The sequence below is a fragment of the Psychrosphaera sp. genome (assembly GCF_982872775.1).
In genome coordinates this window covers 25,387-83,057 of sequence record NZ_CEYNSH010000005.1, presented here as the reverse complement: position 1 = coordinate 83,057, position 57,671 = coordinate 25,387, and the positions used below count along the sequence as shown (strand labels likewise).

Annotated in this window: 49 protein-coding genes (1 of these 49 running past the window's edge); 19 read left to right on the top strand and 30 right to left on the bottom strand. The window is 41.2% G+C overall.

What is annotated here, in order from left to right; translation table 11 throughout:
• The 5 genes from AC4E96_RS02830 to AC4E96_RS02810 all read left to right on the top strand — a co-directional run.
• Positions 1-1,778 carry the 3' portion of a protein-disulfide reductase DsbD gene (locus AC4E96_RS02830; protein WP_490254847.1) on the top strand. It extends 133 nt beyond the left edge of the window, so the window shows 1,778 of its 1,911 coding nt (coding positions 134-1,911); the start codon falls outside the window, past its left edge; it ends in the stop codon at positions 1,776-1,778.
• 514 nt (positions 1,779-2,292) lie between these two features.
• Complete coding sequence (gene aroQ / locus AC4E96_RS02825; protein WP_488031782.1) at positions 2,293-2,760, top strand: type II 3-dehydroquinate dehydratase; 468 nt, start codon at positions 2,293-2,295, stop codon at positions 2,758-2,760.
• A gap of 112 nt (positions 2,761-2,872) precedes the next feature.
• On the top strand, positions 2,873-3,337 hold the full coding sequence (gene accB, locus AC4E96_RS02820; RefSeq protein ID WP_488031781.1) for an acetyl-CoA carboxylase biotin carboxyl carrier protein: 465 nt from the start codon (positions 2,873-2,875) through the stop codon (positions 3,335-3,337).
• A 12-nt stretch (positions 3,338-3,349) separates the two neighbouring features.
• On the top strand, positions 3,350-4,693 hold the full coding sequence (accC, locus tag AC4E96_RS02815; protein ID WP_490254846.1) for an acetyl-CoA carboxylase biotin carboxylase subunit: 1,344 nt from the start codon (positions 3,350-3,352) through the stop codon (positions 4,691-4,693).
• Between the two features lie 153 nt (positions 4,694-4,846).
• Positions 4,847-5,155: a hypothetical protein gene (locus AC4E96_RS02810; protein ID WP_490254845.1), complete on the top strand. Its 309-nt coding sequence runs from the start codon at positions 4,847-4,849 to the stop codon at positions 5,153-5,155.
• Between the two features lie 139 nt (positions 5,156-5,294).
• Here AC4E96_RS02810 and AC4E96_RS02805 read toward each other — a convergent pair whose 3' ends face one another.
• From AC4E96_RS02805 to AC4E96_RS02780, 6 genes are all read right to left on the bottom strand, one after another.
• Entirely contained in the window at positions 5,295-5,465 is a 171-nt protein-coding gene (locus AC4E96_RS02805) for a hypothetical protein (RefSeq protein WP_488031778.1), read from the bottom strand.
• Positions 5,466-5,726: 261 nt separating this feature from the next.
• Positions 5,727-7,313 (bottom strand): hypothetical protein, encoded by a 1,587-nt coding sequence (locus AC4E96_RS02800; protein WP_490254844.1) that lies wholly within the window; start codon positions 7,311-7,313, stop codon positions 5,727-5,729.
• Positions 7,314-7,414: 101 nt separating this feature from the next.
• On the bottom strand, positions 7,415-7,669 hold the full coding sequence (locus tag AC4E96_RS02795) for a response regulator transcription factor (RefSeq protein ID WP_488031776.1): 255 nt from the start codon (positions 7,667-7,669) through the stop codon (positions 7,415-7,417).
• Positions 7,670-7,710: 41 nt separating this feature from the next.
• Positions 7,711-9,819 carry a peptidase domain-containing ABC transporter gene (locus tag AC4E96_RS02790; RefSeq protein WP_490254843.1) on the bottom strand — a complete coding sequence of 703 codons (2,109 nt, stop codon included), beginning with the start codon at positions 9,817-9,819 and terminating at the stop codon, positions 7,711-7,713.
• Positions 9,812-10,048 carry a hypothetical protein gene (locus tag AC4E96_RS02785; RefSeq protein ID WP_490254842.1) on the bottom strand — a complete coding sequence of 79 codons (237 nt, stop codon included), beginning with the start codon at positions 10,046-10,048 and terminating at the stop codon, positions 9,812-9,814. The genes AC4E96_RS02790 and AC4E96_RS02785 overlap by 8 nt, the downstream gene beginning before the upstream one ends.
• 188 nt (positions 10,049-10,236) lie before the next feature.
• Positions 10,237-10,785, bottom strand: a complete 549-nt coding sequence (locus AC4E96_RS02780; RefSeq protein ID WP_490254841.1) for a DUF1285 domain-containing protein — start codon at positions 10,783-10,785, stop codon at positions 10,237-10,239.
• Between the two features lie 110 nt (positions 10,786-10,895).
• Between AC4E96_RS02780 and AC4E96_RS02775 the strand changes: the two genes are divergently transcribed.
• The gene (locus tag AC4E96_RS02775; protein WP_488031772.1) at positions 10,896-11,153 is read left to right on the top strand and encodes a DUF3630 family protein; all 258 of its coding nucleotides are present in this window, start codon (positions 10,896-10,898) and stop codon (positions 11,151-11,153) included.
• 29 nt (positions 11,154-11,182) lie between these two features.
• On the opposite strand, the gene speE is transcribed toward AC4E96_RS02775, so the two are convergent.
• Positions 11,183-12,037 carry a polyamine aminopropyltransferase gene (gene speE, locus AC4E96_RS02770; protein WP_490254858.1) on the bottom strand — a complete coding sequence of 285 codons (855 nt, stop codon included), beginning with the start codon at positions 12,035-12,037 and terminating at the stop codon, positions 11,183-11,185.
• A 207-nt stretch (positions 12,038-12,244) separates the two neighbouring features.
• Here speE and speA point away from each other — a divergent pair, with 207 nt between their 5' ends.
• The 3 genes from speA to yihG (AC4E96_RS02755) are packed head-to-tail and all read left to right on the top strand — an operon-like array spanning position 12,245 to position 15,962.
• Positions 12,245-14,137, top strand: a complete 1,893-nt coding sequence (speA, locus tag AC4E96_RS02765; RefSeq protein ID WP_490254840.1) for a biosynthetic arginine decarboxylase — start codon at positions 12,245-12,247, stop codon at positions 14,135-14,137.
• 22 nt (positions 14,138-14,159) lie between these two features.
• Complete coding sequence (gene yihG, locus AC4E96_RS02760; protein ID WP_488031801.1) at positions 14,160-15,062, top strand: 1-acylglycerol-3-phosphate O-acyltransferase, YihG family; 903 nt, start codon at positions 14,160-14,162, stop codon at positions 15,060-15,062.
• 9 nt (positions 15,063-15,071) lie between these two features.
• Positions 15,072-15,962 carry a 1-acylglycerol-3-phosphate O-acyltransferase, YihG family gene (yihG, locus tag AC4E96_RS02755; protein ID WP_490254839.1) on the top strand — a complete coding sequence of 297 codons (891 nt, stop codon included), beginning with the start codon at positions 15,072-15,074 and terminating at the stop codon, positions 15,960-15,962.
• Between the two features lie 397 nt (positions 15,963-16,359).
• On the opposite strand, the gene AC4E96_RS02750 is transcribed toward yihG (AC4E96_RS02755), so the two are convergent.
• The 3 genes from AC4E96_RS02750 to AC4E96_RS02740 form a co-directional block, all read right to left on the bottom strand.
• A complete protein-coding gene (locus AC4E96_RS02750) occupies positions 16,360-16,815 on the bottom strand; it encodes a DUF2489 domain-containing protein (RefSeq protein WP_488031800.1) in 456 nt (151 codons plus the stop codon).
• Positions 16,811-17,368: a Der GTPase-activating protein YihI gene (gene yihI / locus AC4E96_RS02745; protein ID WP_490254838.1), complete on the bottom strand. Its 558-nt coding sequence runs from the start codon at positions 17,366-17,368 to the stop codon at positions 16,811-16,813. Before yihI ends, AC4E96_RS02750 begins: the two co-directional genes overlap by 5 nt.
• A 697-nt stretch (positions 17,369-18,065) precedes the next feature.
• Positions 18,066-18,692, bottom strand: coding sequence for a c-type cytochrome (locus AC4E96_RS02740; protein WP_488031768.1), 627 nt, complete (start codon positions 18,690-18,692; stop codon positions 18,066-18,068).
• Positions 18,693-18,884: 192 nt separating this feature from the next.
• Between AC4E96_RS02740 and yihA the strand changes: the two genes are divergently transcribed.
• Positions 18,885-19,559, top strand: a complete 675-nt coding sequence (gene yihA, locus AC4E96_RS02735) for a ribosome biogenesis GTP-binding protein YihA/YsxC (RefSeq protein ID WP_488031799.1) — start codon at positions 18,885-18,887, stop codon at positions 19,557-19,559.
• A gap of 561 nt (positions 19,560-20,120) precedes the next feature.
• Here yihA and polA read toward each other — a convergent pair.
• Positions 20,121-22,949 carry a DNA polymerase I gene (gene polA / locus AC4E96_RS02730; protein WP_490254837.1) on the bottom strand — a complete coding sequence of 943 codons (2,829 nt, stop codon included), beginning with the start codon at positions 22,947-22,949 and terminating at the stop codon, positions 20,121-20,123.
• 599 nt (positions 22,950-23,548) lie between these two features.
• Here polA and AC4E96_RS02725 point away from each other — a divergent pair.
• The gene (locus AC4E96_RS02725; RefSeq protein ID WP_488031766.1) at positions 23,549-23,944 is read left to right on the top strand and encodes a c-type cytochrome; all 396 of its coding nucleotides are present in this window, start codon (positions 23,549-23,551) and stop codon (positions 23,942-23,944) included.
• A gap of 129 nt (positions 23,945-24,073) precedes the next feature.
• On the opposite strand, the gene rep is transcribed toward AC4E96_RS02725, so the two are convergent.
• Positions 24,074-26,086, bottom strand: coding sequence for a DNA helicase Rep (gene rep, locus AC4E96_RS02720; protein ID WP_488031765.1), 2,013 nt, complete (start codon positions 26,084-26,086; stop codon positions 24,074-24,076).
• A gap of 179 nt (positions 26,087-26,265) precedes the next feature.
• Here rep and traF point away from each other — a divergent pair, with 179 nt between their 5' ends.
• Positions 26,266-27,825, top strand: a complete 1,560-nt coding sequence (traF, locus tag AC4E96_RS02715) for a conjugal transfer protein TraF (protein WP_490254836.1) — start codon at positions 26,266-26,268, stop codon at positions 27,823-27,825.
• Between the two features lie 141 nt (positions 27,826-27,966).
• Positions 27,967-28,236 (top strand): ubiquinone biosynthesis accessory factor UbiK, encoded by a 270-nt coding sequence (gene ubiK / locus AC4E96_RS02710; protein WP_490254835.1) that lies wholly within the window; start codon positions 27,967-27,969, stop codon positions 28,234-28,236.
• Positions 28,237-28,312: 76 nt separating this feature from the next.
• Here ubiK and AC4E96_RS02705 read toward each other — a convergent pair whose 3' ends face one another.
• From AC4E96_RS02705 to gmk, 7 genes are all read right to left on the bottom strand, one after another.
• The gene (locus tag AC4E96_RS02705) at positions 28,313-29,557 is read right to left on the bottom strand and encodes a diguanylate cyclase (protein WP_490254834.1); all 1,245 of its coding nucleotides are present in this window, start codon (positions 29,555-29,557) and stop codon (positions 28,313-28,315) included.
• Positions 29,558-29,723: 166 nt separating this feature from the next.
• Positions 29,724-31,820, bottom strand: coding sequence for an ATP-dependent DNA helicase RecG (gene recG, locus AC4E96_RS02700; protein ID WP_490254833.1), 2,097 nt, complete (start codon positions 31,818-31,820; stop codon positions 29,724-29,726).
• Positions 31,821-31,829: 9 nt separating this feature from the next.
• Entirely contained in the window at positions 31,830-32,612 is a 783-nt protein-coding gene (trmH, locus tag AC4E96_RS02695) for a tRNA (guanosine(18)-2'-O)-methyltransferase TrmH (RefSeq protein WP_490254832.1), read from the bottom strand.
• Positions 32,613-32,658: 46 nt separating this feature from the next.
• The gene (locus AC4E96_RS02690; RefSeq protein ID WP_488031759.1) at positions 32,659-33,048 is read right to left on the bottom strand and encodes a RidA family protein; all 390 of its coding nucleotides are present in this window, start codon (positions 33,046-33,048) and stop codon (positions 32,659-32,661) included.
• 38 nt (positions 33,049-33,086) lie between these two features.
• Positions 33,087-35,183: a bifunctional GTP diphosphokinase/guanosine-3',5'-bis pyrophosphate 3'-pyrophosphohydrolase gene (spoT, locus tag AC4E96_RS02685; protein WP_488031758.1), complete on the bottom strand. Its 2,097-nt coding sequence runs from the start codon at positions 35,181-35,183 to the stop codon at positions 33,087-33,089.
• Positions 35,184-35,301: 118 nt separating this feature from the next.
• Positions 35,302-35,574, bottom strand: coding sequence for a DNA-directed RNA polymerase subunit omega (gene rpoZ, locus AC4E96_RS02680; RefSeq protein WP_488031757.1), 273 nt, complete (start codon positions 35,572-35,574; stop codon positions 35,302-35,304).
• A 77-nt stretch (positions 35,575-35,651) separates the two neighbouring features.
• Positions 35,652-36,269, bottom strand: a complete 618-nt coding sequence (gene gmk, locus AC4E96_RS02675) for a guanylate kinase (RefSeq protein ID WP_488031756.1) — start codon at positions 36,267-36,269, stop codon at positions 35,652-35,654.
• 198 nt (positions 36,270-36,467) lie between these two features.
• On the opposite strand from gmk, the gene AC4E96_RS02670 reads away from it, so the two are divergent.
• Together AC4E96_RS02670 and AC4E96_RS02665 are read left to right on the top strand one after the other, a co-directional pair.
• Complete coding sequence (locus tag AC4E96_RS02670; protein WP_490254831.1) at positions 36,468-37,001, top strand: heme NO-binding domain-containing protein; 534 nt, start codon at positions 36,468-36,470, stop codon at positions 36,999-37,001.
• 26 nt (positions 37,002-37,027) lie between these two features.
• The gene (locus AC4E96_RS02665; protein WP_490254830.1) at positions 37,028-39,136 is read left to right on the top strand and encodes a putative bifunctional diguanylate cyclase/phosphodiesterase; all 2,109 of its coding nucleotides are present in this window, start codon (positions 37,028-37,030) and stop codon (positions 39,134-39,136) included.
• Between the two features lie 7 nt (positions 39,137-39,143).
• Here the strand turns inward: AC4E96_RS02665 and AC4E96_RS02660 are convergent, their stop codons facing one another.
• On the bottom strand, positions 39,144-39,644 hold the full coding sequence (locus AC4E96_RS02660) for a lactoylglutathione lyase family protein (RefSeq protein ID WP_488031753.1): 501 nt from the start codon (positions 39,642-39,644) through the stop codon (positions 39,144-39,146).
• Positions 39,645-39,781: 137 nt separating this feature from the next.
• Here AC4E96_RS02660 and AC4E96_RS02655 point away from each other — a divergent pair, with 137 nt between their 5' ends.
• The gene (locus AC4E96_RS02655; protein WP_490254829.1) at positions 39,782-40,651 is read left to right on the top strand and encodes a LysR family transcriptional regulator; all 870 of its coding nucleotides are present in this window, start codon (positions 39,782-39,784) and stop codon (positions 40,649-40,651) included.
• Between the two features lie 66 nt (positions 40,652-40,717).
• Here AC4E96_RS02655 and AC4E96_RS02650 read toward each other — a convergent pair whose 3' ends face one another.
• The 6 genes from AC4E96_RS02650 to AC4E96_RS02625 form a co-directional block, all read right to left on the bottom strand.
• The gene (locus tag AC4E96_RS02650; protein WP_490254828.1) at positions 40,718-42,010 is read right to left on the bottom strand and encodes a metal-dependent hydrolase family protein; all 1,293 of its coding nucleotides are present in this window, start codon (positions 42,008-42,010) and stop codon (positions 40,718-40,720) included.
• Positions 42,011-42,085: 75 nt separating this feature from the next.
• The gene (locus AC4E96_RS02645) at positions 42,086-44,233 is read right to left on the bottom strand and encodes a putative bifunctional diguanylate cyclase/phosphodiesterase (RefSeq protein ID WP_490254827.1); all 2,148 of its coding nucleotides are present in this window, start codon (positions 44,231-44,233) and stop codon (positions 42,086-42,088) included.
• Entirely contained in the window at positions 44,230-44,730 is a 501-nt protein-coding gene (locus AC4E96_RS02640) for a Rab family GTPase (RefSeq protein ID WP_490254826.1), read from the bottom strand. Before AC4E96_RS02640 ends, AC4E96_RS02645 begins: the two co-directional genes overlap by 4 nt.
• A gap of 160 nt (positions 44,731-44,890) precedes the next feature.
• Positions 44,891-46,516 (bottom strand): OmpA family protein, encoded by a 1,626-nt coding sequence (locus tag AC4E96_RS02635; protein WP_490254825.1) that lies wholly within the window; start codon positions 46,514-46,516, stop codon positions 44,891-44,893.
• Entirely contained in the window at positions 46,516-47,073 is a 558-nt protein-coding gene (locus tag AC4E96_RS02630) for a hypothetical protein (protein WP_488031747.1), read from the bottom strand. Before AC4E96_RS02630 ends, AC4E96_RS02635 begins: the two co-directional genes overlap by 1 nt.
• Positions 47,074-47,205: 132 nt before the next feature.
• Positions 47,206-48,525 (bottom strand): M24 family metallopeptidase, encoded by a 1,320-nt coding sequence (locus AC4E96_RS02625; protein ID WP_490254857.1) that lies wholly within the window; start codon positions 48,523-48,525, stop codon positions 47,206-47,208.
• A 273-nt stretch (positions 48,526-48,798) separates the two neighbouring features.
• Between AC4E96_RS02625 and yegD the strand changes: the two genes are divergently transcribed.
• The gene (gene yegD / locus AC4E96_RS02620; RefSeq protein ID WP_490254824.1) at positions 48,799-50,157 is read left to right on the top strand and encodes a molecular chaperone; all 1,359 of its coding nucleotides are present in this window, start codon (positions 48,799-48,801) and stop codon (positions 50,155-50,157) included.
• A gap of 132 nt (positions 50,158-50,289) precedes the next feature.
• On the opposite strand, the gene AC4E96_RS02615 is transcribed toward yegD, so the two are convergent.
• Together AC4E96_RS02615 and AC4E96_RS02610 are read right to left on the bottom strand one after the other, a co-directional pair.
• The gene (locus AC4E96_RS02615; protein ID WP_490254823.1) at positions 50,290-51,864 is read right to left on the bottom strand and encodes an AbgT family transporter; all 1,575 of its coding nucleotides are present in this window, start codon (positions 51,862-51,864) and stop codon (positions 50,290-50,292) included.
• A gap of 321 nt (positions 51,865-52,185) precedes the next feature.
• Positions 52,186-53,928, bottom strand: a complete 1,743-nt coding sequence (locus tag AC4E96_RS02610; protein ID WP_490254822.1) for a dipeptidyl-peptidase 3 family protein — start codon at positions 53,926-53,928, stop codon at positions 52,186-52,188.
• Positions 53,929-54,141: 213 nt separating this feature from the next.
• On the opposite strand from AC4E96_RS02610, the gene AC4E96_RS02605 reads away from it, so the two are divergent.
• Both AC4E96_RS02605 and AC4E96_RS02600 read left to right on the top strand, forming a co-directional pair.
• Complete coding sequence (locus tag AC4E96_RS02605; protein WP_488031743.1) at positions 54,142-55,674, top strand: GNAT family N-acetyltransferase; 1,533 nt, start codon at positions 54,142-54,144, stop codon at positions 55,672-55,674.
• A 76-nt stretch (positions 55,675-55,750) separates the two neighbouring features.
• Complete coding sequence (locus tag AC4E96_RS02600; RefSeq protein WP_490254821.1) at positions 55,751-56,584, top strand: SDR family NAD(P)-dependent oxidoreductase; 834 nt, start codon at positions 55,751-55,753, stop codon at positions 56,582-56,584.
• A gap of 16 nt (positions 56,585-56,600) precedes the next feature.
• On the opposite strand, the gene AC4E96_RS02595 is transcribed toward AC4E96_RS02600, so the two are convergent.
• The gene (locus tag AC4E96_RS02595; protein ID WP_488031741.1) at positions 56,601-57,044 is read right to left on the bottom strand and encodes a hypothetical protein; all 444 of its coding nucleotides are present in this window, start codon (positions 57,042-57,044) and stop codon (positions 56,601-56,603) included.
• A 66-nt stretch (positions 57,045-57,110) separates the two neighbouring features.
• Positions 57,111-57,671: sodium:solute symporter family transporter (locus tag AC4E96_RS02590; protein ID WP_490254820.1), on the bottom strand; the 561-nt coding region annotated here is incomplete at its 5' end.

Genomic DNA, 57,671 nt, shown 5'->3' with positions numbered 1-57,671 from the left:
CAGATAGCTCGGCACTTAACAATACTGCTGCAAAAGCATCAGACCCATTGGCCGAAATATTTTCCTCACAACCAACTTACCTGCCCGTAGATGAAGCGTTCATTTTTGACTATGAGCAAAAAGGCAATGAAGTCACTCTCGAATTCACCATTGCTGATGGCTATTACATGTACGCCGATAAGTTTCAGTTTCAAGGTGAAGGTGTCAATGTTGTCGAGGTGAAAAAAGGCGGTGCAACTCAAATCGAAGATGAATTCTTTGGAGTTACCGACGTTTATTTCTTTGCAACCGAGTTAACCGTTGTCCTTGAGTCAGATTCAACCGATGCTGACCAACCTCGTCATTTAAATATTCGTTATCAAGGCTGTGCAGAAGCGGGCTTTTGTTATAACCCTGCGGTAAAGCGCATTGCTATTGAGCCTTTTACTGCAACAACTGATGCATCGGCAACGAGTGACAACCTGTCTGAAACAAATACTTCTGCTTCAACGAATTCAACAAGCGCAAGTAGCTCACAGCAAAACGAATTAGCAGACAGACTAGCGAACGAAAGCCTACTTTGGACGTTACTGATATTCTTCGGTTTAGGTGCAGGTTTAGCCTTTACGCCTTGTGTTTTCCCAATGTTCCCAATCTTATCGAGCATTATTGCCGGTCAATCTAACATGACAGTGAAAAAAGGTTTATGGCTTGCGTTTGTATACGTACAAGGCATGGCACTAACTTACTCATTGATGGGGTTGGTTGTTGCAAGTATGGGTGTCCAGTTCCAAGCGGCGATGCAGCACCCAGCGGTACTCATTGCGGTAGCGATTATCTTTGTCCTGCTAGCCGGTGCTATGTTTGGTTGGTACAACTTACAATTGCCTCAGTCGTGGACGAACAAACTGACGGAAGTCAGTAATAAACAAAAATCAGGTAATTTAGTTGGCGTCTTTATGATGGGTCTACTTAGCGGCTTGATAGCTTCGCCATGTACGACCGCACCGTTGACAGGCGCACTTCTATACGTTGCACAAACAGGTGATTTGGTCATCGGTTTTGTGACCTTGTACGTCCTCAGCCTAGGTATGGGTCTGCCATTATTGTTGATTGGTGCCTCAGGCGGTAAATTACTTCCTAAAGCAGGTAATTGGATGAATGTAGTGAAGAACCTGTTTGGCTTTATTTTACTTGCAGTACCTTTGATTCTGCTCGAGCGCATTGTTGACTTGGACACACTGCTTTACTTGGCTGGTGCGTTGACTTTGGCCTTGGCGACATATTTGCACGTACAATACTTGTCACAAGAGTCTAATACCGCCAAGAGTGGCTTCTGGTTAGCGGCACTGCTTAGCTTCTCGTTAGGTTTCTTGATGATTGCAAAACCATTACTGCCTGTACTGGGTTTTAACTTCCAAGCTCAAGTGGAGCAAAAAGTCGAGTTTAAGGTCGTTCAAAACTACGATGAATTAATGCAGACAGTGCAGCAAGCAAGTGCAGAGGGTAAGCCTGCCATGTTTGATTTGTACGCTGATTGGTGTGTTGCTTGTAAAGAGTTTGAAGCTTGGACTTTTTCTGATAAAGCGGTACAAAATCGTATGAATGACTTTGTATTGATCAAAATGGATATGACCGAAAACGATGAAGATGATTTAGAAATCTATGAGAAGTTTGCCGTTTTGGGCTTACCGACGATTTTGTTTTTTGACAAACAAGGAAACGAATTGACGAATCAGCGTGTGACTGGCTTTATGAATGCGGAAACCTTCTTGGCCCATCTTAATGGCATCAAATAGCGCTAGTGTGTGTAGCTAATCGTCTATGTTAGGGTTGGCTCACAGCGAATATAGGTAGGTTTGGTAAAGTTTGCCTTGTGTCTTAATGCATGTTGATTTTTACCTTGCTACCCATATTATCTGATTGAAAGCGACACTTGGTTTATCCGGTGTCGCTTTTTTATGTAACCGACTCATATCAACTTAATTCATCTCGACTTTATTTGTCTCCATACGGTTTACCTCGACTCTGATTATACCTTCCTGTTAGTTACCATAACTTCTAACTTAAATTGTAAATACCGCTTCTGTATATAAACCACAGCTAACGACACACCTTTTGGACTTAAAACTACGATAAGACAGTTGAAAACTGGGTTTGTGCCGTTGTAACTTCGGTCATTAGACCAGTATTTTGCTGTTAATTGTGTTTATTTCTCTATAATGGCTTTAAATCTTCTGATTAATGGTGTTTTATATGTCTAACCTAGTAAAGTTAGTTCAAATATCAACCTATTGATCGGAAGTAAATGAAATGAGTCAAGAAGGCGGCATGATGTCAACAATTAGAAAGGTTTTAGTGTTAAATGGTCCCAACTTAAATTTGTTGGGTAGCCGTGAACCAGAAGTGTATGGCTCACAAACATTAAGCGATATTGTTGAGGCGTTGACGGCACAAGCCGAAGCAAACTCGGTAGCACTAGAGCATCTTCAAACCAATCACGAAGGTGACCTTATTGAAGCTATTCATGCAGCTCGTGGCAAGGTGGACTTTATTGTGATTAATCCGGCCGCCTTAACCCACACAAGTATCGCGTTGCGCGATGCCTTACTGGGCGTTGAAATTCCATTTATTGAAGTTCATTTATCTAATGTACATGCAAGGGAATCATTTCGACACCACTCATTTTTATCAGATATTGCCGTTGGTGTGATTTGTGGTTTGGGTGCAGACGGATACCGTTTTGCGCTCGATAAAGCCATCAGCACATTTGCGGAATAAAACGAATTTAACTCGGCACCAGCTTTTAAAAATGGATAAGACCGAGATTGAAAAGAATCGGCATTTGCCACTCGTACATTAATAAGAATTAATAGAATAATAGGTGATAAAAATGGATATTCGTAAGATCAGAACACTTATCGATATGGTTAAAGAGTCTGGCGTTGGTGAGATTGAAATCACGCAAGGCGATGAGTCTATCCGCATCTCAGGTGCCCCAGCAATGGCTCCTGCGCCAGTTCAATATGCAGCGCCACAAGCTGCGCCTCAAGCGCCTGCTCCACAAGCGGCTCCAGCAGCACCAAGTGCAAGCGCTGAGTCATCAGAAGCGGCACAACCAAGTGGTCACCAAGTGGTATCACCAATGGTTGGTACTTTTTACCGTGCTTCTTCTCCTTCAAACCCTCCATTTGTTGAAGTGGGTCAGACTGTAAAAGTAGGCGATGTATTGTGTATCGTTGAAGCGATGAAGATGATGAACCAAATTGAGTCGGATAAAGCCGGCGTGGTTAAAGCAATCCTAGTAGAGAACGAAGACGCAGTCGAATTTGAACAACCACTATTCATCATCGAATAATAGGGGTCAGTCATGATAGATAAAGTAGTCATCGCAAACCGCGGTGAGATTGCACTGCGTATATTGCGAGCTTGTAAAGAGCTAGGAATCAAAACTGTTGCGGTTCACTCAACGGCAGATAGAAATCTTAAACACGTGTTGTTAGCTGATGAAACCATTTGTATCGGTAAAGCATCGGCGATGGACAGTTACCTAAATATCCCTCGAATTATTGCGGCAGCAGAAGTAACGGATGCCGTTGCGATTCACCCGGGTTATGGTTTCTTAGCAGAGAACGCTGATTTTGCTGACCAAGTTGAGCAAAGTGGACTTATTTTCATCGGTCCTAAAGGTGACACGATTCGTTTAATGGGTGACAAAGTGTCAGCCATTGAAGCAATGAAAAAAGCTGGCGTACCTTGTGTACCAGGTTCTGATGGTGAATTGGGTGACGACGCAGATACGAACAAGCAAATTGCTCGTCGTATTGGCTATCCTCTTATTGTTAAAGCTGCTGGTGGCGGCGGTGGTCGTGGTATGCGTGTTGTGCGCAATGAAGAGTCACTTATCGACTCTATCCAAATGACCAAAGCGGAAGCCGGTGCGGCGTTTAATAACGAAATGGTTTACATGGAAAAATTCCTTGAAAACCCTCGTCATATTGAAGTTCAGGTTCTGGCGGACGGTCAAGGCAACGCGATTCACTTAGGTGAACGTGACTGTTCAATGCAACGTCGTCACCAAAAAGTGGTTGAAGAGGCTCCAGCACCAGGTATCACACCAGAGCTACGTAAATATATTGGCGATCGTTGTGTTCGCGCTTGTATTGAAATTGGCTATCGCGGTGCTGGTACGTTTGAGTTCTTATATGAAAATGGCGAGTTCTACTTCATTGAGATGAACACGCGAATTCAGGTTGAGCACCCTGTAACGGAAATGGTTACTGGCGTCGACCTAATCAAAGAGCAATTGCGTATTGCTGCAGGTCAGCCATTATCATTGACGCAAGAAGATATTCAGATTCGCGGTCATGCGGTTGAGTGTCGAATCAATGCTGAAGACCCAGAAACATTTATCCCATGTGCGGGTCAAATTAAGCGTTTTCACTCGCCAGGTGGTTTAGGGGTTCGTTGGGATTCACATATCTACACAGATTACAAGGTGCCACCTAACTATGACTCAATGATTGGTAAGCTGATCACCTACGGTGAAAACCGTGGTATTGCTATCAAGCGTATGGAACATGCCTTAAATGAGTTGTTGATTGATGGCATCAAAACAAACGTGCCGCTACAGCAATTAATTATGGATGATGAGCACTTCCAAAATGGTGGTACGAACATCCATTACTTAGAGAAAAAATTAGGCATCAACTAGTTCTTATCTAAGTTGTGCTATCTAGAAAAATAGAAAATAATAAAGCCGGCGATTCTATAGAATGAGCCGGTTTTTTATTGCTTACGTAAAAGTGAACTATAATTAAAAAAGTTAATCTAACCTTTAGTTGTGCTTGATAGCAGTGAGGTAGTTATGACGTTGGTTGGCACACCAGTGCCAGTGACTGCAGGTATTGAACAGACCAAAACGAGTAATGCTGTATCCACCAGACCGGATAAGGCACAGGTGATTGATCGTACAACAAATATAAATCCCGCAGCAGCCGTCGACTTGTCTCGAACACCTTCCCAACAACGACAGCAAACCATTGATAACCCGACCCCTGACATCCCCAAAGAACAAATTCGCGTTTCTGTGACCACAGGTGAAATCAATGTAAAAGGTAATTTAACTCCAGCCAAAGCAGCGGAAATATACCAACAAATAGCTCAGCTTCTCTAGAAAAACTCATTACTGTCGGTTTATCTAACGTTATTTTGTTTTGGCGGTCTAACATATTCGACGTTTTAAATAAGCAGCTCAAAAGCAAGCTACCGCTAATTTCAGCTTGCTAAAGTTTTATATTAAATACGAGGTGCGTTTATGGGCGCGTACCTACAGGGCGGTTTTCACGTTCGCCAAGCGCCTGCATATTACCGGATAAGATGTCGTCTATTGCGGCAAACATCACTTCTTGGATAATCCAGCGGACAATATTAAAAAATGCGCCACCTGATACTTGCTGAGTTTGGCTAGTTGTTAATGTTTTCATTTTATTTCCTTAGGCCTAGGCCTGTTCGTTAAGTTGTTGCAATTGCAACAGGTTATCCCTTGTGTTCCGTTCAAGTCCGCAAGGGTTTCGGTAACACACCGAATTCTGAAACTAATACGTAGTGTAAAACTGATCCTTTTGTTCCTGTTCCTTTGTGTATACTAAACCTTAACCACATCGTGGTTAGTTAAGTGCGGTTTAACCGCGGTTAATTGGCTGGCTTGTATGTTTCGTTCAATGTCTATGCAAGCTAGCCGCTTCTTACCCATTGGCTTGCTCAACATTCAAAAGCAACCGGATAAGTTGTTCGAGTCGTTGCCAGCCATCAACGCCTGGCAGGTAAAAATCTAATTGAGGTTGGCGAGATAGGTACTCCATTAGATCCGGTAAATTCATGAATGAATATCGGTCCCCATTTTTGAAGTTCTCATAAACAAATGAATGGGTAACCGGAACAAAAAAGCATTTCACAAAGCTATTAACAAATAGAATGACGTGAACCGAACTGTCTAATCGATTAAATAGCCAACATGCAAGTTCTCGATATCTATTTGTCAGCTTTTCTAAGTCTTGTGTTCCGCTGGTCGCTAGTTTTTGAGTGATTACGCCTTTAACAACAGAATTAGATAACGCGTCCGAAAAGATAACTTTCCTAAAGGCTTTAATTGCACACGCGATAGATTGCGCAGAGTGGGTAAACGGCGAGTTATAAAATTCACGCATTGTTTCAATTAAACGAGACTGTCGTGTGGAAGTATCGACCGTTTGCTTTTTACTGACGGTTTGAGCATGTGAGCTAGAAAAGTCAGGAAAGCGGCCTTCATTTATTTGGCATGTAGTGGCGTCACAATTGGGACTAGCCACTTTAGGTTCACCTGAATTAGAGCAACAATAAAAAGCACTTATTTCGGCCAGTAATATCTGTTTTAACGTAATAGGTTTTAACGAATCACTATGCTGAGCCCGGTTGTATATTGCTTTTATGAGCTTGACCAAAAAGCGCTTCTCCGCTTTTAAATCAGCAAAGCTTGCTACAGATGATTCATAGCCAATGAACTCGACAGAGTATTTTTCTAGATACTGGTTAAATTTATCGTTATAAAAGTCGATGAGTGTATCGGTATTGATTTGGGTTTGATTAAATGAGTTGTAGTAACAAACCCATTTTATATAAATTGAACTTAAATCAGTATGCTCTTGCTGCCAGTCGTGGCCGTTATTTAACGAAGTTGCCGCGCTACCATTAATTTCAGGTGTTACCTGTAGTCCAGCATTTGCTAATCCGACCCACTTGCCATCAATAGTGATATCTTCGGGTGTGATACTGCCCAAACCAATTTGATGTACGTAAGCATAAGCGGTTTGATTTGCACAGTTATCAAGAGTACGTGTAATGAATTGAGTAAACTTTTGCTCGGTACCAAATGCGCTGTTTAAATCCGAAAACGCTTGGCGGATTCGGTAGGTTTCAAGACGTTTGTTGGCGACGTTTAAGTCCCCGTAGTTGGCTGAGTTTATAAACTTTCCAGGGCTTAATGAAGTTGCACTGATAGACACTGCTTTGTCTTTCTCGTCTATATTGCCGCAGTCCGCCTCGCTGAATACATGTTGCACTGACTTGACCTCAACAGTCCCGATTGGCAACACCATATTTAAAGCATGGGAGAAAATTGCGCTACATGTCGCGTCTAATAAATTGTTATGAGTCTTGGTTAAAGGAGTGCTTCGAAATATCTGATTAGCAGTCGACTTCTCTTCTGTAAGAGCTCGGTGAATGCCTGCCGTGCATGGCATAGATAAAGGGTTTAGCGCGATAGTTTTTGTTGAAGTCGATGAAGTATTTGGCATAACTATTCCTTTGTAATGTCACCTAATACTTCTAAGGTGAGGGAGCATTCGCTCCCGTTTTATTTAATGACATTACAAATGTAGAATAGTTATTTATTATGTCAGCTGAACTTAGGTCCAGATTCCGCTATTTTCATTCTTTGTAGTGCAATCGTTTCTTCTTGTTGAATTTGGCGTAACAACTCTGCCTTGTTTTTGACGTTTAGTTTTTGATAAATGTTTCCAGAATGAAACTTCACTGTCCTCACGCAGATGTATAATTTATCAGCGATCTCCTTTTGACTTTCACCACAAATAATATGTTGATAAACCTGTAATTCTCTTTTTGATAGCAGGTGCTCGTTGTTGATATTCATAGGAATCCTTCTCTTTATTTATTATCAATTTGGACTTGTTGCTAGGTTGAGCGGACAGAAATTCTGCCGTTTGTGTCGAGTGTTAGCACTTTTGATGCAAAGCGCGTCGCATTCGACCTGTGAGTGATAGAGACAATGGTCATATCTAAATCACGCAAATTGTTATAGATTTGTTGTTCGGTTCTTTGATCCAAGTGAGCCGTCGCTTCATCCAGAACTAACCAACTAGGCTTATCATAGAGCGCTCGGGCAAGTAGAAGCCTTTGTTGCTCTCCACCTGATAGGACGGCGCCTAATTCGCCAATCGGGGTTTGATAAGTCATTGGCAGGGCTTCGATAGCTTTCGAAATACAACAGATTTCACATACTCGTTGGGCGAGTTGTATGTCAGGCTTTTCAGTAAACCCAGTAATATTGTTCAAGATGGTTCCTGATAGCAGGACATCTTGTTGAGACACAACGCCGACGAACCGTCTAAAAGCATGTAATTGTTCTGAATTGAATGGTTCACCATTAATTAAAATACAACCACTTTGGTAAGGGTAAATACCAAGTAAAACATTAAATATTGATGACTTTCCCGAACCAGATGGTCCAATAATCGCAACGTGATCACCTTTGTTTATGCAAAAGTTGAGGGCCTTAAGTGTGGGGACTTGTGAACCTGGATAACAAAAATCAAGTTCTGATACCTCAAGAGTGTGACAGTCATCTAACTGAGCCTCTTGACGCTTTTCTTCTGGCTCATTGGTAATATCGGCAATCCGCTCAACATGCAACGATAGAAGCTTCAATTCAAATACGTTTTCAATAAAATTAGTTAAGCGAAAGTTAAGTTGTACCTTATATGCAATGAACGCGGTCAGCATGCCTAAGGTAAATACTTGCTCAGCTGTTGGTACTGAGATTATAAAAAAGGCACCTACCGTAATGATCAACAAGTTATCCAGCCCAATTATTAAGTTACAGTGTTGCTGGACATTAATTTTCAGCCAATTGAGGTGAAGTCGAGAATTGAAATAAGAAATGAGCTTTGACTGCCAGTTTGTAAGTCGGCTCTGCTCTAATTGCGCTAGTTTAATCGACTGAATGGTTTGAACGGTTTCAAGAAAGTAAGCTGCATTTTGCGCCCCAGAGTCAATGACTCTATCCGTCAGTAGTTTAGTTTGTTGATACGCACGAAACCTTACCCAAACATAAACCACGGTCGTCATCATGATTAAACCCGCTAGTAAAGGTTGATAAACAAATAGGACAATAAAAATACCTATTGCCATCATGCCATCGAGCGCGGATTCAACGAGTTTATTACTTAATAAGAATCGAACCTGCTCGATAGAATCGAAGCGCGCTTGCAAGTTGGCTGGGTAACGAGTTTTAAAATAAGTAAGTGGAAGCTTTAATAAGTGTTCAAAGGTATTTGAGGTAAGTTCGGTACCAATGTGAGTGCTTAAAAAGAGGGTGAATCTTGCACGTAGTGCGGTTGTATAACTTTGCAAGGCTATGAGCACGCTAAATATAACAACAAGTTGTGCCAACAAAATACCGTCTCTATTAGGGATGACATTATCAATGGTGACCTGCAAAAATAAAGGCATTGATAAAGAGATCCCGAGCAAAACAAGGGACAATAAAAAGACTTTAAGAAAGGTGGTCACTACGATTGATGTAACAGGAACCAACTTAGTGATCGATGTGCCGTCTGGCGCCTGGGTCGGTGTGTAATTAGCTTGTGGAGCGGCGGTTAAGGCTACGCCAGTAAAATAACGATTAAATTCGTCTTCATTAAGCCTTCGTTCTCCTTTGGCTGGATCGACAACGGTAAAAATATCATCACTTACTTTGGTTAACACCACAAAATGATTCATGTCCCAATGAAGTATACAAGGCAGAGTAAGTTGGTTTAGTTCTTCAGTATCAAGAGAATATGGTGTCGAACTAAAATTCAGCTTTTTTAATGCCGTAATCACATCAGCTAATGTCCCGCCATTTGAGAAGTTTGGAAAAAGCCTTCTAAGGTGTTGTAAACCGATATGACTACCATGAGCATTTAGAAGGTTAGCGATACAGGCTAAACCACATTCTGCATTACTGCCTTGTAACACAAATTGGCTTTGCGACCAGAAACGGTTTTTTAATAGGCTAACCATTATTACTGTCAGCCAGTTCAGAAGGTGTTGAAGCGGCGTCTAAAGGGGCTGCCAACGTGGAGAAGTAGTGAGTTACAAAATCTATATCGATAATATACAACAACAAAGCTAACGAGCTTGACGCCAATAAGGAGGCATAAAAAAAGTGTTTCAACTTTGGCGATTTGTTATCCGAGTAATCACCTTTTTGTAACATTTCTTGTCTGTAATTTCGTCTAAAAATAACCATACCTTCTCCCTAGGTAACCGACATTCTCCAACTAAAAAAGGTAATGGAAAATAAAGGGGCTATCTGATGCGTGAGGAGAGTATTACCTTTTGTTACATTTTTGTAAAATGGGTAGAGATACAGTTTTTGTTCGAAAAATCAGCAAATTAAATGTTTAAGTGTAACCAAAACGTACAGTAGACGAGGGTTTATGCGGTTCCTAAGATAAATCGTCTGCCTGCGCTTTCGATAAAAAAAGAATTTGTTTGGTTGTTTTCTGTACTATCGGCCAGGTTGATCCATTGATAAAACACATTTCGGTGTACTCTGGCTCTCAGCCCTCGGTGTACTTGAACGTACAGTTTTGGCTCGGCAGCTTCATTATTTTCAGTTTCATTGATGAGAGGATGCTGGTCGCCTAGAACAAATTGTTGTTCGAGATTAGTGGTAACAATAATGGCATCACCTTCATCGGTCGGTTTAGTTTGCCATTGTGTAATAGTAAAAGGTGCATCTTCGACTTGAATTCGCACTTTTTCTGCTGGCGTTTTTAAAAAGTACTCGTCGTTTTCTTTGATCAGCACAGAGGCAAACAACTGGACTAGCTTTAGACGTCCTATGGGTGAGCCCATGTAGAACCAGCGTCCATCCTCCTTAATGACGATATCAATGTCTCCACAAAAAGGCGGGTTCCATTTTTCAAAAGGGGGAGATTGATGTAAATCATCGAGTTGTTTCGTTAAACTTTGAATATCCATAATTCTCAAATCAGGCTAAAATTAAGCGGACTAGTTAATAAATAATAAAGCGTGCTTTATCCTAGTTTTATTATAGTTGCGATAAATTTTTTAAGAAAGGCAATGATTAGATGAGTAATCGTTTCAGTTTTAAAGTGTTACCTCCTGAGACTCAAGAAAAAGTTCAGCACGTTTCTGTTTCACCCATTCCCGATTGGGACGATTTTAAAGAGTTTGCTCAAGAGTTTATTGAGGCTGAGGGAGCAGAAATCAAAGCGACAGATTACGGAATGGATCGCCACCAAATTGATTATGAAAAAGAAGGGAAACGTTTTCATCTACATTATGAACACTACTCTCAGTCAGTGTGGATAGAACCCATAGATTAAAAGAAAACCCAGCTTAGCTGGGTTTTTTATTATTTCTGATTAGCAAATGCCTTCGCTAGGAAGTTAGGTAGTGCTTGGGAGGCTTGGTGCATATCGGCATTGTAATATTGAAGTTCGCCTTCATTTGCTAGCGCTGTGGCGTCCTCTTGCCTAAAGCCGTCGAACTTACCTGTTTTTTTCGCCATAGTCCCTGACCACCAACCAGACGGGTAAATCATTTGTGGGAAGTTGACATGACTTAAATCACTAAAGCCCACATCTAACATGGCTTGACGCATATCAAGTAGCAGCTCTAAATGCAGCAGTGGCGACTCACTTTGTTGAACAAAAATACCGTCATTTCGCAGTGCGCGTAAACAGTTTGTATAAAAGGCATGGTTAAATAAACCTTCACCTGGACCTACTGGGTCTGTACTGTCCACGATGATTACATCAATTGAGTTGTCTTTCGCCTCTGCCATAAACTTGATGCCATCATCAAACATGATGTGTGCACGTGGGTCATTGTTCTTTTCACATAGTTCAGGAAAGAATGCTTCGGCCATGTCTGTGACAACTTTGTCGATATCGATTTGGTGTACACTCTCTACACCTTTGTGGCGGAGGACTTCGCGTAAAGTACCGCAGTCACCACCACCGATGATCACCACATTTTTCGGATTTGGGTGACTGAACAATGCTGGGTGACTCATCATTTCATGATAAAGGAAGTTTTCTCGGCTAGAGACCATGGTACAGCCATCTAGCATCATTAAATTACCAAACTCTTCAGTTTCATAGATTTCAACAAGCTGGAAGTCAGATTGCTTACTGGCAAGCTTTTGCTTAATTTTCAAGCCAAACGCTGCACCGTTGTTGATTTCGTTACACCATTCATCGTTCATTAATGACGGGGTTGTGTTTTTTTGCGTGGTCACTCACGTCTCCATAAGTAAAAAAGTTTAAATTTACTGGGTTATTTTCGTTTATAAATGGCTTTATCGCAATTTTTACTTTTTGTTTGCGGTCATTTATAGGCTAAAATGCGAGATCTATTTTGGGTCTTAACTACTTGGTAAATGATTAACCAAGTGTGTTTTTGAGGGTGTTGAATGACTAAGTCGGCGGTCCAGTTTGCAAAAAAAACCTACAACGTAAAACGTTGGAGCGAGGGTTATGTAGATATTAACGAACAAGGTGAATTGTGCGTCAACCCATTAAAGCGAACCGGTGCTAACACTATTAACTTAGCGACCCTAGCAGAACAGTTAAAAGAAGAAGGGCTGACCTTACCCATCCTTGTGCGTTTTACCGATATTTTAACGCATCGCGCGACGTCTCTTATTAATGCATTTGTTAATGCTAAAAAAGAGCGTGAATACCGAGGAAAATATACTGCCGTTTATCCAATTAAAGTAAATCAACAATTCTCTGTTGTTGAAAAGCTGGTTTCACATCCATCCAATAAAGTGGGCCTTGAAGCGGGCAGTAAGCCTGAATTGATGGCGATTTTGGGAATTTCAGACAAACCAATTACCATCGTTTGTAATGGCTACAAAGACAGTGAGTTTTTGCGTTTGGCCTGTATTGGCCAAGCAATGGGTCATCAGGTTCATATCGTTATCGAAAAGATGACGGAAGTAGACGCGTTAGTTGAAGCAGCTAAAGATATTGGAGTTTTGCCAACTATCGGTATTCGAATTCGGCTAAATTCTATCGGCAAAGGCAAGTGGCAGAACACGGGTGGGGAAAAAGGTAAGTTTGGCTTATCAGCAAACCAGGTTCTACAAGTTATCGACAAACTTAAGTCTGCTAACATGCTTGAACATCTCAAATTGGTTCACTTTCATATTGGCTCTCAAATTGCCAATATCAGAGATATTCACAATGCGATTCGTGAGTGTGCTCGTCATTATGCCGAGTTAAATCAAATGGGTGTACCTATTAGCATTATCGATGTAGGCGGTGGTCTGGGCGTTGATTACGAAGGAACGGGCTCTCGCAGTGCTTGCTCAATGAATTACACGATGGCGGAGTACGCCAAAAATGTTATCGCGCCTATTGTTGAAATCTGTGAAAAATTCGATTTACCGCATCCTGATATCATTACTGAATCAGGTCGTGCAATGACTGCGCATCACGCTATGTTGATCACCGATGTTATAGATGTTGAAAAAGCGCCTGTTCCTGACGTCGTCACACCACCAAATGAAGACTGTCCAACCATTATTCATGAGCTTTGGCGTTCTTATCAGTTAATTGATGGCCGGCATGCCTTAGAGTCTTTCCACGATGCGGTTCATTTGTTTTCTGATGCTCACCAACAATACGTCGTTGGACTGATCAGCATGTTACATTGGGCCAAAGTGGAGCAGTTGTATTTCAAAATACTAAGTACAGTGAGAGAAGAGTTGGACCCTAGGTCTCGTTCACATCGCGAGGTCCTTGACGAAATCAATGAAAAATTAGCCGACAAACTTTTTGTTAACTTTAGTTTATTCCAATCGTTACCTGATGTATGGGGAATTGAGCAACTATTTCCTGTCATGCCAATAAAATATCTGGATAAACCTTTAGAAAACCGGGCAATTATCCAAGACATTACTTGTGATTCAGACGGTCAGATTCGTAACTATGTAGATGGTGCAGGGATTGAAAGTACATTAGCCTTGCCGCCTTACACCGACCACAACGACTATTTAATCGGTATGTTTATGGTTGGCGCGTATCAAGAAATTTTGGGTGACTTACACAATTTATTTGGTGATACGGACTCCGTTCATGTCGAACTTGATGCGTCTGACCCACGAGGTTATGTATTTACTCAGTCGATCAAAGGTGAAAACGTGGCGGATGTATTGGCGCATGTTCAGTATGACGCGGATAAGTTATTGGCGAGTTACGAAAGCCAAATGATAAGAGCAGAAATAGATTCAGTTAAAGCTGAGCAATTTATTGAAGAATTACAAGCCGGACTAACCGGATATACTTACTTTGAAGATTAATTGAGGAACAATCATGTTTGAAATGTTGGCGGCGATTGGCCGTGTTTTCACAGGGATAATTTCATTTTTGGTTTACACAATTAATACGTTATTTTGGGCAACGCCCATTTTTGTATTGTCAGTGTTCAAATTGATTCCGTTTAAGTTTACACGTAAATATATCACTATAGCGTTAGACTTTTGTGCAATGGGTTGGGTCACGGTGAACACAGGTATTCAAACCCTGTTCAGCAACTACAAAATTCATTTATCTGGCGACACTAACTTTTCACCAAAAGACTGGTATTTAGTACTTGCGAACCATCAGTCATGGACAGATATTTTAATTCTTCAGCGTGTGTTTAATCGCAAGATACCTTTTCTTAAGTTTTTCTTAAAACGAGAATTGATTTATGTCCCGATTCTTGGTCTCGCTTGGTGGGCACTCGACTTTCCATTTATGCGTCGATACAAAAAGGACTTCTTGGCTAAAAACCCGCACCTCAAGGGTAAAGATTTGGAAACGACTAAAAAGTCCTGTGAAAGGTTTAAATATAAACCAGTTTCAGTCATGAACTTCATTGAAGGTACCCGTTTTACTCAAGCAAAACATGAGGCACAACAAAGCCCTTATGAAGGACTTCTTAAGCCCAAATCGGGGGGGATTGGTTTTGTTCTCACCGTAATGGGTGAACAGCTTCACAAAGTGGTTGATGTCACAATTTATTATCCGAATAAGATTCCAACGTTTTGGCACTTTATCTCTGGACGCTTAAAGGACGTGTATCTACATGTTAACTTGCATGAAATTACCCATGACTTGCTAGGTGATTATGCCAATGACAAAGAATACAAAAAGCGCCTCCATACCTGGGTGAATTCGGTTTGGATTGAAAAAGAAAACACATTGCAGCGTTTGAAAGAACAAGCGGAAGTCGCAAAATAAGGAATTAATATGCTTTCATTTTTACCTAGTTGGATTTTAATTTTTATTACAGTACCACTGTTTTTTATGATCACGGCTGTGATAGGTGGAGCTATTTTTTGCTTGGGTTTAGTTAAATTCTTTATTCCAATCAAACCCATTTCATTGGGCATTAGCTGGGTAAACAACATCCTATTTAGGGGTTGGGCTTTGTGTAACTTGTTGGCGATGAACTTAACGAACCCCATTAAGTGGGAAATAGACTCAGATAATAAATACGATAAAAAAAGTTGGTACCTGTTAATCTGTAATCATTTGAGTTGGGTAGATATTCTTGTACTTACTCAAGTGGCCTTACATACTTTGCCGACACCAAAGTTTTTCTTAAAGAATGAATTAAAATGGGTGCCATTTGTCGGCATGGCTGCTTGGGCCATGGATATGCCATTTATGAAGCGTTTTAGTCGTAGTTATTTAGAGAAGCACCCTGAGAAAAAAGGGGAAGACATTCGTACGACTAAGGAGTCTTGTGCCAAATTCAAATACATTCCAGCAACGATTATTAACTTTGTTGAAGGAACTCGTTTTACAAAAGAGAAACAACGCCAGTCAGGCACGGATTTACAGCATCTGTTGCCGCCAAGAGCGGGTGGTATTGCCTTTACGTTGGCTGCAATGGGGCACTTGTTTTCAGGTGTTTTAAACGTGACACTTAACTACCCAGACAATGAAGTCCCGGCACAAGATATGTTGATGGGTAAATTAAAGCGCGTACAAGTCAAAATTGAAGTAATGGAAGTGAACGAGGAAATAGTGGGTGATTATTTTGAAGATGATGCCTTTAAAGTACGCTTTCAAAATTGGTTGAATGCGGTCTGGACAGAAAAAGACAAGCTGTTGGCCAAGTTAAACAACAGCTAACGTATTACGCAACTATTTACGAATATGAAAAAGCCACCGCACAGGTGGCTTTTCATTTCTACCAACAAACACTTATTAACCCTTTTTTCAGTAGGTTAAAACTGATATTTACCTTTCTCGATAAGTAGCTCCTTTCTCCATATTTATATTAAGCGGAACTTTGCGCTATGCCCGCCACACTCTGATAGACGTTTTGATTATTCTTAATGAGAATCATTATCAACTGGGGTGATAATAGAATATCAATTTACTTATTGCAAGTGAGAATTATTATCATTTGTAATTTTGCATAAAAAAAAGCAGTGATGCCTATATCACTGCTTTTATTTGTAATTAAACTTACGTGTCTTTATTTCGAAGTGTGGACTATCAAATTAAAAGGAAGTTCGATGATGAGCTATGGAAACTCTTTTAATAATACTTCTAAGTCGGTATCAATTTGCTGTTCATACTCTTTTTCTGCAGCCCATCGTTTGGAGTCCATCTCGAAGATTTCTTTTTTAGAAAACTTCTTTCTAGCTTCATGTGTCGGCATATCTTTTACTACGTCATACAACTTGGCAAAGCCAGGATATAACGCTGCGTAATCCTTCGGAGATTCCTTACCTGAGTTATAGTGATCAAGTAGAACCCAAATACGAAGTACACCTTCAGAGTACTCACATTGCTTTTCTCGCATCGCCTTGGCGATATGAGAAATACTATCGACTAAGTACTTTTCTTTTTTTGCTTTTTCGTTTGCTACAGCTTCGTTTTGTTCTTTTAACTTCCAAAGTAACCGGCCTGCATAAAACGCCAAACCAGAAACTATGATCACGGCTAACGCCGAAATTACATACCACATATTCTTAATCTTTATCGTTTAGTAAGTCATCCCACTGGTCCGCATCATCTAAAGCAGAGAGTGGATCAGGTTCCTCAGAGGTTTCCTCAAGTCCAAGTATTTCTAACAGCTCGGCATGCCTATCCATCATCTTGTTGAAGTATTTGGCGTCTTTACCTGTGATTAACTCACCATTTTCAACGCGCTCTGCTAAGTCGATTAAACGCTCGTCTGACTCAATATTGTTCAACTCAACTTGCGGATCAATTTGCTCTTTAACTTTTTCTAATTTAGCTGCTGGTACCGCTTTATTTGGGTCAAGCTTTGGCTTTTGTGGTTTTGGTACTGGCTCGGCTTTAACTAGGCTAATGGCTTTCTTACTGCCAATTCTAGGGTCTTTTTTGGTCGAACCGGCACTCGTCGTTGTCGATTTTACCTTGTCATCAACTAAGCTGTTTCTATTCCCTGACTGCTGGCCTTTTGGGGCTTTCTTTTTGCGTGGCGTCTTAGTGTCAGAAGGACGAGTTTCCTGTTTCCTAACACCAATTTGACCGACTTTACGGCTTTTTTTACGACGAGTCATGGAGTCTCCAGTTTGGACAAATAATTATGAATGGGGTCAATAAGCGGATTTTAACTGATATGCCGAATTGCAGGCAATAAAAAAGGCGACAGTGTGACCGCTATCGCCTCTAATTCTAGCAAGTGTTGGATTAAAAATCTGACACTTCTCCTATTTTTATTTCGAATATCCTTCCGAACGCACGACACCTTGTCTTGTCACTTCTGCAATTTTCCGTATTTTTTTTATTTAACATTCCATGTATGTTTTTATATTTTATCGACCAATCATTGGTGCTTTCTTATTTCTTCCATGCTTGCCAAGTGGGCAATTCTAGAAATAATGCTTACCACACCTATTCCTTAGGTAGAATCCATTTTGTTTTCTATTACGTGGCAACGGGAGTAAATGTACTCTTTCTGAGACGAGACTCAAGTAAAAATTAACATTTTTTTACACCTGTCCTTTAATGAAAGCGGTATTTCCTTACAAAACAAAGGGTTGGTTGTTTTTTAAACTTTTATTTAAGAAATATCTTAGTTTGGTACTGGTTGATGTCTCACAAAGCATGTAAGACCAAAGGAGGTGAATATAAGGAAATATACGTTGAGTTCTTTTTATTAGTTCACTAAAAGATGAAAAAACACCCAGGTTTTTCCTTATATTTATAAAAAAAGCACCTTAAAAGGTGCTCTTTTTACTGATATCGGTTCGGGGGTTAGTGAAGTCCCGATAGGTATTTTGATAAAATCTCAATATCTTTATCAGTCAATTTACTAGCAATGTCACGCATCATTCGATTCATGTCATTGTTGCGTTCACCAGAGCGGAACATTTCCAATTGAATCTTTGTGTACTCTGGGTGCTGGAAAGAAATCTTAGGGAAGCCGGCAAGGCTTTGGCCAACGCCACGAGGACCGTGACAAGCCTGACAAGCTGGAATTCCACGTTCCATATCACCACCGCGATATAATAACTCACCTTCAGTGATTACATCTTCAGGTGTCGTACCCGCTGATGTAGTTAAAGAAGCGAAATAAACTGCGATGTCTTTCATATCTTGATCTGATAATGGCATTGCCATGCCACCCATTACTGCGTTTACACGACCTTCTTTACCCCCTGAGGTCATGCCTAACTTAAATTCTTTTAACTGCTTATATAAATAACCGGCGTGTTGGCCCGCAATTTTAGGATACGCTGTAATGCTGCTGTTACCATCTGGACCGTGACAGGCCGCACAGGTTGCTGATTTAGCTTTACCTGCTTCAACATCGCCGTCTACTGCTTGAGCAGAGCCAATGAGGCCGAATAGCATGGTAAGTGATAATGCAATATTTCTCATATTAGTATCTCTGTTGTTTGTTGGTTTATTATATTGTCTTTCGCTATGAAGCCGTTCACGCAAAGAGTATAATTAGCCATATTCTACACCAAATGTCACAATGTGAAAGATTCTTCGACGTTATATTTAGTACAAGTTGTTGAATTATTAACGTTCGACGTCAATGCCAGAGGAAATTAAGTGTCAAAATCTATTATTAACTACCGTAAGGCGTCGTTTTTTACCTCGGCTCCTGATATCAGAAAGTTACCTGCTGACACAGGTTATGAAGTTGCTTTTGCTGGTCGTTCTAATGCAGGTAAATCTAGTTCATTAAATACGTTAACACAACAAACTGGTCTAGCTCGTACCAGTAAAACGCCTGGTCGTACTCAATTGATTAATGTATTTAATTTGGAAGAACCGGACCGTCGCTTGATTGACTTGCCAGGTTACGGTTTTGCAAAAGTACCACTTGCGATGAAATTAAAGTGGCAGAAGTCTCTTTCTGAATACCTAGAAAAGCGTCAGTCCTTAAAGGGATTAGTTGTTTTGATGGACATCCGTCACCCGATGAAAGAGCTAGATCAAGATTTGATCTTTTGGGCTGTCGACGTTGGTTTACCTGTATTAGTGCTACTAACGAAAGCAGACAAATTTAAGTCTGGTAAACAAAAAGCAGAGCTACTAAAAATTCGCGAAGCGTCACTCGCTTTCCAGGGCGATGTTACCGTTGAGCTTTTCTCTTCTCTTAAAAAGAAAGGTATTCCACAGCTTTCTCGTAAGCTTGATGAGTGGTTGAATGCAGCAGAGCTTGTCGAGCCTCAAGTTGAGCAAACTGAGAGTACAACTCAATCAGAAGAGTCTGAGACAGGGCCAGCTGAATAAGCTAATAGACAAGCAACACAGTATTAAAAGAAGAAAGACCAACCTTGTTTGGTCTTTTTTTTGTATTTAACTTTCAGGATTCTGTAATGAATGGCTGGTAAATAAGCAAAAAAAAACCGACGCTCAAAGAGCATCGGTCATAGCGAAAGGGGAGAGGCTATTAAATGTCAAATATCAACAGGGTCAACTCATTTCGAGAGACATAAGTATAATAACCGAAGAAATTAGAAAGTAAAGTATATACTCTAAAAATATTCGATCTTTTTTTATGATAAAAACCCTTTGTTTTATAGGGTTTGGAAGGTGCTTGGATTTTAAAGGTACATAACTGCCTATAAAATAAGCGATTATAAATTGATTGTTTATTATTCTGGACTGACCAGGTGACTAATTCATACGATTGCAAATTAGACTAATTTTTATTGGCGTTCGTGACAGAAGTAGAATTTTAGCTCTAATATTTTTATTTTTCATTTTTGTAATTAAATTACACCTGCCGTGTATAAAAAAGCCTGATTGTTTAATCAGGCTTTAGTCTTATTTAAGAAAATAACAAAGTGGTTAGTGTGCTTCGTCCCAGTTATCTCCCGAATCGGCTTCAGCAATGAGAGGCACATCGAGAGAAGCCGCTTGTTCCATTTGCTTGATCAGCTCTGGTACAACACGGTCTAGTTGGTCTTCACTAATTTCGAAGACAAGTTCGTCGTGTACTTGCATCACGATTTTTACATGGCCTTGTTCATTCTCTTCAACCCATTGATGCACATTTAACATTGCACGTTTGATGATGTCAGCCGCTGTTCCTTGCATTGGTGCATTAATCGCTGCTCTTTCTGCTGCCTTTCTACGTGGTACGTTTCGCGCTTTTATGTCTGGTAAATACAAACGACGACCAAACAAGGTTTCGACATAACCTGTTTTTTCAGCATTTTGGCGAGTCGTTTCCATGTAACGCAAGACACCAGGGAATCGCTCAAAGTATTTATCTATATATTCTTGTGCTTTACCTCTAGCAATATCAAGTTGGTTGGATAATCCAAAGGCTGACATGCCATAGATCAGGCCAAAGTTAACAGCTTTAGCTGCACGGCGTTGATCAGTAGTGACTTCTTCAAATGGCGTTTCAAAGACTTCTGATGCGGTCGCTCTGTGAATATCTTGATTATTGGCAAAGGCGTTGAGTAATGCTTTATCACCACTTAAATGAGCCATTATGCGCAATTCGATTTGCGAGTAGTCGATGGCAACTATTTTTTTACCTTCAGGGGCAATAAACGCCTGTCTAATTCTTCGGCCGTTCTCATTACGGATTGGAATATTCTGTAAATTAGGATCGGTTGAGCTTAATCGACCTGTTGCTGCAACCGCTTGATGATATGAGGTATGCAGTCGACCAGTCGCTGATTTGATCATCAGTGGCAACTTGTCTGTATAAGTAGACTTAAGCTTACTTAAACCGCGATACTCAATAATGAGCTTTGGCAGTTCATATTTATGTGCAAGCTCTTGTAAAACATCTTCAGCCGTCGATGGTGCACCTTTTGGCGTTTTCTTGATAACCGGCAACTCTAGTTTATTAAATAAGATTTCTTGGAGTTGTTTAGTCGAAGCAAGGTTAAATACTTCACCTGCTACGTCGTGGGCTTTCGATTCGAGCTCTTGAAGCTTTGCCGCAAACTCACTGCTCAATTCATGTAAATGATCAGGGTTAATCAATACACCATTTTGTTCGATGTGAGACAGAACTGGCATTAATGGCAACTCAATGTCATTAAACAATTGGTTTAATGATGGAATTTGACGTAATTGCTCGTTGAAATAATCGTACAATCTTAGCGTTATATCTGCATCTTCTGCAGCATAAGGTGACGCTACTTCTAATGCGATTTGATTGAAGGTCAGTTGTTTTGCGCCTTTACCCGCGATTTCTTCAAATGAAATACATTTGTGGCCAAGGTATTTTAAGGCAAGGCTATCCATGTCATGACGAGTCGATGTACTGTTGAATACATAAGACTGAAGCATAGTATCGCCCACGATACCGTCGATTCGCATGTCATATTTAGCTAATACATTGATGTCGTATTTTAAGTTTTGCCCCACTTTGCCGATTTGTTTATCGGTTAAAATGGCCATGAGTTCCGGTTTGATTTGATCTAAAGACAATTGCTCTGGTGCATCAGGGTAATCATGACCGATTGGTAAATAAAAAGCGTGAACATCATCACCTTTTTTATATGCAATTGAGAAACCGACAAGCTCTGCTTCCATATAATCAAGAGCGGTAGTTTCTGTATCAAATGCTATTAGGCCTGCTTCTTTGATCGCCTCGACTTGTTGCTGCCAAGTGCCTTCGTCTAAAACCGTAAGGTATTTTGATTTGTCAATGGTGACCGAGATTGACTCCGGCTCGGCTGTATCTTCACTAGACAGCTCAGAGCTTGAGCTTGGTTTGTTCACTGAATTCGCTTCAACCTGGCTACTGAGCTCTGGATTATTGCTTAGTATTTCTTTTAACCAGCGCTTGAATTCACATTCTTTGAACAGCTCAGCTAGGGCAGTGTTATCTGGTGCTTTAATTAGCATGTCGTCAGCCGAAATTTGGTGTTCGACATCCAACTTAATCGTTGCTAATTCATAAGATAACTCGAGTTGCTCTTTATTGTCTTCTAATTTGGCAGCCATTGATTTTGATCCTCTAAAACCAAGATCAGCCACTTTATCCAAATTATTATATATATTTTTGATACTGCCTAAGCCTTGAATCAAGGCAACTGCTGTTTTTTCACCAACGCCTGGTACACCAGGAATGTTATCGACTTTGTCTCCCATTAGCGCAAGGTAATCAATGATCAAGTTTGGTTCGATACCAAACTTGTTAACGACCCCTTCAGGATCCATGACGGTATTTGTCATTGTGTTGATCAAGGTAACATGCTCGTTGACAAGCTGAGCCATATCTTTATCGCCGGTACTAATCAAAACATCATTGCCAAGCTTTGACTGCTCGTCGGCAATGGTACCAATGACGTCATCTGCTTCAACGCCTTCAATAGCCACTAATGGTAAGCCCATTGCACGGATAATATTGTGCAATGGTTCGATCTGAGTACGGAGATCATCAGGCATAGGCGGGCGATTAGCTTTGTATTCACTGTACATCTCATTTCTGAACGTTGGGCCTTTGGCGTCAAAAATAACGATCATTCTTTCTGGAGAATACTGTTTGACCAAACTTTTCAGCATATTAACTACGCCATAAATGGCCCCGGTCGCTTCACCACGAGAATTTGTTAGGTGTGGTGGCGCATGATAAGCGCGGAATAAATAAGAGGAGCCGTCGACTAAAACCAGTGGCTTATACGCAGATGAAGTACCTTGTTGTGTCATGTGGATTATTTCCGAGTCGCGTTGGATAAGATAGTGAATAAGAATGCCATAAAGTTTCGGAAGTCGCCATAATAAAGAGGTACGCAGAAAGGCAGGAAATGTTGATAACTATCACATCCTGTGGATAACTTAGTTGATAAGTGTACTTTTAATACACAATACAAGGCTAAATATCAAAGATGATATTTTGGTTACTTGAGTTGGGTACTAAGTTGGCGGCGTTCCGCTTTTATTATTATTTTTCTACAGCGAATACCAGAAATACTGGCAGGTATTCAGAAGCTCAAAATCGATCAATTTCGAGCGGATTGATAATTTACACTCGAATATAAAATTGATCCAGTTTTTTTAAGAAAAAATAGGATCTTTTTTTCGGATCTTTGTCAGGTGCTCGATAAACGCCCAATTTTCAACGCTTCCACGCTATTCAGTCCGATCGTTAAAATGGCAAATTGACGATCTTTCCTCTATTTTTATGTTAGACCTTAACGGTGATCTAAAATTTGTTAAGAATTAGTAATCTAATATATTGCAAGGGGTTGACCATTAGGTAGAATGTACAAAGTTAAAAATTCAAAACCAAAATAGGTGAATTCAAAATGATCAAAGTGCTTTTGACAATGTTAACCATGTTCGCGGTAATGACAGCTCACGCGGATGATAAAGAAAAAAGCGAAATTGAAAAACGCATTGCGCCAGTAGGCCAAGTTTACATCGCAGGTGCTGAACCAGTTGCAGCAGCTCCGTCTGGTCCTCGTTCTGGTGAACAAGTCTACCAAAGTGCTTGTGCAGCGTGTCACGGTGCAGGGATCATGGGTGCACCTAAGATGGGTGATGCAGGTGCATGGGCTGCACGTGTAGACAAAGGTATGGACGTACTAGCGAGCAATGCAATCAATGGCTTCAATGCAATGCCAGCGAAGGGCGGTTGTGTCGCGTGTTCTGACGATGAGATCAAGTTAGCCATCGACTACATGGTTGAAAGCTCTAAATAGTCGCTACTTATTTTGAATTGAAAAAGGCTCCTCGTGGAGCCTTTTTTGTATTTAGTTGTTTTTATTGCCTAATTAGTGTTTTTAACTAGCTTAACGAATCAGTAAATCAAAATTATTAGAGAGACTAAGTCACCCTTTTAACATGGCTCGTAGATTCGCAATGTTAGCTTTGTTCTTTTCTTTTCTATGTTCTTCACTAACCGCTTGTCCGGGCTTTTCCCAGCGTAAATCTTTTTGATCTAATTCATCTAAGAAACGAGAGGGTTCGGTCATTATGGTTTCACCGTATTGGCGTCTTTCCTTTGCATAAGTTAAAAACAACTGACGCTGAGCTCGGGTTACTCCAACATAAGCGAGACGACGCTCTTCCTCAATATTGTCTTCGTCGATACTGGATTGATGTGGCAACATGCCTTCTTCCATACCAACCATAAAGACATAAGGAAACTCCAAACCTTTAGACGCGTGCATTGTCATCAATTGGACTTGGTTATTAGCCTCTTCTTCTTCGTTGCGTTCCATCATATCGCGAAGGGTTAACTTACTGACAACTTCGGCCAATGTCAGTGGTTCATGCTCGGCATCACCTTCAAGCATTTGGTTGACCCAGCTATATAATTCACTGACGTTTTTCATCCGCATTTCAGCGGCTTTTGGCGTTGAGCTGGTTTCAAACAGCCAGTCTTCGTAATGAATCCCTTTGATAAGATCTTTTACCGCTTCTTTTGGATCTGAACGTAAAACTTGATCAGACAGCTCAACAAACCAACGAGTAAAGTATTGAATCGCGTTTTTGGCTGGACCAGACACCATGCCGATAAAGGCATTGTCGAAGGCGGCTTCAAATAAGCTGATGTGTTTGTCATTAGCCAAAATACCCAACTTCTCCAATGTCGCAGGGCCAATTTGACGCCTTGGTGTATTGATCACTCTTAAAAACGCATTGTCATCATCTTGATTAACAAGTAGACGCAAGTAAGCCATGATGTCTTTGATCTCAGCACGAGAGAAGAAGCTAGTGCCACCGCTGATTTTGTATGGAATACGGTTTGAGGTCAGCAATTTTTCAAAAATGCGACTTTGGTGATTGCCGCGATATAAAATAGCGTAATCGCCATATTGAGATTTATGAGTAAATCGATGTGCGATGATTTCTGCGATAACACGTTCGGCTTCGTTGTCTTCGTTTTTGGTCTGAATTACACGAATCGGTTCGCCGTATTCCATGTTAGTTTTTAGCTTTTTGTCGAAGACGTGCGGGTTTTTATCAATTAGAACGTTTGCAGCATTAAGCACACAACCCACAGAGCGATAATTTTGCTCTAGCTTTATCAAGTTTAGGTTTGGAAAATCCTTACTCAATAATACTAAATTTTGTGGTTTGGCCCCGCGCCAAGAGTAAATAGATTGGTCGTCATCACCAACGACGGTAAAGTGAGCTCGAGCGCCCACCAACAATTTGACCAATTCGTACTGGCTGGTATTGGTGTCTTGGTATTCGTCAACTAACAAATAGCGAATTTTGTTGCGCCAGCGCTCTCGAACTTCTTCATTTGTTTTGAATAATAAAGTTGGAATCAAAATTAAATCATCAAAATCCAGAGCATTATAGGCGCGCAGTTGGTTTTGATAGCGCTGATATAACTCAGCATAAAGAGCCGTTTCTGAGTCTTCGGCCATCGCCATGGCTTGCTTGGGTAAAATAAGATCATTTTTCCAACTCGAGATCTTATTGATCAACTGATAAATCGACTCTTTGTCTTCATTGAGTTCTTTTTCTGTTAGTTCTTTTAATAGAGAAAAACAGTCTTGGTCATCGAATAAAGAGAAGTTTTGCTTGAAGCCTAAGACTTTAATTTCTTTCTTTATTACATCCAAACCTAACGTGTGGAACGTTGATATCCGCAAGCCTTTGGTTTTGCTGCGATCCATCGAGTCAGTGATACGTTCACGCATTTCTCTAGCTGCTTTGTTGGTAAAGGTTACTGCAGCAATGTGTTTGGCATCGTAGCCACAATTTTCAATGAGATGAGTTATTTTGTTGATGATGACTCGAGTTTTACCTGAACCTGCACCCGCTAGGACGAGGCAAGGGCCACTTACGTAGGTGACAGCGGCTTGTTGTTCAGGGTTTAGCTTCATAAAAATACCTATTAAATGACCAATATCAATGCGGGTCTGCAATGGGCGGCTATAATAACAAACATTGGCCAGCAAAGTATAAGTCCGACCACTCTATTTGTAAGATAAATTTAACTGCAACTGAAACCTAGATACCCTAAACTAGACACCCAGCCAGCAGTCAAGGATTTGGAGAAACAATGAAAAAGTCAATAATATCAACGGCACTAGCAACAACCTTTCTTAGCACAACAGCGATGGCTGTTGAACCCGTAGTTCACTCCGCACGAACGCTAGGCAGTGGTGGTGCTGGCACCACTTACGCACATTGGTCAGCGGCTTCAAACTATAATCCAGGTCTACTCGGGACAGCTTCAGGTAAAAGTTCAGAAAATGACGCTTATTTTATCCTCAATATTAATGGTCGCGTTGCTGATGCAAAAGAAGATGGCGATACGTACGACGCCCTGAAAGCATTTGAGCGTGACGTCAATAATTTTGAAGACCTTGATAGTGTTGACCTATTAGAAAGTGAGATTAAAAACTTACAAACGACCATTGATACTTCAAACGAAGTGATTAATGGTTTTCGCGATCTAGATGGTGCAGGCTTACAATCAACCGCTGGTCTTAATTTGGGATTTGGTTTTGCATTTGAAACATTTTCACTTGGGTTCAGTGCCTTAGCCAAAGTCGACGTTGGCGGCACGGCTAATATAGAACAAAGCGATATCGATAAGTTACGTCGGTATACAGACTTAGGCCAGGTTTTACTTGATGATGTTCGTCCTCTTTTTGATGAAGCTAACCGTCTAGAAGCTGATTTTAATCAAAAATTAGCAAGACTAGAGGAGCTACGAAATAGCGACAGTGCGACTCAAGAAGAGATCGAAGAAGCAGAACGAATTGCGGAAGAAGCAGAAGTGCTGTTTAACGAAGCAGAAGCATTAGCTGATGACGCTAAGTTAACTCAAACGACCATTGAAAACGACTTTGGTGATATTTTTGACCAAGACACGCAAACCTTTAACTTCAATGAAAATGATTTGGACTCAAGTGCGCGTTTTGCTGCTATTGGCTGGGCAGAAGTCGGAGTGACCTTAGGCTCTAAGTGGGAGTTAGAAAACGATAAGTCACTTAGCGTTGGTGCCACATTAAAGTCTGTGCATTTAGAGTTTTATGATTACCAAAGTGCAACATCGGATTTCGATGAAGATGACATTGAGAGTGATGATTACCGTACTACAAAGGACTTTGTGACTGCGGATATCGGTGCTGTTTTATCTATGGATAAGATGGACCAGTGGCGAATTGGTGTTTCAGTCAAAAACATCATGGGCGAGACGGTTAGTAGTCGCGAAGATAGCTTAAAACCGGGTCAAGAAGCACTTACTTATGAAGTTGAAACACAAGTTCGAGTTGGCACTAGTTATAACGGTGGTTGGTACAGAATCGCGGCTGATTTGGATTTAACTGAAGCAAAAGGTCCATTGTATGAAGATGGCACCCAATTCTTCAAAGGTAGCCAGTACGGTAGTATCGGTGGGGTTATCAATGCTTGGGAATTTGTTGAACTTAGAGCAGGCTACCGTCATAACTTCGCTGATTACGAAGGGAAAAATGAAACTGAAAAAAGCGATGGTACCGTAACTTTGGGGGCTGGCCTTTACTTATGGGCAGTGCAGTTTGATATAGGGCTAGCAGCCTCACCAGACTTAGATGATATCGGTGGTGGTATACAAGCGATGGTAACTTGGTAGCATACTGATCACATTTAGTGTGTAGCACGTAATTACGAAGGCCCAGTTGGGCCTTTTTTATTGACTATTGAAGTGCTTTTTAGGTGGTGTTTTTGTTAACAAGCCTTACAATAAGTTAAAATAAAACAAACTGAGACTAATATGATAGATCCTAAAAAAATTGAACAGTTTGCCAATCAAGTTGTCGATGCGATGCCAGCAAGTGTTAAATCAATGGCTGACAATGCAGAAGAGAAAGTAAAAACCATTTTGCAAAACAAGCTGACGCAATTAGATGTGGTAAGTCGTGAAGAGTTCGATATTCAGACTCAGGTCTTAGCGCGAACTCGTGTGAAGTTGGAGAAGCTTGAGCTTGAACTTGCTGAAATCAAGACGCTAGTCGCTGAGAAAAAGAAGGAAGAGACAAGCTAGCCTTTTTCAAGGTAAAAAGTAAAAAGAAAAGAGCAGTTACCTGCTCTTTTTTTCGTCCTGAAATAATGCCTGTGGTCTATTCAAATATGATGCGATTTTTACCGCTTTGTTTCGCTTTATACAAACGCTGGTCAGCAAGGATCATCAAGTTATCTATGCTCATATCGGCTTCATTTGCTACGCCAATACTTACGGTGCAATATAAAGTTTCATGTTCACCACTGTCTTTGGTAACAGGAATGGCCAAATCCGCAAGCTCTTCTCTAAATTGATCAAGGTTACGCACAGCAGCCATAAAATCATATTGATCAAAGAAAACACCAAATTCCTCGCCACCCAATCTGGCGACCAAAAAGTCTTGTTCGAAATGATCCTTTAATAACTGCGCAATCGCTTTTAAAACGGCATCTCCAGCGTCGTGGCCATATGTGTCGTTAATAGACTTAAAGTTGTCTATATCCATCATCGCCAATGAATGGTAACCAGGTGCCTTCACCTTTGGTCCAACACTTTCAAAGAAGTAACGTCGGTTGGCAAGGTTTGTTAAATAGTCTGTATTGGCTTGTTGCCTAATTATTTCAATACTTTGTAAATAATCGACGTTTTGCAACACTCGACAATAAAACTCTTCAAGACAGAAAGGTTTTTGCAAAAAGTCATTTGCACCATTTTTAATGAACTTAGCGGTTAATGCCTGTGAGTCTGCGCCTGAAATACCAATTATTCCAACATCGTCTTTGTGATATTTTGCTCGGACTTGATTACAAAGCTCGATGCCATCCATACGTGGCATTTCTTTATCCGTTATGATTAATTTAGTATCGGGGTGCTCTTCCAAAACTTCTAATGCATGCACTCCACACTTAGCTTGAAGTACATTAAATTTATGACGTGCAAGTAAATGAGTTAAGTAAGCTCGAGAGCTAGAGGAGTCATCGACAACCAATATTTTCACAGTAGGATTACGCTGTAGTCTTTTAAGCAAAGTGAGGAGGTAGTGAAAGGCTTGTTTACTCTCTTTAGTGATGTAGTCAATAACAGGTAGGCGTAAAATATTATTACGTACGTTATCATCTAACATACCCGTCATTACTATGCCCGGCACTTTGCGGTCAATAATATATTTGATTGCTTCCCCTTCCGGGGCATCGGGTAAACTGTAATCAATGATGGCACAAAAGAATTCACCAAACTGTTCGGTGAGCCCTTTTACTTCGGCTAATGTTTTGGCAACAACCGGTTCGAGTCCTGCTTTTTTAGCAATACTACAATGTAAAGTTATAATCGGGAGACTATCTTCTACAATTAATATTCTTTTCATGAATACAGTCTTTAAGCTCTTGATTTATTAGCCAATAATAACGGCAGTTAAACAGTTATCTTGACAACCCGCAATGAATAAAATGTTACTTAGTTTTTCTAAAAAAAGGGGGAATATACCTAATTCTTCTTAAATATAAGAGGTAATTCCTATTGGTGTATGAAAACTAAGCGTTACCGTAAAGTTGTTTTTCACCTAGCCAACGTGCGATAAGTTTTTCGACGCGCTCACTATCGACATGAATAATTTGTTTAGCATAAACCATTGCATACTCTACTAGTGTGGCATCTCGTTCCAAATCTGCAATTTTAAAATCCGCTAAACCAGTTTGACGGGTTCCCAAAATTTCACCTGCACCACGTATTTCCAAGTCTTTTTGGGCAATGACAAATCCGTCATTGGACTCACGTAACACACCCAAACGTTGTTGAGCCGTGTGCGATAATGGTGCGCTGTACATAAGAACACAATGAGATTGTAGTGCACCACGGCCAACCCGGCCACGTAATTGGTGCAGTTGAGCAAGCCCCAATCGTTCAGGATTTTCAATAATCATTAAACTAGCATTTGGTACGTCAACGCCAACCTCAATGACGGTTGTGGCAACTAGGAGGTTTATTTGACCCTCCTTAAATTGGGACATAACGGCTTGCTTTTCAGTTGGTTTCATTCGGCCATGAACCAGCCCAATTGTTAACGAAGGTAATAAACGCTGTAATTCTTGATGAGTCTCTTCAGCAGCCTGACACTGCAACACTTCACTTTCTTCAACTAACGTACACACCCAATAAGCTTGTTGCCCAGTTTCCAAACAAACATTTTGTACGCGCTCGATGACTTGGGCTCGTTTTGAGTCTGGAATCGCGACCGTTGTAACTGGCGTTCGCCCGGGAGGTAACTCATCTATAACTGAACAGTCCAAATCAGCATAGGCTGTCATTGCAAGGGTTCGAGGAATCGGAGTGGCAGTCATGACGAGTTGGTGTGGATAGCTCACACTATCTTTTTCAGTGATAGCACCTTTGTTTCGCAACGTTAATCTTTGATGCACACCAAAGCGGTGCTGCTCATCAATGATAATTAGGGCTAAACGAGCAAATTCGACCTGGTCCTGGAATATGGCATGAGTACCTACAATTAAGTGCGCGCTACCATCACCGATCGCTTTTAATGCTTCTTTTCGTTCGGCTGCCTTTGTTTTACCGGCCAGCCAAGTGACATTCAACCCAAGGGGTTCAAACCAATCCCGAAAACTATTGGCGTGTTGTTCCGCAAGTATCTCTGTTGGGGCCATTAGAGCAACTTGATAGCCTTGATTAAGGACAGACAGAGCAGCAAGTGCCGCGACAAGTGTCTTACCAGAGCCAACATCACCTTGAACCAATCGCATCATAGGAAGAGGAGTGGAAAGGTCTTGATTGATTTCAGCGACAACACGCTGCTGAGCTTGCGTTGGTGAGAACGGCAGGGAACCCAAAAATGCCTTAACCAATGTATTTTTGGGCTGTTCAAAGGCGATAGCTTTGACAGTTTGGGTGTTCTTTTTAAGGGTCAGCATACTAGCTTGATAAGCGCAAAGCTCTTCAAATGCGAGCCTTTGTTGAGCAGGATGAATACCCATTTCTAACAGGCTCGTATCTGTATCTACTGGTGGACGATGACAGAGTCGTAACGCATCCACAAATGAATATTCAAGAGACTTGTCTAATGGCTTTACGAGTTCTTCAACCGTATATTTTGCTAAACGACTGAGAGCTTGTTCAGTAATACTTCGCAATGAGGCTTGCTTGATACCTTCTGTTGTAGGATAAACAGGAGTAAGACTATCTTCCACTACAACATCGTGTTCTGAAGCTAGCTTTTTATATTCAGGGTGCATGATTTCGGGGCCAAAACGACCACCGCGTATTTCACCAAAACACTTAAACCATGCGCCTATTTCAAACTGGTTTTTTTGGGCTGCTGAAAAATTAAAAAATCTCAGTGTCATGCTACCGGACGCGTCATTTATTTTGACCAGGAGCATGCGCTTTTTACCGAACTGAATATTAGCTGAAGTAACTTGGCCTACAACGGCAACGTGTGAACCAGGCAATGTCGTAGCAATAGGATAAATACGTGAGCGATCTTCGTAACGAAGAGGCAAATGGAATAAGGCATCTTCTATCGTTGAGATGCCAATTTTTTTTAATTTTTCTGCGACTTTAGGACCAACGCCTTTGAGCGTGGTGATCGGCACCGCGGCTAGCGAAGTTAGCGCCATAACAATCCATTAATTACAAGTATCAGTAAACGACTCAGGTTCTAATTCAAACGATTGATTCGTATGGGTAAAGTCTACTCTACGTGATTTTTTGTCTGCTGGCAGTAAATTATATTTATCTTTTAATTCGGTAAACCATTCGCGAGGCTCTGCGATTTGGCCTTCTTCATCTAGCCTAGGGTATGGTGTGCCGGTGCGAACACATAACTCGGCATAAATTGGATGTCCACCTTCAAACAACATTTGGTGACGAATTGAGTCGCTGATGCGAGGTGTGTCATACATTCCCGCTTCAAGTCTTTGGCGTTGAGCTTCATACATGATCAACGCACCAGCAACACTGACATTGAGCGATTCCACCATACCGAACATAGGCACGACGATATGGTGGTCAGCTAATTCCAACGCTGTATTTGAAATACCATCTCGTTCTTGACCAAGTATTAATGCGGTTGGTTTGGTGTAATCTATTTGTCGGTAATCCACGGCTTTGTCAGATAGGTTAGTTGCGAGTACCTGCATGCCCTGCGATTTGAATTGTTTGATCGCTGACTCGGTATTTTCTTGTTCTGTGATCTTTACCCATTTTTGGCTACCAGAAGCTCGGCCACCAGAAAGCCAGCGACTCTCAGTAGTATATATGGCGTTGATATTGTGAATACCCACAGCATCAGCAGTACGAATAATGGCAGAGAGGTTATGGGTTTTGTGAACCTCTTCCATACAAACCGTCAAGTCTGGCTGACGTTTGTCTAGAATCTCGGTAATGCGTTTAAATCGTTCAGGTGTCATTGTTTTATTCGCTGTGTTGTTCGCTTCTTCTTAGACATCTGAGACTTTAGACGTCAGATAGTTCTAAAACACCATCGATTTCGATTTGAACGCCTTTTGGTAGTGCTGCAACTTGTACTGCAGCACGAGCTGGAAAAGGTTCAGCAACGTATTTCGCCATGATTTCATTCACTGTTGCAAATTGGCCTAAGTCAGTTAGAAAAATGTTCAGCTTAACCGCATCGGCAATTGAACCTCCAGCTGCTTCACATACTGCGGATAGGTTTTTAAATACCTGTTCGGCTTGTGCCGTAAAGTCTTCAGAGATAATTTCCATCGTTTCTGGCACTAATGGAATTTGACCAGAAAGGTAAACCGTGGTTCCGACTTTAATAGCTTGATTATAGGTGCCAATAGCGGCAGGAGCCGCATCTGTATTAATTACTACGCGTGTCATAATGAGTTTCCTGTATATTGACGAAGCAACGGAAGAGACTACTTTCTGTGTATCTTCTGAACGTCCGGCATCGTCCTTATTTTCTTGATCACATCGGCTAGATGAACACGGTTTTTGACCGACACATCAGCGGTGATCACATAGATATTTGACTCTTTCTCTTCGGTGAATATATGTTCTACGTTAGAGTTAGCTAAAGAGATGAGATGCGTTACTTTCGCAAGTGCACCTTGGTGATTGATCAATTCTATTTTTAATGTGGTGATGTATTCTCTATCGGAATTTTCATCCCACTTTACTTTAAAGTATTTGGCTGCGTCTTTTTCCCAACCGCGAATATTAGAACAATCCTCTCGGTGAATTGTTAACCCTTTGCCCTGAGAAACGTGCGCGACGATTTCATCACCGTGAATTGGGTGACAGCACTTACTATAGGTTACCAACATGCCTTTTGCTCCTGCAATTGGCATATTGTCTTGTTTGCTTGGGCCTTGTTCCTCTTCCGAGTTTAGGAGGCGATTACTGATGGTTAAGCCCATGAGGTTGCCTAGGCCAATTTCGCGATAAAGCGCATCAAGGCTGTCTAAATGGAAATCATCCAAGAGTTTATTAACTCGAATTGGCTCGATGTCTTCAATGCTCACACCACCCAAAGCTGAGTTTAATAATCGACGGCCTAAATTAATTGCTTCGTTTGCTCTTTGGTGTTTGAGGTAGTTGCGTATACCCAATCGGGCTTTTGCGGTCACGACAAAGTTGAGCCAATTGGCATTAGGCTTAACGTTTGGTGAAGTCATAATTTCTACCGTTTGACCGGTATCGAGTGCACGGCTCAGTGGATGTGGTTTTCTATCAACTTTAGCACCAACACAAGTATTACCCACGTCGGTATGGACCGAATAAGCAAAATCAACTGGCGTTGCGCCCATAGGCAACTCATGTATTTTACCATCAGGGGTAAAGACATAAATTTCTTCTGGGAACATTTCGGTTTTGACGTTTTCGATAAACTCAAACGAGGAACCAGCACTTTGTTGAAGCTCTAGTAAAGTTTGCATCCATTGGCGAGCACGGGCTTGGGCGGTGTTGCCTTTAGATTCGCCTGCCCCTTTGTATTGCCAATGCGCGGCGATACCGCGGTCAGCCAATTGCTCCATATCTTGAGTACGAATTTGAATCTCAATAGGAATACCATGTGGGCCAATTAGCGAAGTATGCAGTGACTGATAACCATTTGACTTTGGTATAGCGATATAGTCTTTAAAGCGCGTTTCAATTGGCTTGTACAGGTTATGCATGACACCAAAAACTCGATAACAAGTATCGATATCATCAACAATAATTCTGAACGCGTAGATGTCCATGACTTCATTGAACATCAATTCTTTGTTCAGCATTTTGCGGTAAATACTGTAAAGATGCTTTTCGCGACCTAGTACTTCGCCGTTTATGCCTACTTCTTCCAAGCGTGTTTCTATTTCAGTTTGGATATTTTGAATCACTTCTTTGCGATTACCGCGAGCTTGCTTTACAGCGGCTGCAAGTGCTCGAGAGCGCATTGGGTATAGCGCTTGAAAACCTAAGTTTTCTAGTTCGTTTTTGAATTCATGAATACCAAGACGATTGGCGATGGGCGCATATATTTCTAAGGTTTCTTTAGCAATACGGCGCTTTTTGTCTGGACGAAGTGCACCAAGCGTTCGCATGTTGTGAGTACGGTCGGCAAGTTTGATTAATATGACTCGTATATCTTGAGTCATGGCCATAACCATTTTTCTGAAGTTTTCTGCTTGGAATTCTTTTTTGTCTTTAAATTTTAGCTTGTCGAGTTTGGAAACGCCTTCAACTAGGTCGGCAATGGTATCGCCAAATTCATCGGCTAAATCTTGTTTTGAAACCGGAGTATCTTCGATGACGTCATGCATTAAAGCGGCTGCTAGCGTTTCGTGATCGAGCTTCATGTTCGCAAGCAAAGAGGTAACCGCAACAGGGTGAGTAATATACGGATCACCACTGGAACGCATTTGTCCTTCGTGGGCATCACGTGCGACGACATAGGCACGCTGAACAATAGCGACCTGATCTGCTGGCAAATATGCCGAAATTTGTTGCTTTAAACCTTCAAATAAATACACCGAACAACTCAGTTTTAAACGTGATTAGACTTGGTTTGAGTATAAACTAAAGAAATTTAGGAAGGAAAGCCAACGAGCAGAAAAACTCGTTGGCAGATACAATTTGTAGTGTAAATTGTTATTCGTTGCCTACGATTGCAGCAACAGCAGCCATTTCTTCTGCTTCGCGAACAGATTCTGCTTCAGTGTCTTGGCGGTCCATTACGTCGTTGGTAATTAAACCTGCTTCAATTTCACGTAAAGCCGTCACAGTTGGCTTGTCATTACCTGCATCTACTAAAGGCTCTTTACCTTGTGTCGCCAGTTGACGAGCACGACGAGCAGCAACCAAAATTAAATCGAAACGGTTTCCTATTTTTTCAACAGCGTCTTCAACAGTTACGCGAGCCATTTGTAATCTCCAATGAGGCAAAAAAAGTTTAAGGGGCGCAATATTACACTAAGGTTAGCTTTTAGCCAATAGCTGAGTTAGCTTTTAGCGAGAAGCTTGGTGATTAATTCACCGTGTTTACTCTCTATATTTGCGGTTTGTAAACGATGTGACAAAACGATTCGCTCAAAATCATTTAGGGTCTGTTCAAAGTCATCGTTAATTAAGACAAAGTCATATTCATTGTAGTGTGACATTTCACTTTGTGCTTGTTGCATACGTTTCTCGATGACTTCCTGGGAGTCTTGTCCGCGCTTGTTCAAACGGCTTTCAAGCTCTTCACGTGATGGAGGCAAAATAAAAATAGAGATGATCTCTGGAACAATGTCCCGCATTTGTTGTGCACCTTGCCAATCAATATCCAAGAACACATCAATGCCTTGATTTAGTTGATTCTGAATGGCTTGTTTTGAGGTGCCGTAATAGTTTCCGAACACTTCGGCCCATTCATAAAAGCCGTCTTCTTTAATGAGTGATTTAAAAGAATCAACTGTCGAAAAGTGATAATGAACCCCATCCTCTTCACCAGGTCTTGGCGCCCTTGTCGTGTGTGAGACAGAGACCTGCATGTCTGCGTGACGCTGCAGTAATGCAGAAATTAGACTGGATTTACCTGCGCCACTTGGCGAGGAAATTACAAATAAATTACCTTTCATTTCGACTTTCTTTAGATATTTGATTAGTGAAAAACGCCCGAAGTTTACCACGAATATTTAATGAACCACTAAATTTAAGCGCAAAAGGACGAATAATGAAAATTTGAGTCTACACTTTAACAATATAATCAACGCAATCAGTGACAGGCGAGTTCAATTTGAGTTTATGTCGCCGCTCTTCAACCAAGAGGTGAGTCAATGTTAGGGGTCATTTTTACCAGTTTAATAGAGATGATGGAGCAAGAAGTAGGGATTGAAACGACAGAGGGGGTACTTGATAAAGCCGATGTCGAAAGTGGTGCGAGTTATACAGCGGTTGGTTATTATCCGCCAGAAGAGCTAGTTTCTATCGTTAGCCATTTGTCTGAAACGACAGGTATACCCGTTCCAGATTTAGTCCAAAAGTTTGGTTATTATCTTTTTGAGTTACTCGCCGCCTCTCACCCTCATGCGGTTGAAGGCAAGACTTCGGTTATTGAACTCCTGTCTCAGCTTGACTCACATATCCACGTCGAGGTTAAAAAGTTATATCCAGAGGCCGATCTCCCTACCTTCAAAACTCTAGAAGAGTCGGCTGATCATATAAAACTGCATTACACCTCTTCAAACCGTTTAGAGCCGTTGGCTGACGGGCTTATTAAAGGAGGAGCGGAATATTTTAACGAACAAGTAAGTGTCACTATTACGCCAGCAGATGAACACTCATCTCATATCACAGTCCACAAACTATAAAAATTAAACGTGTTTAGTGAAATTTTATGGCAGATAATTCCGAATACCTAAAAAAAGCACTATTGAGAGAACGAGAGGCTCGTAAAGAATCTGAGCGTATTTTATTGCACAAAAGCCGCTCTTTGTATGAGTCGAAGGAGCAGTTAAAGAAGTCACAGTACAGGTTAGAGTTAGCGTTGTGGGCGAGTGGCGAATCAATTTGGGAATGGCAAGTTGATTCCAATGATTTTGTTGTGCGTCGATTTAATAAATCGCTGGACTCTGCTATTGATTACGTAACGCCACTTGATGAGTTTTTTAAATCGATTCATCCAGAAGACTTTGAGAATTATCGATTGCAATGGCGTTTGCATTTGGACGGTTGCTCAGACAATCTTGATATTACCTTTAGAGCACTCAGAGAGGGCGATTACAAATGGCTACGTTTACGTGGCCGAGTTGTTGAGACCGATGAAAATGGTCTCCCTAAACGGCTATTAGGTACTTCCAAAGACATTTCAGATATCCGAGAATCTGAACGTTCTTCGCGTTTAATGGCATCGGCATTTTCGAGCTCACGTGATGCGATGTTAATACTTCAACGTGATAAAAAAATCATTGAAGCTAATGGTGCATTTTACGCTTTGATCAAAGAGGAAATTCACAAAGCTGATATCGACTTTTCCGATTACATCACACTGACAGAACAATACATAAAAGAACTAAAATTTCATGAAAGGGTCAACGAAGAAACATTCGTTACGCGTGCCGATGGCCAAAAGATACCGGTAGAGGTGACTTATTCTAAGTTTAAGTTTGAGGACGGCAATAATAGTTATTTGGTCGCAATCGTGCGGGATGTAACTGAGCGTAAAGTTGCTGAGGAACACTTACAACAACTGGCTTTATTCGACCCATTAACTGGGTTGTTTAATCGCAATTCTTTTAAACAAAAACTTAGCGTTATTAGCAAAGAAAATGAATATTTTAGTGTTATGTTCATTGACCTAGATGGGTTTAAGGCCGTCAACGACTCGATGAGCCATGAAAAAGGCGATGAATTATTAGTAGCGGTCGCTGGCTTATTATCAGAAGATGAATTTGCTGATTCCGTAACTGCACGTTGGGGCGGCGATGAGTTCATCATTGCCACAGAATCAATATATGAAGAGCAGCTTATTGAGTATTGTCGAAGTATCATTGCCGGTGTAAAAGATATTGCCTCGCAGATGAATATTCATGTTGCGGTCTCTGCAAGTATAGGCATTGCGAAATACCCAAATGATGCTGATGATTATCAGTCACTCATTCGGGCAGCAGACGCTGCTATGTATCAAGCGAAAGGAATGGGTAAAAGTGCTTATGTTTTTTATGATCAAGGTGTAGAGGACAAAGCCCAAGAAAAGGTTTCCCTGCTTTCAGAGTTAAAAAAAGCTATCGATCACAACGGCTTGGATTTTCATTTACAATGTCAATTCGATACCAATGACACCCCTAGTGGTGCGGAAATCCTATGTCGTTGGCATTCACCGTTACACGGGCCAGTCTCGCCAGCCGTATTTATCCCTCTAGCTGAAGAAAACGGTCTCGCTTTTGAGTTGGGGAATGTTGCCATTGATAACGCAATAAACTTTGTCAAAATCTTAGATGAGTTTGGTTATCACATACCTATTGCCGTTAATATTTCGCCACTACATTTAATGCATCCTGATTTTATAAAAGTGTTAACAGAGAAAATTGCTGAAAGTGGCTTATCACCGAGTTTCTTTGAGCTAGAAATAACTGAATCTTCATTTTTGGATGATGAAGCACGAGCTGGTTTCATTATCAAAGAGTTGCGAACCATGGGGTTCAAGATGGCGATGGACGACTTTGGAACGGGCTATTCTTCTCTGAGCTATATTAGAAAATTAGATTTTGATGTGATCAAAATAGACCGGGCCTTTGTGACTGACCTAGAGTCTGATTACAAGGCACAATTATTGTTACAAGGGATTGTTTCTATTTTTAACGAGCTCGGTGTGGAGACCGTTGCAGAGGGTATCGAAACACCTGAACAAATGAATATGTTGCAAAAAATGGGCGTCACCACATTTCAAGGGTTTTATCTGGGACGCCCAATGCCAATCCAAGAGTTTATTAACTCATTGCAATAAACTAATTTTAGTAAGCGCCAGCACTGTAAATTAACTCGTAACTATGGCTGTAAATCTCGAGGATATTTCCGAATGGGTCTTCCATATAAATCATTCGATAAGGCTTTTCGCCTGGGTAATAATAACGAGGTTTTTCCATACGGCGTTTACCACCTGCAGCAACAATTTTGTCAGCTAATTCCTCGACATTTGGGTCTTGAACACAGAAGTGGAAAATTCCAGTCTTCCAGTATTCGAAGTTATCCTCTGGGTTTTGTTGGTTTTTAAATTGGAATAGCTCAACACCAATTCTATCGCCAGTTGAAAGGTGAGCTATTCTAAAGCTTCCCCAGCCTGGGCCAAAAACATCGGTGCACATTTCTGAAATGGCCGTTCCATCTTCATTGATGTCGGTTGGTTCCATGATTAAGTACCAACCTAAAACATCTTGATAAAACTTAACTGCGGCTTCTAAATCCGGAACAGAAATTCCGATGTGTGAAAACGTTCTTGGATAAACATTTGCCATTTACCTACTCCTTATGAGCTTAAAATGCGAATCAATTAATCAACGACACAGAGTGTAGTTAAGGAGTGTTATTAAATAAAATTATCATTTATTATTATTTTGATAACAAAATGTAAATTTAAGGGCTTGAGGCTAATATGCTCAATATTAACTGGTTAAACACGTTCTGTGTTTTGGTAGAAACAAAGCACTTCACCAAAACGGCTCAGAGGCTTTATATGACTCAGGCGGGGGTAAGCCAGCAAATCAAAAAACTAGAAAATTATTTGGGTATCGAATTAATTGTCCGCGAAGGCAAGTCTTTTTATTTATCTGATGCAGGCCAAACTCTATATGACAAAGGAAAGCTAGTGCTAAGCCAGATAAGTATTTTGGAGGAAAGCGTCAGGGCGGATGACCCATTCCAAGGTCAAGTAAGTCTAAAAACGCCTGGTAGTGCCGGATTGAGGTTATATTCGAAGTTATTGCAACTCCAAGAAACGCACCCTGGTTTAATCATGGATCACCGATTTGCCCCTAACGAAGAGATTGTTAGAGATGTGGTCAACAACAATATTGATATTGGTCTTGTCACGGAAAAAACGCGTGCCCCTGATGTTTATTTTGAGCGTTTAGGAAATGAAAGGTTGCGATTGGTTACGGCGAAATCCGTCACTTCTGTTTCTTGGGAAACGCTTAAATCACTGGGGTTTATTAATCATCCAGACGGTGCTCATCATGCCTCACTGTTACTAGGGGCCAACTTTGCTGAGTTCACTGATGTAAACGACTTTCGTAGTAGTGGCTTTTCCAATCAAATTGGGTTGATATTGGAGCCTGTTATTCGAGAGCTAGGTTTTACTGTCTTACCTGAATACGCAATAGAACAATTCCCTGAAAAGTCGCAACTGAGCGTTCACGAATTAGCAAAGCCGATTTCAGAGCCGTTGTATGCGGTTTTAAAAAGAAACAAGAGTTTATCGGCTCGATGCCAAATGGTGCTAGAAGAAATGAAACGTTGGTTATAAGTAGGAAAGAAAAAAGAGCCAATAAGGCTCTTTGTTTTGATTTAGTCTTGTTTTAGAGCAGTGGTATTACTTCTGATGTTTGTATACTGTACCGTCTTTCATTACAAATTGGACATTTTGCATTAAGGTAATATCTTTTAAAGGGTCACCTTTAACCGCAACTAAGTCGGCCAGTTTACCTTTTTCTACTGTGCCGAGTTCATCCAAAATATTAAGTAATTCAGCACTGTTATAGGTGGCGCTTCGAATTGCATCGATAGGTTTCATCCCAGCATCAACCATGAGCTTAAACTCTAGGCCATTATCACCGTGGGCTGAAACTCCAGAGTCGGTACCAAATGCTATTTTGACTCCGGCCTTGTACGCTTTTCCAAAAGTGTTTTGAATCAAAGGCCCAATTTTTGTGGCTTTAGGTCGAACTAGTTCTGGGAAAAATCCTTTAATCTTGGCTTTTTCAGCCACCCAGTTTCCTGCCATTACAGTGGGAACGTAAAAGGTTCCGTGTTTTTTCATTAACGAAAATATTTCATCATCCATATAAGTGCCATGTTCAATAGAGGTGACACCAGCTTTAATCGCACGTTTCATTCCTTCTTTGCCGTGTGCATGAACGGCAACTGTCATCCCATAATCATTGGCAGTATCGACAATGGCTTTTAATTCATCGTTCATGAATTGCGGATTTTGGCCGCTTTTGGCAACACTTAAAACACCCCCAGTAGCGGTAATTTTAATTAGGTCTGCGCCGTCTTTGTAGCGTTGTCTAACCGCTTTTCTCGCATCGGCAACACCATTAACTACACCTTCTTTTGGGCCTGGGTCGCCAGCGATTGATTGAGCAAAACCATTGGTTGGGTCAGCGTGACCGCCTGTGGTTGCTATTGATTTTGCAGCCGTATAAATACGAGGTCCAGTAATCATGCCTTTATTAATCGCATTCCTGAGAGCGACAGAACTATTGTAAGCATCACCCAAATTTCGAACCGTAGTAAAGCCAGCATCTAACGTACGTTCGGCATAGACGACACCCTTTAACGCATAGTCTGCTGCATTTAATTTGAAGCCATCAAGATAACTAGCCATGCCTGAGTGCTCGTTTGTTACATGAGTGTGCATATCCATTAGGCCCGGCATGACAGTCGCGTCACTTAAGTCAATGACAGAGTCTGATTTTTTGGGTTTGGTGAAACCCTTTTTGATGTCTTTTATTCGGTTACCATCGATAATGACGGAGACTTTGCTTAGGACCTTATCTGAGTTTGCCGGGATTAGTTTGCCTGCGTGAATAATAGTATCGGCCAAGGCAGGTTGGCTAAGTAAAATCGAACCAATGGCTAGACTTAATAATTGTTTCTTCATGGGTGCTCCTCGCCCTTATTGTTATTCATTTTTACCCGTAACAAAGCACCTAATTTTAGGGAACAAGTCGTTCTCTTAGAACTTTGTAGATAAGGTTTTACTGTTGAGTAATTCGATAAATGATTCGAGCTTAACAGGTCGACTGAATAAATAACCTTGCACCGAATTACAATCATTGTCTATTAAAAAGTCTAATTGTTCGGTGGTTTCGACACCTTCTGCGATGACTTTAAGGTTGAGGTTGTGGGCCATACCAATCACTGCTTTGACAATGGCTTTGTCGTTTTCATCGGTGGCAATGTCTTGGACAAAAGACCGATCTATTTTGAGGTAATCAATGGGTAATTTTTTGAGGTACGATAAAGAGCTGTAGCCAGTGCCGAAGTCATCAACACTAACGGTTAAACCATAATCTCTTATTTTATTAAGTAGAATGTCAGTGTTGGTATAATTTTCTACTAATACACCTTCGGTAACTTCAATTTCTAATCGTTTAGGGTCAACATTATATTTAGTAATGCAAGCACACAGATAATTATAGAGGTCCTCATCATAGACTTGTGAAGGGGATAAGTTCATCGAGACTTTAATATCGTGATTCTTATCTGCCAATTCCTGTGCAACCTGACAAGCTCGACTAATGATCCACTTACCTAGCGTAATGATTAGCTCACTCTTTTCGGCGATAGGAATAAAGGTATCAGGGCTGATCAAGCCTTTTTGCGGATGATTCCAGCGTATCAATGCCTCGGCTTTGACGATTCTGTCTTCTGCTAAATCGATAATTGGCTGAAAATAAAGTTCAAACTCGCCCGCCATTATTGCCATTCTCAATTCATTCTCTAGCTCTATTGCTCTGTGCGATTCAGCTTTGAGTTCTGTGTTGTAAAACTGAATATAAGTTTGCTTTTTATTTTTGTTGTTGTGAGCACTTAAGTCGACAAACCGCATCAGTTCGGCGACTGATTGAGCGTCTTTGGGGTAGTTTACGGCGCCAATACTGACCGTAATGTTAAAACGTTGTCCATTTTCGACACTAAATGGTGCACTTAGGACTGCAATGAGCCGACTAATTGCTTTTTGGCAATCTGATTCATTTTGCATGTCGGTCAAAATGACCGCGTATTGGTCCCCGCCGATTCTGGCGACAAAGTCATAATTTTTTATGCTTCTTCGAATGCGTTGGCCGACCTCTCTCAGTAAGTTATCTCCTTCGTCATGCCCATAAAACTCGTTGTATTTTCTGAACTCGTTGATATCGACATACAACAAGTAAAACGAAGTTTGATTGGTGATCTGTTGCTCGAGGGTTTGCCAAAATGAGTAACGGTTAGGTAACTCGGTGAGCATATCTTGTAATGCAAGTTGTTCGTTGCGCTGTACAAGATGTTTAACAGTACTAATGTCATTTACAAAAATAATCCACTGCTTAATTTCATTGAGGTCATTTTTGACAGGATGCATGGAAACTTTTAGCCATTTAACTGTGGTTGGTGGTGCCATCCAACAAAGTTCACCATCCCAGGTCGATTTGCTCAGTACAACTCTCTCGAATTCGGGTAACTGATTTTTGAGTAGAGTTAAAACAATCTTAAGAGGGCTTTGGGGCGCAGAAGACGGATTAATTGGCTGCTCAAATATATTTGTTGCGGCCGTGTTTTCGACAATATGCGTAAAATCTGGGTCAGTAATGAAAACCCCAAATTCTGCTTTTTCAATGACACCACTGATGGCTCTCTGGAGTTGGTTGTTATCTAAAGGATCTTTGAGAATATGAATAAGTCGATTATGTAAATATTCGTTTTGCTCTATCAATCTATCATTGGAGAGCAGCATTTCTCTTGCTGCCTGCAAGGTGTTTTGTCGAAATGTAAACTCCTCGGATTGATTGGCGATAAGTAAAAAACAATGACTGTCTTGTTTAATCGCGGTAGCTTCGAGATGTATCTCCTTTCCATCCGGTAAATCTTCAGTGAATAAGCCTGATTTTACTTTTCTATTCGTATTACCGGACCACACAATTCGCGCATCATGCAGAAAGTCATTTAAGAATGGGACTCTATCATCAACATTGACTAAGACAGACTTTCTTAATTCAGGAAATAATAAGGTTGACCATGCACTTTCGCCTTGGATGAGGCGCAGCTGATCGGATTGCATGCTGGTGGCCTCCAAAACGATTTGATCCATAGCCTTTAAAAAGTCATTCAAAAGCGCGGTCATTCGTCTTCTCGTAAAAAGTGCTCGGCTAAGCGCTCGAACATCAGCTCAACATTGTCACCGGTTTTGGCACTGGTATTAAAATGAAAATCAAAGGAGCGTTTGTTGTTTTCTATGTCTTCTTCAGGCATCGGCCAATTTTGAGTTAAGTCAGATTTGTTGATGGCCAGTACTGAAGGGCATGTCACTGCACCTTGTGCAAGAGATTGAATATTCATGCCATCCAAAAAGCTGGACATCCGAGTTTGATCGACAACAACGATATAGGCAGCCGCGCCCCGTAAATATCGCTCTTGAAACAGGTTATAACGGTCGTTACCCTCAATGTCCCACAAAATAAACTGGATTTGTTGGCCGTTAACTTCAACTAATTTTTTATCTACTTTAACGCCTATTGTTGTTAGATACCGCTCGTTGAAGATACCGTCAACAAATTGTCTGATTAAGCTTGTTTTCCCGACACTTGAGGCGCCTAATAAACAAATTTTCTTTTGAATCAAATTTTGCTCCCAGACAAATTGAACATTACAAAGGGCAAACAATGCATCATGATGTTATGTGGATTATTCGATACTTATTTTATTTGAAAATTACCGTAACCTTAGTGTAGTCGGGATTTTAAAAACTGATAAATCAAAGTGATTCTTCGAAATTGTGACTTTACTTTGGTTGGTTTGTAGACGCCCGGTTCGTGGTAATTACGTTAAACAACACGGTTCTAGAGCTTTGTTTGATTGTTTCTAATTCAATCTGACCAAGTCCTTTGGTATATAAAATTGACTTAGGTAAATCTTGGTCCAACAGTGCTTTGGCAACGTTTTCTGCACGACGCTTGCTCAAGCGAAGATTTCGCTGCGGATTTCCGCTGCCATCAGATGCGCCGATTATTAATAGGCCAAACTGACGGTCGATTTGAACACCGATCTCTAACAACTCTTTTAGCTTTTGAGCCACTAATTCGACGGTTAATTGAGTATCTTCATTGAGTTCAGCACTGTTACTCGCAAAATTTAGTTGGGTGCCACTAATTTGATTGACCAGATCTTGAAATCGCGCTTGGACTAACGTCATTTTGGCGTTTTCAATTGATGCGCTCGTTGATTTAATTAATCTACTATCGCGGGAAACATAGGGATGTTCGACAATCGAAAGTTTTTCAAAGTTTAACTGATTTTGCTTTAGCCAATTTTGAATAGTAGTTGACGAGGGATCACGCATAACTTCAATTTTGGCCTCGTGGGGCCAAGGCACATCAATCTGTTTAACGATGATACCAGGTTCTTTGTCTAATTTTGTTAGCTGCTGGGTGAGTTGGCTCGAACTGTAATTGAGATAGCTCAGGTAGCCTAATCCAATAATAAATAGAAACGCAATGATGAGACCATACCAGGGTATTCTTTTTTGTTTTCTTTTTGTCGCCTTTTGTTGAGAGAGTAAACATTCACGTAGTTGAGATTCTGTGTTTTCAAACGGGGTATTGTCACCTTCAAAGTCAGACAAAGGGTCAGTATACAAACTATGAATTTGCTCAAGTGTCAGTTGTAATTGGTCGCTCAGTTGTTGTGGTGGGTTCCCTATTACAGCTGCAACTATGATGGCTTTTGGGCCAGGCTTTATCAATAAATTAAAGTTATCGGTAGAGACGGACTGGAGTTGTTCTCTTTCGCCGTCCCCAGTGTCCAAAAACGAATCACCAACAAAGTCGTTAATCGCGGTAAGCATTGAAGAAATTATGTCAGCGTCGCTTTTTAAATCGTTGTTGTGAGCGACGGAGTTGAGTAATAAGCCAGTTTCGCCATGGATGAGAAAAACGTGCTCAACTCTATATACAAAGGTTTGGGCGGCAACATATTGAGCGTAACCCATGCCAGCCCGCTTGGCTTCTAATCGCCATTTAATACTTTTAATCGTTAAACTACTTTCAATCAGTTGATTGGTCCGCTCTAAAAAGTCCGCTAAAAATGCCGTGACGTATTTTCGTACTAAATTACCCATTAGAGGGTATAAAGAACTGACCATTTTATCGCTGTGATGGGTGACGGACTTTTGAACAGATTCCTCTACTAAAGGTTGTAATACGTTATTGAGCGATGCATCTTGTTTTTGGCGATCAAAAATAGCCTCTGTGATGACTTCGGTGACAAGGTGGCGAGCGTCATTTCGTAGTACTTCTTTTACCAGTTCGTTGTCATGACCAAGAATAATAGAACGCAGCTGCCTTAACTCAGTTTCATCTGGGTCTGAGTGTGTGACCAAGTCTGACTTCTCGGAGGTAGGGCTGCTCATTACAACTGATCATCTTCCAGGTTAGTCGCCATAGCAGCGAGAAGTTTGGCCAATGTTTTACGGTCGGTTTTAGAGGAGCTTAGTTCTTTAGACACGTCTTCTAAATATGTTTTAAGTTGCTCGAGCTGCTCGGTAAAGTGGCTTGAAAGGCGCTGATTCTCTCTTTCTACCGAAGCTTCTAACTCTTTTAATTCATCTTGAGAGCTTGCTGCTAACATTTCAAGTTCGCTATTAAGAGAGCTCAACTGTTGAGAATGCTGTTGATGATTATCATTGTGCTGGTTGTCGACTTCATCAATCTTTTTAGTCAAGGTGGTGAAGTGTTGCTCTACGGTTTCTCCGAGCGATTTTATTTGCCCACTTAAGAGGTCTTCTTGGTCTTTTAGTGATGACTGAAGCTGCTCACGGGTTAGAGTTATTTGTTCAACTAAACGTTGCTCGGCTGCGCCAAAGACAATTTTACGGAGTTGTGTTAGTTCAGATGTGGCGTCCGGTTGTGGTACCTCCGGTGATTCCGTGTTGGCAGATTCGTGCTTAGCGTTGTTTGTTTTGGCCATACGGTTACTCCGTTGAAAGTCAGTTAATTACGATCAAAGTGTAGACAACAAATTCGCAGTTAGAGCATCAAAAACAAAAATATAATGAAAGAGTTACATAAATAAATTAAAAAGGAGCATGGGCTCCTTTTATCATTTACTTTTGATTAGGTGGAACTGAGTTTGGCGTCCATCTAAGTAATATACTTTATGCCCATCAAAAAACGCTTCTTCCTCTAACATGATTCTAATTTCTTTACCCCACTCAGGAATTGAGGTGGCCGCGTTAAGTTCGATTGAATAAGCGGTATTAGGGAACAGAGGGTAATCGCCTCTAAACGGGGTCTCACCTTGGTTGTCCCACATTCCAATAGTCGGTCCTGCGGCATGTCCATGATAGCCAATTGGGTGAGTATAGATAGTTGGCTTAAGGCCTTGCTGAATAGATTTGTTTCTTGCTGACGCTAATATTTCGTTGCCGGTGCGGCCGGTTTTAAACTCACTGATCAATGCATCTTGAACCGCATTACCATTAGCCAAGGCATTGACTAAATAGCTCGGTGCCTCAGTCTCATCAGCGTGCAAAACATAAGCGTGCTGCTGCTGGTCCGAATTTAATCTTAAATAAGTTAAACCAAAGTCCACATGCAACAAGTCACCTGGCATGATGATTTGTCCTTGTGGTCTGTCACTAAATGCTTTGAGTTGATCAAAGTTAGTATTGTCGCTGCGTTGAATTGAGACAGTGGGATGAAACCAATTGGTCATTTTTAATCGTCGGCTTTCTTCCCTTAGCCACCATACGACATCATCCGTTGTTGTCACGCCTGGTGTGATAACTTTATTTGAAAACGCGATGGCAATCATGTGATGACCAACTTGAGTGAGATGTTGATAATACGGTAATTCTTTTGCTGTTCTTGTCTCAAGCCACGCAATAGCTAAAGGTTCGGCTGAGACGACGGAAGCACGCTGTTTTTCAGTTAGCGCGCTCATTAATAAGTCGTGTTCTGTCGCCGTGATACCATCAGTGAGAGCGAAGTGACGACTTTGATTTATTCCAATTTTCTTAGGGTTCTTGGCGTTGATTAAATTGACCAATGCCTGCCATTGATCTGGGTCTTGTTCTTTGTCCCAGGCTTTTTTAAACAAGTCTTGCACCGCGTAACGGGCAATCGCGAACCGCTCAACCTTCTTGCCATTATCAAAAAGAACAAGAATGGTTTGTCGTCTGGCATTTATCCATGAGGATGGCAGCATAGTTTTGAGAACAGGGTCTTCGTTATACTCTCGTGAAGTCAGTATCCACATATCGATACCTGCTCTTCGCATGAGGTTAGGTAAAGTGTTGTCTAGTTTATCTAACAATAATTCATCGATAACGGCGGCGCGTTCTCGCATTGATAAAATATCATCGTAGGGATTTTCGCTCTTATTGCTTTGTGCAAATGAATTGCTCGAAAATGCGATCATAAAGATTAACCACAAGGTCAATGGCGACAAATACTTCTTGTTCAAAATACGAGGGGTGAATCGAGCTAATTGGGAGTGAGACATGGTGTGTCCTTACTGTCGTGTTTCATGCTTTGAATCATTAAAAACATTAAGTGGACTATAAAACCAACAAATAGCGCAATCGTCAATCAACTAAAAATTAGCAAGGGTATTTAGGCTAAAACAGGTTCGAAACGACACGTTCATTCAGCTAAAATATCGGGTTTTGTAGAAGTAATAAATGAGGCAACAATGATTGGGTTTGACTACGGCACGTCTAACTGTGCAGTGGGTATTATGAGTGATGGTAAACCACGTTCTATCAACTTAGGTGACCATGGAAAGTATATGGCGTCGAGCCTCTATGCACCCGATCGCGATGTTATCGTAAATTGGTTACATAAGAATATTAATGAGCCTCATCGCACAGAGTTTAAAAACAAGCGAGGCTTTTTGATCAACAAGGGACAAGAAGCGCTCGAAGACTTGCGTTATGATGGAATTTCTGAGCATCTTTCTTTTGGTCAGTTTGCGCTAGAGCGTTACTTAGAAGACCCAAGTGAAGGGTATTACATCAAATCACCTAAGTCATTTTTGGGTACTAATGGCTTGTTACCCGCACAAATCGGCTTCTTTGAGCACATTGTTGCGGCCATGATGGCGCATGTTAAACAGCATGTCGAAAAAGACTTGGGTAGAGAAGTCTCTCAAGTGGTGATTGGACGTCCGGTCAACTTCCAAGGCCGCAATGCTGAGCAATCTAATAAACAAGCAATTGACGTACTGGTTAATGCCGCTAAGCACGTAGGCTACAAAGATATTGAATTCCAATACGAGCCTGTTGCGGCTGGATTTGAGTTTGAAGCGACTTTAGAAAAAGAAACCCGTGTACTCGTTGTCGATATTGGTGGTGGTACAACGGACTGCTCGATGTTGTTAATGGGGCCTGAGTTCGTTAATAGCGCTAATCGCGAAAACTCATTATTAGGCCACAGTGGTAAGCGTGTTGGCGGTAATGATTTTGATATTCAACTAGCTCTTAAAGGTATTATGCCGAATTTGGGAATGGAAAGTGAGTTAGAGTCTGGTAAGCCTATGCCTGTTAGTAGTTATTTTCAGGCGGCTGCTATTAACGACGTCAATGCTCAGTCTAACTTTTACAGCCCTGAAAACGGCCGCTTTTTAAAAGAGTTAAAACGAGATGCAAAACAGCCTGAGCTGGTGGAACGTCTGCTTAAAACCTACCGTGAAAAGTTGAGTTATCAATTAGTAAACACTGCCGAACAAGCCAAAATTCAGCTGACCGAACACCCTGAACTCGCTGCTGATCTAGGCTATTTAGATAATGATTTGGAACAGCTTATTTCTCGTGAATTAATGGCGCAAGCCAATCAACATCAGCTCAATAATATCGTGGAATTAATGCATGAAGCGGTGGAACAAGCCGGGTGTCAACCAGAAGTAATTTTTGTGACAGGTGGTACGGCAAAATCACCCGTGATTAACGGTCATTTGAAACAACAGTTTGGCGATATTCCAGTCGTAATTGGTGATCACTTTGGTAGTGTCGCGGCTGGTTTGACGCGTTGGGCCGGCAATATTTTCCGTTAATAAAAATGTTGGGGAAATCCCAAGTTAAACGTAAATACACATTTAGCGGTTCATTTATACAAAAAAAGGGTAAAACAATCGTTTTACCCTTTCTTTTTTATCTGCTTTTTCAAGCAGTTTGAGAGTCCGCGATTATGGCGCTATATACTCATAAGTAGCTTGAATACCAAGTGGTAGACCGAGGTGCCAATACGCCATCAAGAATAACGTCCAGACGACTAAGAAACTTACCGAGAAAGGTAACATCATTGACGTCAGGGTACCGATACCAGTATTTGTTACATAACGCTGACAGAACACCACAACTAATGGGAAGTATGGCATAAGAGGCGTAATAATATTGGTACTTGAGTCACCAATACGGTAAGCCGCCTGGGCCAAATCAGGTGAGATACCCAATTGCATTAACATCGGAATGAAAATAGGTGCAAGTAGCGCCCATTTAGCAGAAGCCGAGCCAACGAATAAGTTAATTAGACCAGTAAGCAGGATAATACCTGTAATAGTCACACCGCCTGGAAGGGCAATTTCTTTTAAGAATTCTGCGCCTTTAACTGCGAGTAGAACACCTAAGTTTGATTGACCAAACGCATAAATAAACTGAGCAATAAAGAACATGATTACAAGGTAATAACCCATGCCTTGCATCGCTTTACTCATGCCTTCCACAAATTGCTTAGAATTGCGAATTGAGCCAATCACCGCGCCATAAACTAGACCTGGAATTAAGAACATTAAGAAGATCAGTGGCACAATTGACTTCATGATTGGTGCGGCACCAGTGGTCAGTTCACCGTTGCTGTCGGCCCAAGGCGAGCCTTCGATAGAAGCAGTAAAAATTAACAAAGCGACACTTGCAACAATCGAGAATAAAGACCAGCGCAGTGCGGTTCGCTCAGCATCAGACAGTGGTTCCATGCTCGGTAAGTCTGACAAGTCGCCGTCTAATTTGTTGTTTTGTAGTTTTGGCTCAACAACTTTGTCAGTAATGAACCAACCTAAAAATACAATAACCAAAGTAGATGCACCGGTGAAATAAATGTTGTTAAGTGGGTTTAATACAACACTTGGATCAAGGATTTGTGCACCTGCTTGGGATATACCTTGTAGCATTGGGTCTAAAGCTGATGGCAAAAAGTTTGCCGAGAAACCACCTGATACACCCGCAAATGCAGCGGCAATACCGGCAAGAGGGTGACGACCAGCAGCATAAAATATCACGCCACCAAGCGGTATGACCAAAACGTAACCTGCATCAACCGCAGAGTGACTGATGATACCGATTAGAATGATCATAGGTGTCAGTAACCAAGCTTTGGTTACAGAAAGTAGGGCGCGTAAACCAGCGTTTATAAAGCCAGAGTACTCCGCAACACCGATACCTAACATGGCAACTAACACGACACCAACAGGATGAAAGTGCGAGAAGTTTGTTACCATTGTTGAAGTCAGTTGGGTTAATGAACTGCCTGAAAATTGGTTGTTGATTTGTAAAGCGTCACCAGAACGAGGATCGATGACATTAAAGTCTATGCCTGACAGTGCCCAAGACAACGCCCAAACGATTGCTAATAAAAGAATAAACAAGACCGCTGGATCAGGGAGCTTGTTACCCCAAACTTCAACGAAGTTCAGCATGCGTTGTAAACGCGATGCTTGAGCCTGGTCCGAGCCAGGTTTCTCAGGAGAGGGTTGAGAGTGTTCCATGTAATTAAGCCTATTTTTGTTTTTATTTTTTGTGGGTATTTTTGTGTTGTTAGTTTTAATTAAATATCACAAAAACCTTGGTGGAATAACGTACGTTAAATCGAAGTAAATTTGTAGAACTTTTTACAACAAATCAGGCAAACCGTACGGTCTCTGCAAACAAGCGGTTCATCTAAGGAAAACAATCGATTAATAAAAGAGCAAATAAAATTTAATAAATGGGCTATTGATAGAAAAAATGCCGCGATGGCGGCATTTTTAACTACTTTTTTAGCTTCTAACTTGAAGCTAGCTAACGTTAATTACTCGTCGGCTGACTCGTTAGTCGTTATTTCTAGGGGTGACTGGCGGTAGACCCAATACGTCTTTACCTTGTTTAAACGTAATGTCGACAGGGATATTGGCTTTTGTAAGCTTATCTAAATCAGCTGCCAAGTCGGCGTTGATCAGACCTTTTTCGGCAACTAACTTATCCACACCAGCGTAGTCGCCGTCACCTTGAAGTTTAAGAATTACATTGGTTAAGCCATCAACGGCTTGGTTCATTTTATCCATGTCAACTCGGTAAAAGCCATCTTCACCACGGTTGAAGGCACCTTGCTCTTTAAAGTAATTAAAGCGAACCATGTTGGCTTTACCGTGTGCAGAGCTTGCTCCAAAACGCACTGAACGGAAGATACCCGCTAAGAAAGTGGTGTAATAATCTTCTAGCTTTCCTTCTGTCATTGCGCCGTTTTCAAGTAACTGACGGATCATATACAAACCAAGAATATCGGCTTTGCCTTCTTCTAGTGCAGAGGCGTGCTCTTTAAGCGCCTGACGGACAGTACCTTTACCGTTAATTGTATTTTTGATACCTAAACCATGCGCCACTTCGTGGAACATAGTATTAGCAAAAAACGCATTAAAGGTGATGTTGTCACGCTGCTCCGGTGCAATTAACTCCTGTGCGATTGGCACAAGGATATGGTCAAACTTGGCCTGCATGGCGTTTTTCAGTTGTAGGCGACGAGTGCCTTTTTGTAGCTGAACTTCTTCATCGTTAGGTAAATTAATGGCGATAGTTTTGCCACCTGCATTTGAGTGTCCAGCGTAATAAATCACATCATAAGCGTTTAGGTCAGCATCTGAACCTGGCATTTCTTTTTTATATTCAGCAGGGACGGGCATATTCTTTTGCAGTTCTGGTAAGTAAGCCGCGTACTTTGCTAAGCGTTCACTCCACGCCATGTCTTTGATAAGCACGTAAGACTCAAAGGCCGCTCGATAACCAAATAATTGGTCTTCATAGGTCTCGATTGCGCCAATAACAACATCAACTGGATTGGTTTTCATGTCCATCCAAGCAAAATCAGAAGGCTGATAGTTATCGGTTACTAATGCTTCGGCGCGCATTAACAAGTAGTTTTTAAAAGACTCATCTTCAGCATAAGAAGCCGCTTGAATCAAAAGGGCAGCAGCACGTTTTAACTCACCCTGATATTTACTGTGATAAGGAACCAAGCGAATTGAACCGTCCTTGCGACGTTCTAACACCGAATAAAGGCCGCGTTTACCTTCAATATCCAATGCTTCAAATTCTTCTTTGGTCATATCCTCAGGGTAGAAGCCTGCACCTAATGGTTTTTCACCGAACGGCGATAAAAATGCTTTGTCACCATTTAAGCGATCCCAAGGACCGTAATTAATTTCAGCGAACTCGCGAACTTTAGGGTCGTCAATTTTAGCTAAGAATTTGTTTTTGTTTTGACCAAAAGCTTGCTGCCAAAACAATTTATCCATCTCGACAGACGCATCTATTAATAATGAGAGCATGCTTCTTTGACGATCAGATAGGTGAGATAAGTCAGCGGTTAATTCAACTGGGTGGTAAATGTCCAGTCGAGACTTAGGAGCGATAAACTCTAGCTTTTGATTATCTAGGTCAATATCTGACACATTAACGGTCAACTCTGGAGCCGAGATCTCTGACTCTGAAGAAGTGGTTTGTTCTGGTGCTTTAGAACAAGCACTTAGCAAACTAACGGCGATAGCCGACAAGGCGAGCTGTTTGAATGACGTCATGGAGAATATTCCTTTAAATGATTGTTTTTTCTTTGCGGTACTTTAACACTTAAGGTTAGTACTTTTCTCAAAAATATAGGATTTATATGCACGTGTAGTGGTTTTACTTCATTGAGCATTTGATATTTTAATCTAAGATAAAGTCAAAGCAGCTTGGCTTAGATATTGTTTTGCTTTTTTGACTTAGTTTTTGCCATGAATTAGGGAGTAGGCATGTCCACAGAAACCACGTTGTTAGAAATATGTAATTTAACAAAGGCGCAGTATCCACAAATAAAAGAATTGATGGATGAGGCATACCCTGATTTAGGCGGAGCATGGCCAAGTCACACCATTTTCCGATTAATTGATCAATTTCCAGAAGGTCAAATAGGTATTGTTGATGACGGTAAAATTGTCGGTATTGCTTTAAGCGTACAGGTCGACTATGGGCGGTTTTCTAATCCGCATACCTATGAAGACATTGTCGATGGCCATGACCGCGTTTATAGCGATGAAATGGGTGATGCCATGTATGGTCTTGATGTCGTGATTGCGGCAAGTCACCGTGGCATGAGATTGGGCCGCCGTTTGTATGACGCCCGCAAGGAATTATGTCGACAATACAACCTTCGCGCTATTTTAGCCGGTGGTCGCATTCCTCTTTACCACAATTACAGCGATGAAATGTCGCCAACCGAATACATTGAAAAAGTGGATAAAAAGGAAATCTACGACCCTATTTTATCGTTTCAATTGTCGAATGACTTCCAAGTAAAACGACTGCTCAAAAAGTACCTTCCTGAAGATCAAGACTCTGTTGGGTATGCGACGTTGTTGGAGTGGAACAATATTATGTACGAGCCAACGGATACCGTCCTCGAATCGACAAAGTCGGTGGTCAGGGTTGGTGCGGTTCAATGGCAGATGCGTTGTGTTGAGTCCGTAGAGGAGCTGCTCAAACAAGTAGAATACTTTGTTGATACCGTGTCAGACTATCAAAGTGACTTTATCCTTTTTCCGGAGTTCTTTAATGCACCTCTGATGGGACTAGGTCCACAAAAGAATCAAACTGAAGCTATTCGTTTTTTGGCGGAATACACAGAAACGTTTAAAGAGGCCATGTCTCGCATGGCGGTCGAATACAACGCTAATATTATTACCGGCTCAATGCCGCTTGCCGAAGATGACAACATCTACAACGTCACTTATTTGTGCCACAGAAGCGGTAAGATAGACGAGCAACGAAAAATTCACATTACCCCACACGAGCAAAACGACTGGGTAATTCAAGGCGGTGACAAAATCGCTGTATTTGAGACAGATGCAGGCCGAGTTGGTATTCAAATTTGTTATGACGTTGAGTTTCCTGAATTAACACGAATTCAAGCCAAACAAGGGTTGGATATCTTATTTGTACCTTTTTGGACAGATACTAAAAATAGCTACTTACGAGTTCGCCATTGCGCACAAGCACGAGCCATCGAAAACGAGTGTTATGTGGTTATTGCGGGCTCTGTCGGTAATTTACCTGAAGTTGAAAGCTTGGATGTGCAATATGCACAATCTGCCGTGTTAACGCCATCGGATTTTCCATTCCCCCACGATGCGACATTAAACGAAGCGACACCAAATACAGAGATGCTGTTATTTAGTGATTTGGACATGGACAAATTGAAGGTGTTACACAGTGAAGGGACGGTAAGAAACTTAAAAGACAGAAGGGAGGATATGTACGACGTGATTCTTAAAAACTCTTTACCTTGATTAAATTTACACACCAAAATAAACCCAATGTCGGATAATTAGTGCTTATAGGCCAAAGTAATGAGGAACTTTGTTGATGAAAAAGTCGATATTTATCACTGGAGCAACGGATGGCATAGGTTATGAGGCTGCCAAAAAGTTAGCTTCACATGGACATAACCTGTGGGTCCATGGCCGAAATAAAGAAAAAGTATACCGCCTTAGTCGGGCATTAAAAGACCAATACTCTGAGGTTAACGTTGTTCCTCTTGTTGCTGACTTATCGGATTTAAAAACCGTCGATCAATTTGCCCATCAGCTTGTAAGTGAGCTTCCGGAGATTGATGTGATAGTAAATAATGCTGGTGTATTCAAAACCGAGCAGGCGAATACATTAGATATGCTTGATATAAGATTTGCAGTGAACACTATCGCTCCTTATATTTTGACCAAGTCGTTGCTTCCTGTTTTATCTTCAATGGGGAGAATCGTTAATGTTGCCTCTGCTGCTCAAGCCCCAATTGATCTAGAAGCCCTTGCAGGCAAAAAACAGCTACCAGACGGTGAGGCATACGCTCAGAGCAAGCTAGCTTTGATAATGTGGACACATTCAATGGCCATTGACGTTGGAAATTCAAAACAACAGATTTTTGCAGTTAATCCGGCTTCTTTGTTGGGGACAAAAATGGTCAAAGAAGGTTATGGCATAGAGGGGAAAGACCTCCGTATTGGAGCAGAAGTACTTTTTAATGCTGCTACAGGTGAGCAATTCTCCAATGCTCATGGCAAGTATTTTGATAACGATATCGGTAAGTTCTCTAATCCACACCCAGATGTGTTTAATGCGGCAAAAGTAGATGATTTTATTAATACTATGGAACAAATCATTATTGAGGTTGCTATGACTAATTCGGGGTCAATGAGCGCATAAGTCTTTCGTTGAGCGATCAGTTATATTTTTGGGTATACACTTCACTAATGTAGTGGCCGCCTTTAATCTTTGCGATGATTCGAAGCGTCACACCATCTTTGGTCGTATTCAGTTCTTCGGTCAGTTTGGTCTTAGTTTGCCAGTAAAAGGGACTATCACTCATACTCAAACTATATTGCGCAGGGACCTCATCGATATCAGATAAAATAAATAACGTTGCTTCATCAAGAGCATAAGTCGAGTTGACTATGGTGTTTTCGTTTTCTTGATAAATGTTTATTTTTAATTCTCCTGATTCGACAACACAGGACTTAGCTAATACATCACACACACCAACTGGGTCGAGTGCGATGACTTTGTTTTTCTGTGCTTGCTGTTCAAGGTATAAGTCAGATAAAACGTACCCACCAATGAGTAAAAATGGCGCAACAAACATGGCGGTTTTGGTGTGTTTATTCATTTGTTCACCTCTTCTTTCCTATAAATAAAAAAGGCTTCCCGAAGGAAGCCAAGCGTCAACAGACAATTAGTGCGCGTGAGCAGCAGTAGTGCCACCGTGCGGAGTTCTAAAGTTTTCAACAAGATCTTGGATTTCTTGAGGTGCTGGGCCTGTTACTTTTAACATAACAAACGCAACCGTAAAGTTAACCAGCGCACCAACCGCACCAAAGGCGTTAGGTGAAATACCAAAGAACCAGTTTTCTTCAAGGCCACCTAAGAACGACGTACCCGGAATAAACATGATGCCTTTGTGTTGGAATACGTACAGCATTGTCACACCAAGACCAGCACACATACCCGCAACAGCTGCTTTACCACTCATTTTCTTCGAGAAGATACCCATCATCAGCGCTGGGAATAAGCTTGAAGCTGCGAGACCAAAAGCCAATGCCACGGTTCCGGCGGCAAACCCAGGCGGATTGAGTCCGAGGTAACCAGCGACCAGCACCGAAATCGTCATCACTACTCGGCCTGCAAAGAGCTCGTTTTTCTCGGTAATATCTGGTGTCAGAACCCCCTTCATCAAGTCATGTGAGACTGAGGAAGAAATCGCGAGTAACAATCCGGCTGCGGTGGATAGTGCAGC

Coding starts and splice junctions, on each gene's coding strand:
- AC4E96_RS02655 (WP_490254829.1), top strand. CDS start 39,782: ATGCTCAATATTAACTGGTTAAACACGTTCTGTGTTTTGGTAGAAACA.
- AC4E96_RS02795 (WP_488031776.1), bottom strand. CDS start 7,669: ATGAATATCAACAACGAGCACCTGCTATCAAAAAGAGAATTACAGGTT.
- trmH (WP_490254832.1), bottom strand. CDS start 32,612: ATGACACCTGAACGATTTAAACGCATTACCGAGATTCTAGACAAACGT.
- AC4E96_RS02595 (WP_488031741.1), bottom strand. CDS start 57,044: ATGAATAAACACACCAAAACCGCCATGTTTGTTGCGCCATTTTTACTC.
- AC4E96_RS02725 (WP_488031766.1), top strand. CDS start 23,549: ATGATCAAAGTGCTTTTGACAATGTTAACCATGTTCGCGGTAATGACA.
- AC4E96_RS02600 (WP_490254821.1), top strand. CDS start 55,751: ATGAAAAAGTCGATATTTATCACTGGAGCAACGGATGGCATAGGTTAT.
- traF (WP_490254836.1), top strand. CDS start 26,266: ATGAAAAAGTCAATAATATCAACGGCACTAGCAACAACCTTTCTTAGC.
- yihI (WP_490254838.1), bottom strand. CDS start 17,368: ATGACTCGTCGTAAAAAAAGCCGTAAAGTCGGTCAAATTGGTGTTAGG.
- AC4E96_RS02645 (WP_490254827.1), bottom strand. CDS start 44,233: ATGACCGCGCTTTTGAATGACTTTTTAAAGGCTATGGATCAAATCGTT.
- accB (WP_488031781.1), top strand. CDS start 2,873: ATGGATATTCGTAAGATCAGAACACTTATCGATATGGTTAAAGAGTCT.
- AC4E96_RS02775 (WP_488031772.1), top strand. CDS start 10,896: ATGAGTAATCGTTTCAGTTTTAAAGTGTTACCTCCTGAGACTCAAGAA.
- AC4E96_RS02800 (WP_490254844.1), bottom strand. CDS start 7,313: ATGCCAAATACTTCATCGACTTCAACAAAAACTATCGCGCTAAACCCT.
- yihG (WP_490254839.1), top strand. CDS start 15,072: ATGCTTTCATTTTTACCTAGTTGGATTTTAATTTTTATTACAGTACCA.
- ubiK (WP_490254835.1), top strand. CDS start 27,967: ATGATAGATCCTAAAAAAATTGAACAGTTTGCCAATCAAGTTGTCGAT.
- accC (WP_490254846.1), top strand. CDS start 3,350: ATGATAGATAAAGTAGTCATCGCAAACCGCGGTGAGATTGCACTGCGT.
- speA (WP_490254840.1), top strand. CDS start 12,245: ATGACTAAGTCGGCGGTCCAGTTTGCAAAAAAAACCTACAACGTAAAA.
- aroQ (WP_488031782.1), top strand. CDS start 2,293: ATGAGTCAAGAAGGCGGCATGATGTCAACAATTAGAAAGGTTTTAGTG.
- AC4E96_RS02790 (WP_490254843.1), bottom strand. CDS start 9,819: ATGGTTAGCCTATTAAAAAACCGTTTCTGGTCGCAAAGCCAATTTGTG.
- gmk (WP_488031756.1), bottom strand. CDS start 36,269: ATGAAAGGTAATTTATTTGTAATTTCCTCGCCAAGTGGCGCAGGTAAA.
- polA (WP_490254837.1), bottom strand. CDS start 22,949: ATGACACAACAAGGTACTTCATCTGCGTATAAGCCACTGGTTTTAGTC.
- AC4E96_RS02785 (WP_490254842.1), bottom strand. CDS start 10,048: ATGGTTATTTTTAGACGAAATTACAGACAAGAAATGTTACAAAAAGGT.
- AC4E96_RS02670 (WP_490254831.1), top strand. CDS start 36,468: ATGTTAGGGGTCATTTTTACCAGTTTAATAGAGATGATGGAGCAAGAA.
- yihG (WP_488031801.1), top strand. CDS start 14,160: ATGTTGGCGGCGATTGGCCGTGTTTTCACAGGGATAATTTCATTTTTG.
- AC4E96_RS02625 (WP_490254857.1), bottom strand. CDS start 48,525: ATGATCGCATTTTCGAGCAATTCATTTGCACAAAGCAATAAGAGCGAA.
- AC4E96_RS02780 (WP_490254841.1), bottom strand. CDS start 10,785: ATGGATATTCAAAGTTTAACGAAACAACTCGATGATTTACATCAATCT.
- AC4E96_RS02610 (WP_490254822.1), bottom strand. CDS start 53,928: ATGACGTCATTCAAACAGCTCGCCTTGTCGGCTATCGCCGTTAGTTTG.
- AC4E96_RS02665 (WP_490254830.1), top strand. CDS start 37,028: ATGGCAGATAATTCCGAATACCTAAAAAAAGCACTATTGAGAGAACGA.
- rpoZ (WP_488031757.1), bottom strand. CDS start 35,574: ATGGCTCGCGTAACTGTTGAAGACGCTGTTGAAAAAATAGGAAACCGT.
- AC4E96_RS02615 (WP_490254823.1), bottom strand. CDS start 51,864: ATGGAACACTCTCAACCCTCTCCTGAGAAACCTGGCTCGGACCAGGCT.
- AC4E96_RS02740 (WP_488031768.1), bottom strand. CDS start 18,692: ATGAGAAATATTGCATTATCACTTACCATGCTATTCGGCCTCATTGGC.
- AC4E96_RS02810 (WP_490254845.1), top strand. CDS start 4,847: ATGACGTTGGTTGGCACACCAGTGCCAGTGACTGCAGGTATTGAACAG.
- AC4E96_RS02630 (WP_488031747.1), bottom strand. CDS start 47,073: ATGGCCAAAACAAACAACGCTAAGCACGAATCTGCCAACACGGAATCA.
- AC4E96_RS02705 (WP_490254834.1), bottom strand. CDS start 29,557: ATGAAAAGAATATTAATTGTAGAAGATAGTCTCCCGATTATAACTTTA.
- recG (WP_490254833.1), bottom strand. CDS start 31,820: ATGGCGCTAACTTCGCTAGCCGCGGTGCCGATCACCACGCTCAAAGGC.
- yegD (WP_490254824.1), top strand. CDS start 48,799: ATGATTGGGTTTGACTACGGCACGTCTAACTGTGCAGTGGGTATTATG.
- AC4E96_RS02690 (WP_488031759.1), bottom strand. CDS start 33,048: ATGACACGCGTAGTAATTAATACAGATGCGGCTCCTGCCGCTATTGGC.
- rep (WP_488031765.1), bottom strand. CDS start 26,086: ATGAAGCTAAACCCTGAACAACAAGCCGCTGTCACCTACGTAAGTGGC.
- AC4E96_RS02605 (WP_488031743.1), top strand. CDS start 54,142: ATGTCCACAGAAACCACGTTGTTAGAAATATGTAATTTAACAAAGGCG.
- AC4E96_RS02650 (WP_490254828.1), bottom strand. CDS start 42,010: ATGAAGAAACAATTATTAAGTCTAGCCATTGGTTCGATTTTACTTAGC.
- AC4E96_RS02660 (WP_488031753.1), bottom strand. CDS start 39,644: ATGGCAAATGTTTATCCAAGAACGTTTTCACACATCGGAATTTCTGTT.
- AC4E96_RS02635 (WP_490254825.1), bottom strand. CDS start 46,516: ATGAGCAGCCCTACCTCCGAGAAGTCAGACTTGGTCACACACTCAGAC.
- AC4E96_RS02805 (WP_488031778.1), bottom strand. CDS start 5,465: ATGAAAACATTAACAACTAGCCAAACTCAGCAAGTATCAGGTGGCGCA.
- speE (WP_490254858.1), bottom strand. CDS start 12,037: ATGAACGATGAATGGTGTAACGAAATCAACAACGGTGCAGCGTTTGGC.